The following is a 57,671-nucleotide window of genomic DNA, read 5'->3' as shown; positions in this document are numbered from 1 at the left end:
ATCCCTGCTTGGCTGTTGTCAGTACTATCAGGCTCAGGATACAGCGCGCGCTGCACCATGAGTGCGCCAGTATGAGCACGATGACACAGCCGAGTTTTTGCAGCATTAGAGGCGCAGTCGAAATGAAGCTGTAGTGAGGATTGCCAAGTCAAAACTGTATTTCCTTTTAGAAAGCGTCCTTTTAGAAAGTGTCTTTTTAGAAAGTGTCCTTTTAGAAAGTGTCTTTTTATAAAGTGTCCTTTTAGAAAGTGTCCTTTTATAAAGTGTCCTTTTATAAAGTGTCCTTTTAGATTGCCACCAACTCTTGAATATTGTTTTCTGCCATGTCACATCCAGCCCCTTGAGCTACCACTCGTCCTCTAGAGAGCACGGTATAGTTATCGGCAAGCTCTTCTGCGAACTCATAAAACTGCTCGACTAAAACAATTGCCATCTCGCCTTTATTAGCAAGACTACGAATGACTCTACCAATGTCTTTAATAATGGACGGTTGAATACCTTCAGTAGGCTCATCAAGTACTAGCACGCGAGGCTCTGAAGCAAGTGCACGAGCAATAGCGAGTTGCTGCTGCTGACCGCCTGATAGATCACCACCGCGGCGATGTTTCATTTCATCCAGCACTGGAAATACATCATATAAGTGTTTAGGTACTTTACTCGCTTTACGTTGAGAGAATTTTGCCATTCCAATGAGGATGTTTTCTTCAACGGTCAAAGTGGAAAAGATATCACGTCCTTGCGGCACATAAGCCAGTCCTGCGCGCACACGCTGCTCAGGCGTCATCTTACTAATATCCTTACCGTCTAATAAAATTTCACCGGATTTTATTGGTAGGATGCCCATCAAGCATTTAAGCAAGGTGGTTTTACCGACGCCATTACGACCCAGTACGACGCTACATTCTCCTACCGGTGCGGCTAGGGTGACATCACGTAAGATGTGACTGCCGCCGTAATATTGATTTATAGCATTAATTTCTAACATATAACTACCCTTATTTTTTAGGTCTATTTCTAAGCACTACTATCGACTATCGACCCAAATAGGTCTCAATAACGGCCTCATTATTCTGTACTTCACTCAACGTGCCTTCAGCCAAAATAGCGCCATTTGCTAAGACCGTTACTTTTTCACTTATGGCATCAATGAAAGTCATGTCATGTTCAACTACGATTAAGGTGTGATTCTTTTTAAGGCGTAGACATAACTCAGCAGTATGTTCCGTTTCGGCATCGGTCATGCCTGCTACTGGTTCATCAAGTAAGATAAGTTTTGGTCTTTGCATCAGTAACATTCCAATCTCTAGCCACTGTTTTTGACCATGAGACAATAATCCTGCTGGCTTGTTAATCAGCTCTTTTAGGCGTATTTGATCAAGCGTTGAGTCAAGAGTATCTTGGATTTCTGCGTCAATTTTAGTAAACCAGCTTTTTGATACCCGTTTGTCCTTTGGTGCAGCCAGCATTAAGTTATCAAGTACGGTAAATTTCTCAAATACGGTGGGTTTTTGAAACTTACGGCCAATGCCTGCTTCCGCTATTTCTTCGGTAGATAGTTTGGCTAAATTATGTACTTGACCGAAAAATGCGCTGCCTGTGGTCGGGCGCGTTTTACCCGTAATAACATCCATTAACGTCGTCTTACCTGCGCCATTAGGGCCGATGATGCAGCGTAGCTCGCCCGCCTCAATGTATAAAGACAAATCATTGAGTGCACGAAACGAGTCAAACCACACGCTAACGTCTTCCAAATAAAGCGCAATACCATGTCTCATATCTGGACCTGATTTAGAAACAGGATGCGCTAAGCCACCGCTATCTCCATAATCTTCAGCCAAACTAGTGACTGGTCGGGTAGGCTTGGTTTCTGCAATCGTTATGTTATTTGTATTGTCAAAACTTCCCATTGGCTTATGTATACTAGGATCATTTTGATTTTTAATAAGCGCACCGTTAGCTGTTTTTTGGGAAGCAGCATTATTACATATTATTGACATTATTCTTTTTCCTTCTTAAAACGATCGAGTACACCAATGATGCCGTTAGGGAGAAATATAGTAACCACTACAAATAATCCGCCTAGAATAAGTAACCAGAACTCTGGGTAGGCGACGGTAAAATAGGTTTTAATCACATTGACTGTACCAGCGCCTACAATGGCACCGATTAATGAACCTCTGCCTCCAGCAGCCACCCAGACTGCCATCTCGATAGAGTTGACGGGGTTCATCTCGCCTGGGTTAATGATACCAACTTGCGGTACATATAGAGCACCAGCGATACCAGCTATCATTGCAGACAATACCCAAGCTGAAAGCTTGTACCAAAGCGTGCGATAGCCTAGATATTGCAAGCGATTTTCACTATCACGGATGGCACCAAGCACACGCCCATAAGGCTGGCTCATCAGATAGCGTAGTCCAAGATAGGACAGTAGCAGCGCCAAAGCAGTCGTAAAACACAGCACAGCCCTCGTTGAAGAGGCGGTGATGTCATAGCCTAATAGCGTGGTAAAACCTGTGAAGCCATTGTTACCACCGAAGCCTGTTTCGTTACGGAAGAATAATAAGGCGGCAGCATAGGTCATGGCTTGGGTGATAATCGAAAAATAAACCCCTTTGATTTTTGAGCGAAAAGCAAAATAGCCAAAGATAAAAGCGACCAGACCGGGAACTAGCACCACTAAAGCCATCGCCCACCAGAAATGTTGAGTGCCTGCCCAGTACCACGGCAATTCGGTCCAACTCAAAAAACGCATAAAATCTGGCAAGCCCGTGCCAGCAGTTTCACGCGTCAAGTACATACCAAAAGCATAACCTCCTAGCGCAAAATAAAGACCATGACCTAAGCTTAGAATGCCGGCATAGCCCCAGACCAAGTCTAAAGCCAGTGCTACCATGGCGAGCGCCATTATTTTACCAATCAAAGTTATCCAATAAGCAGACAGGTGAAAACTAGAGGTTTCAGGTAACAAATGGAGCCAAGGCAATATCAGTAGCACTAAAAAACACAAACCAATCAAAATAGCATTACGTGGGGAATCAGATAATAATTGAGTCAAACGCATGAGGTTCTCCTTAATCCACAAAACGGCCTTTGAGGGCGAATAAACCTTGTGGACGTTTTTGAATAAACAAAATCACAAGAACCAGTAACACAATCTTAGCCATCACAGCACCAATGCCAATCTCAAGCACCGTACCACTGACACCAAGACCTAAAGATGCCAATACCGCGCCCCATACTTGCCCAACACCGCCAACCACGACGACTAAGAACGCATCAATAATATAAGTTTGACCTAAGTCGGGTCCGACGTTACCCACTTGTGCTAGAGCGCAGCCAGCGAGACCGGCCAACCCTGAACCAAGGCCGAATGCCAACATGTCGATGCGAGCAGAGGAGATACCAACTGCACGTGCCATTTGCCGGTTTTGAGTCACAGCGCGCACAAATAGCCCAAAGCGAGTCTTGTTAAGTAAGTACACCAGTAGCATAAGAATGATGATGGTAAAGCCGATAATAGCGATACGGTTGAAGGGGAGTACAAGGCTTGAGGACACTTGATAGGCGCCGCTCAACCAGTCGACATTGCTGACTTCGACATTTTGCGCGCCAAATATCATCCGAACCAACTGCATAAGAATCAGACTGACACCGAAGGTTGCTAGTAAGGTTTCAAGCTCACGACCATAAAGTGGTCGAATAACGATCCGTTCGATAACCATGCCAATAATGGCACTAACTAAAAAAGCAACAGGTATAGCGGCAACCAGATACCACCCTGTCATACTGGGAAAGTAAGCTTGAAACAGATTTTGCACTACATAAGTAGAGTAAGCGCCAATCATAATCAGCTCACCGTGAGCCATATTGATGACACCAAGCAGTCCAAAGGTAATGGCAAGCCCTAAAGCGGCGAGAAGTAAGACACTCGCAGTGCTAAGACCGGTGAAAAGATGACCGATCCAAGTACTGATGGTAATGCGCTGCTCAATACTATCTTCAGCGTCTAATAACGCAGATTTGAGTACAGGATCGCTATCGTCTGCCGCCAATGCATTTTTAACATCCACTAAGACTTGTGGGCTATCGCTATTGGCAAGCACGGTAAGCGCGGCAATTTGTTTGGCGACGTCGCCATCCCTAAAATCAATCCTCGCTTGCAAGGTATTTAACGCCGTTTTGACGTCGACGTCTTCCTCATTAGTGGCAGCAGCGCTTATAAGTGCTGGATCTAGCTGTTCGATATTGTCCGCTAAGATAGCAACTGCCTGCATACGTTGCGTAGGATCGTTTGACGCAAGCTTAACCTTAGCTTGTCCAAACACTAAGGCTGAGCGTAGTGCATTGGTCAAAGTTACTTGTGCCAAGTCGCTGGGCCACTCTGTGGTCAGCTGCTTAGCAGGGTAAGTAAATAACTCATCTTCGCTGTTAAGTAGGTAGGTTTGCCCAGCATTATCTTGGTATAGCTCATCGTTTTTTATAAGCTCAACTAAAGTATCCAAGCTCTCAACTGACCCCGGCCACTGATTGAGCATGGTTTGGCGCTTGGTGAAGTCAGCAGCAACGAACTGTTCGATAGCATCCCCTTTACTTATCGCAAGATCAGCTGATGTCGTTACAGACTGCTTGTTCTGAGCAAGTAAGGTGTCGTCTTGAGCAAGTAAGGTCTCTTCACTTACAGCATTGGATGTCGCTGCCACAGTATTAGTAGATACTGCCTCATCGCGCTCGTGGCTGTGTACTACTGGCGTCTCGTGAGCATGAGCAGCTGATGTGATAGCAATGAGGAGAAGTAAAGATAATAAGGCGATTATAAAAGTCTTATTAGAATAATTGGCTTGCGCGTCACTTTTATAATAGGAAGAGTAATGTGACATGATGATTCCTTTTTTGCAGTCAACACTCCTTTAACCTCTACTAAAAACTGTTTTATCAGTAGAAGTTAAAGGGTTGCTGGTTTTGATACCATTAAGGGGCTAAGGATTACGGTTTAAGTGACCACAACCTTATTTAGGGATGTACTGACTCCATGGCTCAGCACGAATGACTGTTGGCGTTTTGCTAATTACATCGAACTGACCATCGGCACGGATTTGACCGATCATGACAGGCTTCCATAAATGATGGTTTTCCTCATCCATTTTCAATGTATACCCTGATGGCGCGTCAAAAGTCTGACCTCCCATACTAATACGCACTTTATCGACATTAGTCGTACCAGCTTTTTCGACTGCTTGTTTCCACATATTGATACCCACGTAGGTGGCTTCCATAGGATCATTGGTCACGACTTTGTTAGCATTGGGTAGCTTATGATCCAGCGCATATTTCTTATACTTTTTAGTGAAGTCGCTGTTGACAGGATTTTTAACCGACATAAAGTAGTTCCATGACGCCAAATGCCCTTGCAATAAGCTGGTATCGATACCGCGAAGCTCTTCTTCTCCTACTGAGAATGCCATGACTGGGATATCAGAGGCTTTAATACCTTGGTTGGCAAGTTCACGATAAAAGGGTACGTTTGAATCCCCATTAATGGTAGAGATAACCGCCGTCTTCTTACCAGTAGAGAAGCTTTTAATATTGCCAACGATTGTCTGATAGTTGCTAAAACCGAAAGGGGTGTACTCTTCCATGATATCTGTTTCAGCGACTCCTTTAGATTTTAAGAAAGCCCGCAGTATCTGGTTAGTAGTCCGAGGATAAACATAGTCTGTTCCAAGTAAAACGAAGCGTTCTGCATTACCGCCCTCTGGACTCATCAAATATTCAACGGCAGGAATGGCTTGTTGGTTAGGTGCAGCACCAGTGTAGAAAATATTTTCTGATTGTTCTTGACCCTCGTACTGCACCGGATAAAACATCAAACCATTTAGTTCTTCAACGACAGGCAGCACTGACTTACGTGACACTGACGTCCAACCCCCAAATATCACATCAACTTTATCTTGGGTTAACAGCTGACGTGCTTTTTCAGCGAATAACGGCCAATCAGAGGCGGGATCTACGACGATTGGCTCTAGCTGTTTACCCAACACGCCGCCATTGGCATTAATTTCATCAATGGTCATGAGCGCCGTATCTTTTAATGACGTCTCAGAGATGGCCATCGTTCCAGATAAAGAATGCAAGATACCAACTTTGATGGTGTCACCATCTGCCGCAGAGGTAGCAGTCGTCGCAGAGGTTTCCGTTTTTGTGGCGGTAGAATTGGTTTCTGCACTAGTTTCCGCAGGTTTTTGACAACCTATAAGACTTAAGCTGCCGACAACAGCTACTGCTAGTAGAGACAAACGTGATGTCAATTTTGAGTCGATACGATAATTTGTACTTATAGGAGTAGCAGTAATAAGCGTTGGCAATAAAGACATATATTTCTCCAAAAAGATAAAGTAGCAGCCTGGTAGGCCGAGTGAACGAGCCATTCCTAACTATGATTAATACTTCAATATCTATGCCAATATAAAATACAAGACAAATGCACCAATATTGGTCTTTATCAGGAGCTAGGGCACTTCTTTGCACCATAATTGGTTGTTATGATTTTCTATGCACCATTTATGTCTGGTTAAGAAATGCTAAAGTGGTATAAAAAATGACGACATCAGAAGCGATGTTTTTTTGAGGTCAGAAAGTGTTAACAGAAGGGAATTAAGAAGCAAACGTACTAAATGATATTAACCCAACTAAAGATAAGTTTTTTTTGGCTAAAGCACGTTAGCCATTACCCTTGGTAGCTAGCTTGGGGTGAGGTCAGACATTTAGTTTTTATAATAGGGTGCTGATCTATGCTGAAGAAACCATAAATTTACCCTGCATAAGTAAAATATTCATTCGCTTATTTGTACCAGTACCAGTAAAATGCGAGACTGTTTTCTACACGAGTTTATGAGTACCCAATGATACGTTTAACTGAAATTAAATTGCCATTAAATCATGCACCTGAAGATCTAACGACTGCTATAACGACAAAACTTAAAATCTCTGCTGAGCAAATGGCGTCATTTGTGATGTTTAAACGTGGTTATGATGCTCGTAATAAAAGAAATATCCAATTGATTTATACGCTAGACATCACCCTGACCGACTCGGATTTAACCAATGATTTACTGGTTCAGTTTGAGTCAGACAACCACGTTAAAGCCACACCAGATACCAGCTACAAATATGTAGGTGAAGCGCCAAAGAATTTAACTGAGCGTCCAGTCGTTATTGGTTTTGGACCTTGTGGTTTGTTAGCAGCACTTACCCTTGCTCAAATGGGTTTTAAACCTATTATCATCGAACGTGGTAATGAAGTCAGACAACGCACCAAAGACACCTTTGGCTTTTGGCGTCAGCGTAAATTAAACACAGAATCTAACGTACAATTTGGTGAAGGCGGAGCGGGTACTTTTTCTGACGGAAAACTGTACAGCCAAGTAAAAGATCCAAATCATTATGGTCGTAAAGTCATGACCGAATTTGTAAAAGCTGGCGCACCAGATGAGATTTTATTTGTCAGTAAGCCGCACATAGGTACTTATAAGTTAGTCACCATGGTAGAAAAAATGCGTGCTGAGATCATAGCACTCGGTGGGGAAGTCCGTTTTGCGACTCGCGTAGATGACTTGCATATCACTGACTCAAAAGTAACTGGCGTGACACTTAATACTGGCGAAACCTTAAAAACCAACCATGTTGTTCTTGCTGTTGGTCATAGCGCCCGTGATACCTTCCAAATGATCCATGATAAAGGCGTGTATGTTGAAGCAAAACCTTTCTCGATTGGCTTTAGGATTGAACATAAACAGTCAACCATAGACAAAGCACGCTTTGGTAACAATGCTGGGAACGAGATACTTGGTGCTGCGGATTACAAACTGGTTCATCATTGTAAAAATGGTCGTTCTGTCTATAGCTTCTGTATGTGTCCAGGTGGAACGGTGGTTGCCGCAGCATCAGAAGAAGGCCGTGTGGTCACTAATGGCATGAGCCAATATTCAAGAAACGAGCGTAACGCCAACAGTGCTATCGTTGTAGGCATCAATCCAGAGCGAGATTACCCAAACCATCCTCTTGCTGGTATCGAATTACAAAGACAACTAGAAACTTTAGCGTTTGAATTGGGCGGCAAAGATTACAGTGCACCAGCGCAAACCATTGGCGACTTCTTAAAAGGTAAACCAGATTCAGAGTTAGGCGATGTAAAACCCTCGTACACACCGGGTATTACCTTAACTGACTTAAGCAAAGCACTGCCAGATTTTGCCGTAGATGCCATACGTGAAGCTATTCCAGCGTTTAATAGAAAAATCCAAGGATTTTCATCTGATGATGGGTTACTCACTGGCGTAGAAACCAGAACATCGTCACCAATCAGCATTAAACGCAATAAAGAATTCCAAAGCATTAACACCAAAGGTTTATTCCCTGCAGGCGAAGGCGCTGGCTACGCAGGCGGCATATTATCAGCAGGGATTGATGGCATCAAAGTGGCAGAAGCTGTAGCGAAATCGATGTTGAACATAGAGTAAGAGCGGCTGTAAATTGTAAGCAAACCCCAATATTAATATTAAACCGCTTACCTAGATAAAAACATGAGAGTAAAAAAGCCTTTCAAGCTATGAAATATAAAGCTTGAAAGGCTTTTTTTTGTTTTGAAGGTATGCTGTATGAAAATATATCGTCAGTTATGCAATATTATGATGCGATAAGACATTAAAAGACCCCACAACTGATAGGCTGTGAGGTCTTTTAATGTCTTTTGACAATGTTTGATGGTGCGCCCACCAAGACTCGAACTCGGATCGATCGCTTAGGAGGCAACTGCTCTATCCTGTTGAGCTATAGGCGCATTTTGGAATAACATTGTAGGAAAAATCGCTCATAAAAGCAATCAACAAAATATAAAGATTTTATCATTACTTGCCATTACTCAAGGCGTCAGCGACATTCACAGTGTTGGCATTTGCTGCTTCTTGTGCACGTGATGTTGGATTAAACAAGTCATTTACACTGTTTTTATAACCTTCGATATTATAATAATCGTACTTTTCTAATATATCTTGTCCGGTACTCGAAAGTAAAAAATTACGGAAGTTAATAGCAGCAGTATTCTCTGTCAAAATAACCCCTTCAAGCGCTTGCTTTTCTTTCAATGCATAGCTGAAAGAATTTAGGGTACGTGCCTCTATATTGTCAGTTTCAATGGTATCAGTCTCAGCAGTCTCTACTTTTTTATCATCAGTATTGCTGATATTTGCTTTGTCTTGGTTTATTTTATCGTGAGCCGTTTTTAGCTCTGCTTGTAACGGTGTCAGACGGTCTGCAGATAGGCTGTCGTGAGCGATGATCATGTCTATATCAGCGTCCAATTCTGAGCGTTCATTATCGCTAGGATTGGCGTTTGATAAGGTTAAGAGGTCGCTGGCGGGTACATAACTTGGTACAACCTGCACATGAGGATAACGAGATTCGAAGCTAACGATGATATCGTCCAAGGGTGCTTGTAAGTCCTCTTCTGCCTTGATATACAATGTACTGTCGGTCAGGGTATTTACCTCGTCTTGAGTGGTGGCTGACGGCTCATTTGCATTTGCCATGATCGGTAGGGGGTCTATATTTTTACGGTTATTGCTCCATAACCACGTAAAGATTGCAATAAAGATTATCAGCAGCAGTAAAATTAGCCCAGCCAGTAGCAGCTTGTAGTCTCTCATATGTTACTGCTCTTCTCTTAATGGGTTTGTGTCAAGTTTACATAAAATGCGGTGTATAACGTATTATTTTTAAAGCTGTTGGTGCAACACTTCATCTGCTAAGTCCGCAAGCATATCTGCAAAAACATCGGTTTCTGAATCAGGTAAAAGTTTTTTCTTGCTATTATTCTCATGAATAATTGTACTGTTTTGATTGGATAGCACAGGTTGATCGTTTGAATGGGAGGTAACATTATTGTCAATGGCTTTTATTTGGTGTGCAGCTAATGGCGATTCGCCCATCGTAAGCTTGTCTTTAAGCCATTCAAAACCATGGGCTTCCCACCATGCTTCAAAGCGTGGCAGCGTGCTCCCACGCACCGCGACAGGCAGATTCAATGTTCGCAGTTTTTGTGCAAGTATGGGGTCGTTAATGGCTTGATGGATGCTCAAATAAAGCGAGCGACTGTCATCAGTATAGGGCTGTCTGTTTTGCCACGATCTGTCGTCAATTTTCATACGTGGCAATTGCCACAATTCACCGCGATAGTATACAACATATAGACGTCGTTTAGGATGAACGAAAATGGCATCAATGGGACGCAAGGGCATAGTATTAAGTTATTCCGTTAAAAAAGGGTTATGGACATAAAAATTACAGCAATTAATCTGACAGCAGCACTGACTTCTCTATTCATAAATATGAGACTTATCAATGCGACACTATCTGTCGTAAGATATTATAATAGTGGCACATATACTAGTAAACGATAGCTATCGATGGCACACTAATCAGCAGCCTATTTTATGATTGTTATAAATAATCACTGATGATGCAATGATAGTTAATCATTGTTATCATTTGCATCGTGTTCATGACAGCCATGCTAGCAGAAATACATTGTAGTAACGACCGCGAAACATAGATTGGTGAGTATCCTTCGTGGTATTCCTTAGCAGCCATCAATATGCATTAGAAAGTTAACGCAAATGCTATTCCATTTCAGGCATTCACGACCGTCTACATCACATTATCACTCATACTATTACTTCAATCAGACTATCCTCTATGTTTACCATTATTCAATCGCACCGCACCGAAAACCTTGTTGATCAATTGCTTGTACAATATCAGTCCAAGGATCAGCCTGTTTTTGAGCCTTTTATTGTCATTGTACCGTCAATGGTTTTGGGCGACTGGTTGGATAAAACCATTGCCAGCCGTGCTGGTATTAGTACGTTGGTGCGTACTAAGTTCTGGGGTCAGTATCAATGGACGCTCATGCAAGATGTATTAACCCGCCATAACGCTTCTTTGCTAGCGCAAAACCCTGAAGCGGAAACTCTTAATGTGCCTGAAGTGGCGGTGTTGTCACCAACGGTGATGCAATGGCGATTGTTTGGATATTTGACTTATTATCAAGAGTCGATTGTGGCAGATGAAAAACATTCGGTCCATCCGTTGCTGGCGTCTTTGATTGATGAACCGCAAGCAGGTGCTCAGCAAGACAATGTGCGACAAGATAAGGCGCAACAAGATGCACGTATCTGGCAGCTGGCAAGTGATTTGGCGAGGGTGTTTAACCGCTATTTGACCCATCGTGAGGATTGGCTGGCGCTGTGGTCGCACAATAAACCACTGAATGTAGGTGAGTTGATAGCGGATAAAGATGCATTGTCACTGCGTTTTGATAAATATGCGCGCGGCACGCCTGAATGGCTGGTGGGGCATTATGTTGAGTTAGAGGCGGCGCAACGATTCTTATGGTCGCATTTGTTTGCTGACGTTCATTTACACCGCGTGGCACTGGAGCGTGCTTTCTGGTCAGCCTTAAAAGATAATAAGGCGAATGAGCGCGCTCAGTTGCCCAAAGTGCTGCGTATATTTACCATTCAGCAACTGCCACAGACCGAGCTTGATTTTTTACAGCGCTTGTCAAAATACATGGATATCACGCTATTACATTATAATCCGTCAAAGCTGTTTTGGGCAGATATCGTCGATAAATCGTGGTTACAACGCCAGCAGATTATTAACCCTGAGAGTGTATTTTTGCGTGATTATGGTCATAGTTTGCTGTCACGTCTGGGTAAGCAGTCACGCGATGCGTTTGCGATGCTTGCCAACTTATCAGGTAATGAGCAATACGACGATGCACTGGTTGAATGGCAAGATAATTTTGATGATACGCTGGGTATTGATTCTAATAATGAGGTTGCTACTGAGTATGTTGATAATGTTAGTAGCGCTCAAAACAGCCAAAACAATCCAAGTCTGTTAAAGCGTTTGCAGAACGATGTACTGATGCTTGATGAGCAATCGACCCAGCAAGCAACGGCTGCTACGGTCTCGCAAGCAGTGAGTCAGCAGATAGCGCCAAGCCTCGATGAGGATAAGCAAGCAACGGCTTGGTATGACGATGAGGCGTTGGAGAAGAAGCGCTTTGAGAAAGACCGTTTTTGGGCAATCTCTTCGCAAGATAATAGCCTAAGCATTCACTCGTGTCATAGTTTGCAGCGTCAACTTGAAGTGTTGCGGATTATGATTGGTCGTTGGCTAAATGAGCCTATCAAATCTGGTGAGAAAAAACGCCACATATCCGATATTGTTGTGTTGCTACCCGATGTTGAGCGTCATCATGCACTGATTGGCTCTATCTTTGTCAGTGGCAAAGGTCAAGATGGTTTGACTTTGCCTGCTAAGGTAACTGGTGTTGTTGATGCCGATATTCGGCAGTTATGGGAAGCGATTATCGGTTTTTACAAACTATTGGGTAGCCATAGCGCCCGTTTTGAAGCAGCTGAAGTCTTAGACTGGTTGATGTTGCCGCCCTTGTTTGAAAGCTTTGGACTGACTCATGAACAGATGAGCCGTGGCTGTGATTTGTTGGTAGAGGCAGGCTTTATCCGTGGTTTTGATGAGCTGCATCTTAAGCAAACTTTGGATAGTAATGACTATGACTATCGCTTTAGTTTTGCGCAAGCGTTAGACAGATTGACCCTAGGTCTGGTCATGCCAGAGGCTGAGTTGAGCGACTGCTTGTATGCTCTAAATGAAGATGAATGGCCAAGCACTGCCTTACCAGAAATGACTTTACCGCTACCACAAGTCAGCTTAAATGATGCGTTGATTGTTGAAGCGCTTTGCCGCATTTATACCGGTTTGGTCGCACGACGGGATGACCATATACAAAAAATGAAAGCGGAATATTGGCTCGATCAGATTGAGAGACAAGTGATTCATCGTTACTTTGGTGATGTGGATCAAACACGTACCATGCGAGCCATCTACAATGCGATGAATGGCTTTAAATCAAGTCTACGAGCCAATCGTCACTACAGACAGTACTCCAGTGGCGATAGCGCCAACAGAGAAGTAGAGCAGAGGCTAGCAGGTGTAGAGCAACTACCGCTTAAATTAAGCTTTATGTTAGACAGTATCGAAAACGAGCTTGAGAGTCAGCAAGTCAGTGCGGAGCCGACTGGGGTGATTACCTTTGGTAAGTTTGGTGCCTTAAGAAACGTGCCTTTTGAGTTGGTGGTCATGCTCAACATGGATCTCTCAGAGTTCCCTGGGCGTGACCGTGATAACCGCTATGATTTGATGAAAGCGACTAACTCACGTCGTGGTGACAGAGTCAGTGAGGACGATGATAATGGCGCATTTTTAGATGCGCTGTTATGCGCGCGCAGTGCATGCTGGATGTTCTACAATGGCCAAAGCTTGACGGACACCCACGAGCACCTGCCAGCCAACCCAGTAAGCGAATTGCTACAGTTTTTGCAAGGTGAGGTGCAGTGGCAGGTGAACTCGCTGGCGACATTACCTGAGAATATTGATCCCACCACCGAAAGTCTCAAGCGCTACTTACCAAAATTGATTAAGCAGTGGCTAGTGACTGAGCATCCTGCACTACCTTTTCATGAGAGTCTGTTTGAGACAGAAATTGAAGGCACTGATGTTTTTGAGCAAGCGTCTCCTGATATTGATGACAATGCAAACGTTAATATCAATGCTCAGGATGCAAGCCCTGTTGATATGATTGATGAACTGGATGCTTTATTAAATACAGCGATGCGTAAAACCAAACTGGCTCAGAAAAAACAGTTTCCACCTGCGCCGCTTTGGCAAGCGGTGTTTGATACATTGAAAGGGCGAGTGGCTAGTGAGCCTATGCAACTGGTTGGCTTACCCACAAGAGCACAGTACGAAGCAATCGCTAAGATGCTTGGTCAAGGCTTGGGTCAGTTAGGTCGAGTAGACAACCAAACCTTGTCTGCATTGGTCGAACTATTGGCGCTAGATACAGCTGTTGATGCTAGCGATGTCAATAGCATGACAGAGGTGCTCATCCAAGATTTATCTGATAGCGTATTTAACATCGGAGAGATAGATATTGAAGGGGTGTTGGCTTACCAAGTACGCCATCCTGCCAAAGCGTTCTTACGGGCTCAAAAGGTGCATGTGGTACAAGGTGAAGAAGCACTGTCGCATCAAGAGCCATTATTTCTAAACAGTTTGACTACCTATCAAATCAAAGAGCACTTGATTAAACAGTTGGTTACTGATGAGAGTAAGAATAATAGTAATGCAGCGGCTGAAACCACTACTCCAATCCTGATGTATCAAAAAATCATGCCAGCAGGTGTGGCTCGCCAAACCACGCTACCCAATCAACAACAAAAACTGCAACAGCAATGTTTGGAATTTAAAGAGCAGTTAATAGCTAATGGTTTTGGCGAAAATATTGTACCCAATGAAGATGGGATAGAGGGTACGACAGGTTTGCAGCTACTAACGCCAACCGCCGAGCATCCTGTCCAGATAGAACTGGCAGTTTTGCTTAATCGTGTTAATAACGAGTCAAGCAATAAGACGGACATGATGGGTATGGGCGCACTGCTTAAGTTGTTGCCTAAAGCCATCAAGATAAAAGGCTCAGTACCAATATTAACATCCATATCAGTTATTCAGGCGGGCGTGCCTTATGCTCAGCAATCACCCAAGCAGTGGTTAAACATATTGCCCAATTCTGCCAGTCCTAGGCATTTACTCAAGTTTTGGTTGTCACATTTGTATTGGCAAGTAGCCAGACGTACCACTGCCGAGCAAGCGGCATTAAATGATGGGGTGAGTATTTGGCGCTTTAATAAGCCTAGCTCGCAAGTCAAAAAGTACGAGAAAGTAATCGCATTTAAACTAAGCCCCATTGTCTATGAAGACGCTGTGATTGAGCTGATAAAATGGGCGATTTTTTCCAAGCTATCTGGGCAAGTGCCTATTACATTACTCCCAGAATATGCACTCAATTACCTTGATCAGTGCTCAAAATCTGAAGATAGTGAAGGCGGCAGTTATTGGCCAAAACGAGCAGACTTTTCAGACTGGTTAAGATCTAGTTATCACTCGGACACAGTCTACGATACTTGCTCGCAGCATGCCATTTGGCAGTACGTACTGCGTGATCAAGATGCATTTAAGGCTTTGTCAAGGGCGTTGACCACCTTGGCGCGACCATTGTACGAGCCGATGTTTACTGCGTTAATTGACTTAGATGGCTAGCTAGCCATTTAGAATAATCAATTTTTGCTCTCTTGCTCTAATAGATAATAATTAAAAGTATGCGCCCATATGACAGACTTGACTGATCCAACCAATATCATTGAACTTTCTACACAGCCACATTTATTCGATGAGCACTCAGATGCGCCTCACTCAGAACCTATGAATGAGCGTAAGGCTGATGTGATACCAGCAGTTGATGTTGACCTAACGGGTAAGCACCTGATTGAAGCGTCTGCTGGTACTGGTAAAACTTGGACGCTAACAGGCATTGTATTGCGCCTGCTAATTGAAGCACGACGTGCGCCAGAGCAAATTATTGCCACGACCTTTACGCGAGCCGCTGCCGCTGAGATGCGTCAGCGTATTCATGATCGTTTGGTGGATTTTTATCAATTATTGCAGTGGGTCAACAGTTTAAGTGCTGATACCAGTAATAAGGAGGCTTTGTATCCCAATATATTGCAGGTGATGCCTGAAAGCGATAAGGATAAACAAGAGGGCAAAAAATCAAGTACGGATTTAAATACTGAGATAGGCGCTGATGAGTTAAACCAAGACCTTGCCTCTGATAAGCAAGCTGCTGTCACAAAGCGTGTACAAGCAAAAAAAGACCGTGAAGATTGGTTGGTAGCACAGGCTAAATATGTGCGCTTGGATGGCATCATGCAAGATCCCATTAACCTGCATCTCGTCGGTTATTTGCTGGATCACGTGTATAGCTATCCAATGACGGAAGCTATCAGGCGTACCGCACTGGTTTTAACCACGTTGGATAAACTGTTTGTGGGTACGCTCGATAGCTTGGCGCAAAAATGGCTGAAGGAGTACAGTAGCGAGACGGGTCATCAGCAAGGTATGGCTATTATCGAAGAGAGCAGTATCGAGCAGGTGACTGATAGTATTATTCATGATGAGCTGCGTCAGTTTCAAAGCCGCTTGCATCATGAGCAGCCTAAACTGTATGCGTTAATGGATCAACAAGGCAAGCTGACTGCAGTTGGTGATCATAAAAAATATGTGAATCGCTCGCTTAACTTTATTTCAGCACCGATTGATGAGATAAAGCTGGAGCAAGGTTTTGACTTTACTGCGTATGAGAAATTAATTTATGAGTTTGCTCAATTAGATTTAGCAGACATTCAGCCTTATTTAAACCCTGATTATAGAAAGTCTCAAGGATTTCGTGGAAATTCTAATTTAACCAATCATTTCGATGCTCTTGTAGATGTTCATCAAAAGGTAGCGCAATATCAGCTAGCATTTAACAGCCATTTGAACGAGCGTGAAAATAAGATTCTGACATCTTTGCAGGATGCGAGATATCCAAATGAAGATGGCAAAATTAAGAACTTTAACAAAGATAGAGAAAAAGAGCATCAGACACTTTTTGAGTTAGAAACCATTAGTAAGTTAATGGTGCTCTTAGATATGGTCGAAGGGTTAAATCAGCATATTTTATTGGTATTAGCCAATCTTAATCGTCATATCGTGCTTGCGGTACGTGACAGGCTACCAATTATTTTGGAAGAGCGTGGTGAGACGACCTTTAGTCTACAGATGGTACGTTTAAACCAAGCATTAACTGGTCGTCAAGGAGAGAAGCTGGCACGTTATATTCGTCATCATTATCCAGTAGCGTTGATTGATGAATCACAAGATATCAATGGCGCGCAAGCCATTATGATTGAAAGTATCTATTTGCCAAAGAAAAAGGGCAAGGTTGCTGACAATGATAAACAGTCAGCTACTAAAAAAGCCAGCCATGAGTTTTTGCTATTGGTTGGTGACCCCAAGCAGGCTATTTATGGGTTTCGTGGTGGTGATGTGGCCAACTATAACTACATGAAAGCCCAATTTGATAAAAGCACGCTTTGGACGCTCGATATTAACCGCCGCTCAAATGCTGGTGTGATTAATGCCCTAAACTGTTGGTTCGGCATGGCTGATGTAACCACTGGCGAGAACAAATTAGCTCAATTAGGCGCAGGTATTTATTACCAGCATATCAAAGCGGCAAAACCAGAAAATCAGCTGTCTTGGTTTAATGAACCAGACGCTCACAGCACTACTTTAGTGACTGAGGTGCTCTCTGCCCAGCCAGTGAGCGTATTACATTTGCCTTATGATAAAGACAAAGAGCTTGAGTACGATGAGCATGAAATCACGGCGCGTCATATAGCCACTTTGCTCAGTAGTGGTCAGACCTTAAAAGGCAAGCCGATTCAGCCCAGTGATATCGGCGTGCTGGCACGTACTAAAAAAGACTTAAAGCGTGTTGAAGATGAGTTGGTTAAGCTTAATGTACCGACTTTAACCACCAGTGATGTCAGTATCTTTGAAACGATTATGGCAGAAGATGTGGCGGCGCTGCTGAGTGCCATGCTATATCCGTATCGTCATGACATGATTAATCGGGTGTTGACCAGTCATTTATATGGCTTAAGTATCAAAAACATCAAAGCCATGATGACGGATCATGAGTCAGGAGTTACTGATAGCAGCAGTACCACAAGCGCCCATTCACACAACTCTAATTCGAAAGACCTCCCAGCCAATGAAGTTACTGATAATAAAAAGAGCTATCAAGACTTTATTACCTATCTAAAAGAGGGTACACAGCGTTGGCAGCATTTTGGCATCTTGTCAGCATTGCATTACTTGTTAGATAAAAATCCCATACAGCCGCAAGGCGTTTGGCAAGCGCTAGCGGCTCATCCAGAAGGCGATCGTCATATCATGGATTTGCGTCATGTAATGGATGTTTTGGCGCAATATGGCTTAGGTATGGGTGAGCATGAACTATTGGCTTGGTTTAGACAAAATATAGATGCCGCGCCCAATAGCGATTGGGCTAAGCAATATCCGCTACCGACAGAGTCTGGCGTACAGCTGATGACCATTCATAAGTCAAAAGGGCTTGAGTTCCCCATTGTCTATGTACTGGGAATGGGTGATGCCAGTAGGAAGTCAGGCAATAAGGAAGACTATGGATTGTACTTGTACAATGCCCAACAAGCGCCTTCAGCTCTAGTGATAAAGTCGACAGAAGTTCATCATTCGATAGATAGTGAATCAACGGGAAACCAGCGCCGCTTCTCATCCTTAAAAGGCTCAGCGACTACAGAGGACTATTACACCAATATCGAAACTCAAGAAGACTTTGATGAGCTGCGACGGCTTGGTTATGTGGCATTTACTCGCGCCAGTGAGCAGCTTTATGTTGTTTTGAGAGACCCTAATGACACAAGAGATATGAAGCGAAAACCAGTGTTTTATTGGTTTGAATCACCAGAAGCGAAATTTGAGCTGCCTGATAGACTCAAAGGTACCATAGGCATGCTCAGAGGGCATAAGGTTAATGAGTTCTACGACAAGAATTACGCAAGCAACGATGCTAAATCAGCAGGCGTAAATGACAATGTTCAGCTCGCTGTTACCAAGTCAAATGCTCATAAGCCTGCCACAGAGACTATTGAGTATGCGCCTTTTGCAGAGGTTATGAAAACCAATTATTTTTATGGTTGGGCTAAGACCAGCTTTACCGCTTTGGCACGTCAGCTCGATGAATCTACACAAGCAATGGCGATAGTCGATGAGCGTATTGATGATGCGATAGACATCGATATGACAGAGTCTTCAGTTTCAGATCTCCATTCACTTAATAGCAAAGAGTTTCTCGAAAAAGACAGTGAACTAAGCCTCAAGTCAGAAGATGATATCCGCTTTACCTTTGTAAAAGGTGCTAATGCGGGTACGTTCTTGCATGAGATATTTGAAAAAATTGATTTCAGCAATAAAGCGCAGTGGTCTCAGGTTATCGATAGAGCTATCAGCAGCTATCAACTGCCTCTAGTTTATAGTAGCGCTGAGCAGCAAGGCCGTCGATCGCAAGCGAAGAAACAAGAGCAAGGCGATGACGGTTCATTCAATACTAGTTCACTTGATCTTGCTTCAATAGATGCTACCAAGCATGAGGCACTAATCAATTGGATTGAAGAGGTGCTACATGCGCCGCTATTGGCCTCCAATCAAGCATTAAACTCTCTTAATGCAGGTCAGCGATTTTCTGAGTTAGAGTTCAATATGGGGTTGTCAGAGAGCTTTAAAGCACAGGATATCAGTAAACTCTTCCAACAATATCTCCCTAATGAGATGGACAAACACGTCACTCTTATTCCGCAAAACAAAGCACATTTATATCGTTATTTACGCGGCGAAATTGACTTAGTGTACGAACATGCTGGCAAGTATTACGTTGTCGATTATAAAAGTAATTTTCTAGGAAATAGCCTAAGCGATTATAATAAAGATACACTTAAGCAAGCAATGTCCAAGGCAGGGTACTGGTTACAAGCAGCGATTTATCAAGTAGCATTACACCGATTCCTTTCAATGAGGATTCATGATTATGCAGGCAATGAAGATAAGTACTTAGGCGCTGTGGAGTATGTCTTTTTACGAGGTGTGTATGATCCCAATTCTCAAATAGCTGATGATATATCACAAGATGTTAAAGAGGCTGATAATAGCCACTCAATGCACAACGACCGTTATGGATTAGTGACTTGGGATATTCCAATTGAGTTCATTAAGGCTCTAGATGCGTTGTTTGGCATGCCCAACTAGTAGGCTATAAGTAATGATTAAATGTTAAAAACATGATATCGATTAACTATTTCAACATAGAGACAAGCATACGATGAGTAATAATAAAAAAGAGAGCAAGGCAGTAATTGGGCTACAACAAAGCTGGGCTAGTAACATCAGTGATTATATATTGCTACGCCGCGAGCAAACGTATTTAGCGTATAAGGCAACGGATGCAAAAGCTAATACTGATAGCAAGCAAGTCGATAAAACAGAAGAAAGTAATTTATTCACCGCTCTATTCGTTATGTTAGCGACTCATTTGGAAGAGGGGCATACCGTATTAACCATTGAGTCCTCTGAGCATGAAGAAGCATTGCAAGGTCAAATAAATAATGAGGTAGTTACGCTATATGCTTGGCAGCAACAGTTATTAGAGATGCTAGCAATGCCAATCTTTGCGCTGATAGATAGCAAACTAAATACGCAATCAGAAGATGACTCTATAACTGAAAGGTCGCTATTCGTATTGCTAGACACACTATTTGATAAGAAAGAGCAGCTGTGGATGCAATTGGCGCTTAGCAACCACGAAAAAGAGGTGCTAACCAAGCGTTTTGACATGATTGCTACGCTATATCAATTACTGAAAAATACGGACTTAAGTTTTTTTATACGCCTAGTTAACGAACATGATTTGTTTGCTGAAGTTAATAGTAGCATTAATAATAACGATAAAGTAAATAGCCTAAGCAAAAAAAATCAACCTATTATTTACAAACAGGTTAACAGTCAAAACACCGAAGGTTCAGTAGTATCACTAACTTTTTGGCTACATCGTGCATGGCAAGCCGAGTTTAACTTAGCACAGCACATTAATACTATTTTAAATCAACAGATAACCCCTCTAAATATATCAATACCCAAAAATTTAAACGATCAGCAGATAGCAGCTATTAATGTGGCTAATAATAATGCATTTAGCATCATCACTGGTGGTCCAGGTACAGGTAAAACCTATACCGTGGCGCAGTTAGTCATTGCGCTGCAACAAGCGACAGAGAGTGAGGGATACGGGGCTGAAAATATTAGATTCAGTACGGACAGTGCCAGTCTAGCTTTGGCAGCACCAACTGGTAAGGCCGCCCAGCGCATGCAAGAATCTTTACAGGCGGCTCTCGATGCAGCAAATATTGATCTACAGTTACAAGAAGCTAAAACCATCCATCGTTTGTTAGGTATTGGTCGGACGGGCAGACCGCGCTACGATACTAACAATCCACTCGGTGAAGATATCATCATCGTTGATGAGGCATCGATGCTCGGGGTCGAGTTGGCTAATTATCTCGTGAGTGCAGTGAAACCAGGTGCAAGGCTGATACTATTGGGCGACGCGAACCAGCTAGCAGCGGTAGATGCAGGAGCAGTGTTGGCTGACTTGTGCCGTATTCCACTGTTACAACCCATTCATGCAGAGTTAACCGAAAGCCGCAGATTCAGCGCAGAATCAGGTATTGGCAAACTTGCCTACCAAATTAATCAGGCAAAGTTAGATACTCAAGCCATCTGGCAGCTGTTAAGGCAGGATGAAGCCTTGAGTTTTCAGTATGTAAATACGCTGCAAACAAATGAGCTTAAAGATAATAAGACAAGAAATAGCCTAAGTAATAAAAAAATTATTCCAAAAATGTCGTTAAAATATATCAAATATATAAATAAAGTAAAAGAAATCCTGAAAGATCCAATAGAAAAATCCATGCCAGAATCAGTAAAAAATACGATTACGTCACTAATGGAGACATTTAATGAGTTTAGAATTCTAAGTGCTGGTCATAATGGTGAATGGGGCGATCACTACATTAATAACTATCTCACTCAGTGGCACCTAACTGAACTAAAGCTGCCACTGGGCCAAAACACATGGTTCCATGGTCGTCCTGTGATGGTTTTACAAAATAACTATGAGTTAGGATTATTTAATGGTGACATTGGTTTTTGCTTACAAACATCGGATGAAAGAAGTCGATTAGAAGTGTTTTTCGAGAATAAAACACAGGGTATTCCTGTCAATCTGCTAAACGAAGAGGTAGTTGCCACCGCATATGCGATGACCATTCATAAATCACAAGGATCTGAGTTTAAGCACGTTGCCATTACTTTTGATAATAGTCATGCTAGATTGCTAAGCAAAGAGCTTATTTATACGGCGGTGACCCGTGCTAAGAAACAGGTAACCATATATAGTACAGAATCTGCTTTTGAAAAGGCTGTTCAAACACCTACTGAGCGCCATACAGGTTTGGCATTACAGTTTTCTAAGCATTAATAGACAAATACTAAGAAATATAAAAAGAGGACTAGAGTTGTATACCTTTGATACTGCGCTAGAGCATATTAATGAAATTATTTATAAGCCCAACCAATTGATTATTGCTTCAGCTAAGGAAGAACAACAAAATCTAGAATATGCTGCTGGTACATTTGAATTAATGAACAGACTGACTGTCAAAATAGTTAGATTCAGAGTAGCTAAACAAACACCTACCAAAGTAGGGCAATTTGTTACCTTTTGGGAAAAGGATTCCAAAAGTATTAATCAACCTTTTCAATATGATTCGTCACCAGACTTGTTGGTAATCACCACATTTAAAGACAACCATACATTTGGGCAGTTTGTTTTTCCAAAAAATGTCTTGCTTAGACATCATATTCTTCAGTCTCATTTTACAAAAGGTAAGATGGCTATCAGGGTGTATCCTAGCTGGGATAAGCCAATCAGTAATACCGCTAAGAAGACACAGAATTGGCAACTCGATTATTTCTTCATGGTGACTGGTAAAAACATACTGCCTACAGAAAAAATACGGGCTTTGTATGAGTAGCAAAATTAACAGCACATACAAAATCTAAGCAATAAAAAAGCATCCAAATCGGATGCTTTTTTTGAACTCAAATGTAGAACTTAAACTTTGTCTTCTTTGATGGCATAGATGCCAGGCAGATGACGTAAGTAACCATGGAAATCCATACCACAGCCATAGACATAACGATCTGCAACATTGATACCGACAAAATCAACATCAAAATCTTCAACTTTACGATCATGCTCTTTATTAAGCAACACACAACATTCAAGTGATAAAGGTTTTTCTTTGCTTAATTCTTCAACAACTGTTTTTAGCGTAATACCTTCATCAAAAATATCGTCAATCAGCAATACATGCTCACCTTCGATACTAACATCAGGTTTGAATTTCCAATCTAGCTCATTGGTGCCTGCATTATCACGATAGCGCGATGCATGAATATAATGCATGCGATGATAGAACGTCAAATGAGTCAATAGTTGACCAGCTGGAATAAGTCCACCATTCATAACAACCATAACGATTGGGTTTAAACCAGCATAATGTAGGTTGAGCTGGGCGGCAAGGCGCTCATAAGCAGCGGCTACTTCGATGCTACTGATAAGGCACTCTGAGTTGCGTAATGTTTTTTCAATTTCTTGGTTGCTGATTTGGGTCATCGGGTGCGCCTTCGGTAAAAAGTGCCGCTTATTTTAGCAAATTTTAGTGAATTTGCCCAATACCATCTGTCTTTTGAGACAAAATTAATCAAATACTGGCATTTATTCCGGCTTTTCTACGATGAAAGGGCGGTAATAGTTTGCTAAACGATTTAAAGAGCGATCAGGTAGGTCGGGTAGCAACTTATTTAAGGCCATACTCATGCCTTTATCAATGGCGGCTTTGGCAACTGGGACAGCTTTGCGTTTAATCATGCCAAGTTTCAGTGTTTCAGCATAGCGGCTGATAAAATGAGTCAATGTCTCTTCATTCATGGTTTCAAGCGCTGTTTTAAAGGCTTTCATATCTACTTGCTCAGGTGTGATAGCAGCAAAGCCTTTTTCGATGGTTTGCGCATCTACATCAGATAATTTGAAACCCACTCGTTTTACACCTTCGTTATCAATAAACGTCGCCCGATCTCTCAAGAAATGAAAGCTTGGCATCACTTCTTCGTTATTCTCTTTACCGAGTAAGATGTTAAACAGCGTATCTGTCGCTTTTTCAACTGTGCCAACAATTTTGCGCATCGAAGCTTGACGTTCAGGGTTTGGAATAATATCTACCAATCCAATCAACAAATTGTCGATTAGATCACGTGCTGTTTGATGCGTTAGGGCATCACGATATGGGTAGTATTCCACCTCCTCATTTGAGGCAATCACTTGCTCAGCGTCAATGATTAATGCTTTCAATTTATCTGAAGGTACAAACCCAAAATAATGCGCCATGGTGCTTCCTTTATTTGTTGTTTTTCATGTTTAACCAGCGTTACATTTGTCGTTAAATCAGTTAGTATCTAAATGGGTTGCAGTCAAAGACTCACCATATGCTGACTAGTGACATGTGCTAACGATAGAATGCAAAGCCTTATTAATGGATGATAATACTACAGTACTTCTATAAACAGCCTTTGGACAGGTGCGCTAAGTCACTAGTCGCCGACTAATTTAACATAGTTTTTATATTCTAAATTAAAAAGCTTGAACTTATAAGGCTACCTATTACTTGTCTAAGGAGAGATAAGATGAATAGTGCAATCGTGCTAGTGTTTGCTGTTGCCGCGATGCTTTGCGGTTATCTGTTTTACTCAAAATTTATCGCTACTAAAATCTTGGCATTGGATAACAGTATCCCCACGCCAGCGCACACTATGAAAGATGGGGTGGATTATATTCCCACTAATAAATACGTGCTATGGGGACATCATTTTACTTCAGTCGCAGGGGCAGCGCCGATTATTGGTCCTGCCATTGCGGTTATTTGGGGCTGGGTACCTGCTATCATTTGGGTAGTATTGGGCACGATTTTTATGGCAGGTGTCCACGATATGTCAGCTATTTGGGCTAGTATGCGTAATCGAGGCCAGTCGATTGGCTCGATTGCCGGTACCGTCATGGGTACACGTGTACGTAGCTTGATGATGATCGTTATCTTCCTATTATTACTCATGGTAAATGCGGTATTTGGCGTCGCTATTGCTAATATGATGATAAAAACCCCATCCGCTGTGCTACCTGTTTGGGGGGCTTTGATAGTCGCCTTTATTATCGGTCAGTGTATTTATCGCTATAAGATGAATCTGGTTTGGGTATCAATCATTGGGGTCACGGCTTTATATGGGCTTATCTATCTTGGTCCTATGTTCCCTGTCGTATTACCTGAGACATTCTTAGGCTTACCTGACAATGCTGTTTGGATTATCATCTTGTTTGCTTATGCGGCAATCGCTTCTTTATTACCGGTTTGGATGCTCTTGCAGCCGCGCGATTATATCAATGGCTTACAATTATTTGTCGGTCTAATTTTGCTATACGCTGCCATCTTTATTGCGACGCCGAATATTGTCGCGCCAGCGATAAACACGGCATTGCCAATCGGTACACCATCTATGGTGCCTTTATTGTTTGTCACCATTGCTTGTGGTGCAATTTCAGGCTTTCATGGTTTGGTGGCAACGGGTACGACGTCTAAGCAGATTGATAAAGAAGAAGATGTGCGATTCGTTGGTTACTTCGGTGCCATGGGTGAGGGGATGCTGGCACTGGGTGCGATACTTGCGGCAACGGCAGGCTTTGCAACTCTTGGTGATTGGCAAGCAGTGTATCAAAAATTTGGCGATGGCTCTATTGGTGCCTTTATTGATGGCGGTGCGACTATCTTGAATGCAGGCGTCGGTATTGATATGGTTTTATCACAGACGATGCTGACGGTAATGGCAGCATTGTTCGCTGGCACCACGATGGATACTGGGGTACGTTTGCAACGCTATATCTTCCAAGAATTTGGTGAGATTTATAAACTGCCCGTGCTGAATAAGAGTGTGGTGGCAACATTGCTTGCCGTTGGTAGCTGTTTGTTATTAGCCTTTGGTGCTGGTGGCATCGATGGTGCTGGCGGTATGATTATTTGGCCGTTATTTGGCACGACGAATCAGCTAATGGCTGCATTAACCTTGATGATTGTCACCGTTATATTGTTACGTAAAGGCAGACCTGTGTGGTATACCTTGGGGCCATTGTCATTCTTACTGGTCATGACGGTTTTTGCGTTATTGATTCAGCTAAAAACCTTTTTCAATGACGGTAACTGGTTACTTATTATTATGGATATCATTATCTTGATAGCCACAATCTTAGTAACGTTTGAGAGTCTATCGGTACTCCGCAAAGAATGGTCAATACACAGAGGCAAAAGCAACCTCTAAGCCATGTTAAATGTATAAAAAACGCTAGCAGCAATTGCTGGCGTTTTTTGTCTCATATAGGCATGATAGTTAATAAGCATCCGAAAAAGAAGAGTGATTATGGAAAACACGGATATGACAAAGCCTATAAAAAATATTGAGCCATGGTGGCAAAGATTTGCGGCAGGGTTAAATGAGTTTTATCATGCGCCTTATCGTCAAACGATGGCACGCGCTGCGCGTGATGAGGAAGATTTTTTTATGCTACTCATGTTTGCGGAAAGCTTGGGTATCGACAATCCGGCAAGCTTTTATACATTAGAGTTGCAGCCATTGTTTTTAGAAAACTTCCATGAGTGGCATACACGTATGGGCATGGATAGATGCCCTTTTGACCACGTAGGTTGCTGCTAGTTTACGTTGAATTCATCAAAATGAGATATAAGTATGGCATTACACCCTTTACCCGCATTGGTAGAGCAACTGGCAACACAACCGATTATATTTATCGGTGGCAAGGGCGGTGTCGGTAAAACCACCACTGCCGCTGCACTTGCCAGCTATTATGCCAACCAAGGCAAAAAGACACTGATTGTCTCGACCGATCCAGCACACAGCTTGGGCGATGTGTTAAACGTCCCGCTCAAAAACCAAAAAACAGTAGTAACTCCTTGTCTAGATGCTATTGAACTAAACCCTGATATCATCGTTGATGAGCATTTTGCCCAAGTTGAACGTACCATTACTTCTTATGCCAATCCAGACATGATGCCAAAAATTCGCGAGCATCTACGGCTATCAAAATCAGCGCCTGGTGCACAAGAAGCCGCCATGCTCGAATCTATGTGCCAGCACTTGGTTGCAGCAGCAGATGCCGGCTATGAGCATATTATTTTTGATACCGCACCGACGGGACATACACTGCGTTTATTAGTGCTGCCTGAAATGATGGGTGCGTGGACGGATGGGCTACTGGCACAGCAGCGAAGGCAAGCAAAACTTCGCTCAGTGGCAAATCATTTGGGCAGTCATGAACAACACAATAACAAAAATGATTTAGCCAATCCGTTTGCTGAAAAGAAGAATGATCGCTGGGAGCAAGCAGTATCCGTACTAGAGAAACGCAAACAGCTATTTCGTCAGGCAGGATTGCTACTGCATGACCGTACACAAACCGCCATTGTATTGGTTATGACGGCTGATGTATTGCCACTGGCTGAAACAAAGCGAGCGATAGAGCAGTTAGAAGACAGTAAGCTCATGCCAGCCGCAATCGTTATTAATCAGTTGATAGCACCGACCCAGTCTGATACGTTTTGGCGTCATCGAGCTGAGCGCCAGCAACAATTAATGCAAAATATTGAGCAAAGCTTTCCCAAGTATCCGCTATACCCAATATATCTGCAACAAACGGACGTACGCGGTACTTTTGCCTTAAGTGCATTAGTAAGCCCAGCATCATAAAGCCCGTCAGTAAGAAATTTTATCTCAAACATGTTTATGCACTATGGCTGACCCTGATACGACGACAGCTTACTTGCCAGCGACCATGCCATATCTGCGCGTAATAATTGAGCTTGTTCAGATTTACCACTACTGAGTGATGACCACTGCGGTTTACTACGAGCTTTTTTTAGCTCACTGGGCAATTTATGTGTCGGCCATGGTGTGACAGTGGCGCTTTCGTCATCTAACGACTGTTCAATACTGGATTTCTCACCTTTATACAGCAATTGCGTGGCATCAGTTGCAGCATGACCACGATGGCGCAATGCTGTCAATAAATCTATGGCTCGAGTGGCCAGCAAGGTTAGGGTAGCAGGGTCGATATACAAACGTTTTACCCCAGTGATTCTATCGGCAATACTACTGGTATTAGATAACAGCCCACCTGCGATACCACCAATGGCAGCACCCAACCCCAAGGTTGTACCAAGAGCGGCCGCATCAATCCCTAAGCCTAATAGTGCACCAGCTGCTGCTCCAGAAGTCGTGCGTATGCCATAGCTTTTTAGCAGTTCAGGGTCAAACGGATCTTGTTGATAGGCTTTTAGCTCAAGCGGCGTTGCTGCTACGTCATTGTCATAAAACTTATATAAATTGAGCAAGTTGTTCTGCATCGCCCGTTCACTTTGGCGAACAGCTTCTTGCATTTGCTGTAATACTGGCATTGGGTCGTCATCTTCACTAATCTCACGAACAAAAGCAGCAACATTGATTAAAAAATCAGCAATGATAATATTGGCCTCGTCATTTAGCTGCGCCCAGTTTTCAGTGCGGCGCGCCATTAATTGCTCAAGCATCTCTGAGTGGGTGAGCATGGTGGCTAAATTTTGCCATAGACGCATTTCATCGTTAAATTCAAAGGCAACAGAATCAAAGCGCGTTGAGATATGTAAATTACGTCTTGCCAGCATGGTCTGCCACTCATCTATATTGGCATCCTGAGCGTCAGTGAAATTAAATACTGGCATCACAGGAATCGCTGCCCAAGATAAAATAGCTAACTCGTCTTTATATTTACCGAGTACCGGCTCACGTGCATCGACGACATAAATGGCCATATCACTTGCCAACAGCTGCCGAATTACTTTGGCCTCTTGGCTATAGTCCTCATTGCTATTTAGTGCCTCACCACCTTGGGCAATATCTGCTGCCAAAAACTGTTGTAAACGCTCAATGCCATCACGCCGACTGGCGGTATTGTCCTCTAACCAATCCATCAATCCTGACGCATCTTCTAAACCCGGTGTGTCATACAATACCACCAACACTTCGCCCGTTTGGCTGTCTGTTAATTTGGCTTGCTCTACATGACGGGTAGTCGCGGCTTCGTTTTTGACTTCACCAAAATAGACGTCACGCAATAGTGTACGCAGTATGGATGTCTTGCCCGTATTGGTATGACCAACGACAGCCAATTTTAGCGGTTCACCACTGGCGATGGTTTTCCTTGTCATACTTGTCGTTGTTGTTAATGGTTCAGTTGATAAAGGTTGATTGTCTTGAGTTTCCACTGACTCAGTTACAGCTGATTTTAAAGTGCTGTTTGCGGTATTAGAGGTTGCCTCATAAGCCTTATCTGCAAAGAGACCAGCAGGCTTATTGTGTTCATAATTCTCTTTTTTATTATCATTATTCATAATATCGTCTTATATTTATTAATGATCAAAACATACAGTGGCTTTTATTGTAGAACAAATTATGTGCTATTTCGGTATTAATACTAACCATTTGTCTTAAGTAACTAATAATCCCATTTTGGCTAGTCAATCAATTATTCACTAGACCAATTTTCCGAGCGGCAAGGGCGGTTTGCCACTGCTGATAACGAACATCTTGATGGTCTGCAACCTGCTTGGTTAAGTCTAAAGCGCTTGACTCACTCAGCAGTTGCACAATGAGCCCATCTTTGGCGTGAGCAGCGATTTGATCAAGTTTGCGTAGCGTACCACGGTCAGGTAAGGCTTTATGATGAATACCAAGTAAGACCTGCACTGGATGATTGTCTAAATACGTCTTCAGACGTGCCATATCGTCACGGTCATCAACGATACCGAAATTCTCTATCTCACTATTATTAATATTGGCATCCAAACCTTCAAGCCACCAGTTATCCTGCTCTGCTGGATACTCAAGCAAAGCAACCAGCTTCTTGCCAGCACTGACCGCTGCTTTTGGCGCAATAGGCGCAGGCACTTCATTAAAGTCATCAGCATCTACCACCTGACGTTGCCAAAAGTTTAAAATCTTTTGATAATAGGGCTGCTTGATGTCCAACCGCATCTTTTTACGACGGAACATCAATGCGCAAAACGCCCAAGCAATCGCTCTTGGTACAATACCGTACATCAGCAAACTACCAACCAATAAGCCTGCCCATTGCCGCGCAACAGTCAATGGCATCGCATCAGTCACCAAGCGACTCTGTACGATAGCGGTGCTGTCTGGCACATCGAATCCCACCATACTTGGTAACCAGCCAAGTACCTGTGTCAAAGTAATTAGCGCTTGATCGGATAGTAAAGTCGACTCCCAGCTAAAGCTATACTGACGCACAATCAATAGGAAAATAATCGCCAGCAGCATGCCTGTCAACGTTGCCAGCCATAACTGATGACTAAATCTCCCCAAATACCAGCGCATCCCGCTATGCTGTAATTGGCGCTCGTACAAATCGACTGCCGCCTTGGTAACATCGTCTTTACCACGTATCAGATAACTGGGACTGACAAAATTGGCAAACCAATTCGAAGACGGCTTGCCTTGATTAATCAGGCTCATCACCAGCCAGCCTAACAGCATAATGGTATGAAAACCCAGCAAGCAAACCAATACATAAAAGAAATTCACCACATTGGTCTGAAGTAAGGTGAATAAGCCCAAAAATCCCGAGAGACACCACACCACGCTCATGACCACCATGATGCCTTTAATACGCCCGTCAATTTTGCCCAATATTCGTGCCATCGCACCGTTACTATCGATACGTGAGGCTCGGCGGTGCAATTTTTGAATGGGTTTGCCATCCTCATCTTGTAGCTTTTCCGTGATAAGTAGCGGGTCAGTGGCAAACACATGTTGCTGCGTCTCAAGCGTGCGTACCAACTCAGTCAATTGATCTTGGGGTGATAGCATAATGCGATAACATCCATATAAAGGCGTTTATGTAGAAGATAATTCTTGATTATTGTAGCGTATATATGAGGACACGCCTTCGCCAAATGTTAAAAAATGAACATTTATTAAGCATTTTTATCATGGTAAAGACAATAAAAATCAGCCAAAATGAATAATGAACAAAATGATAATGACAATAGTGTAAAAAAACAGAGGGTGAAAAAACGCTGTTAAAGAGAATCCAAAAAAGGAATCATCATGAATAACAGAACGTATCTAATCGTTGGTGGTACAGGCGGCATTGGTAGAGCGATGATTGAGCAATTAGTAGATGGCACTGCCAGTGACAATAAGGATGAGAATGCGAATACCGATAATGATGGAAAACAAGGTATCCATGTCTTTGCGACTTATCATCGCAATGTACCTGATTTTGAGGCTGACAATCTGCATTGGATATCCATGAATCTCTGCGACGAACAGAGTATCCAACAAGCAGCCGAGGTTATTCAGCAGCAAACCACTCATATTGATTGGATTATCAATTGTGCAGGGTTATTACATACGGCGACGCAGCAGCCAGAAAAAGCGCTGCGTCAGGTTGAGACTGATTTCTTTTTACAAAACATGCAAGTGAACGCCTTAGCCAGCTTGCTTATTGCCAAGCATTTTAGACCACTATTAGCCAAATCTGCGCGTAGTAATGACAAGCCCGCAATCTTTGCGACGATATCCGCACGTGTTGGTAGTATCAGTGACAACCAGCTGGGCGGCTGGTATAGCTATCGTATGAGTAAGACGGCGCTCAATATGGGCATGAAAAACCTGAGTATTGAATGGAGTCGCTCGCTTAAAGACGTGTGCGTAGTTGTCATGCAACCAGGAACGGTAAATACGCAACTATCAGCCCCTTTTCAAGGTAATGTGGCCGAAGGTCAGTTGTTCTCGCCAGCCTACAGTGCGGAATGCTTATTAGAAGTGCTTAACCGTATGACAGCTGTGCAATCAGGAAGCTTTGTTGACTGGGCAGGGGAATCCATACCTTGGTAGCTCTAAATGATTGAAACGTTCACAAAGCCAATTCAAGAGATGAAAATAGGGCGTGTCCTTAATATGAGAACACGCCCTATTTTATTGATAAGATAAAGGTAATTTTCAAATAGGCAAATGCTTAATTCGCCATAAACAAGTCCATAAACTCATGTACAGGTGTGTGCTCTAAGCGGGTTTGATCACTACAAAGGGCAAAAATATCCTGACAGCGACTGTCGATAAAACGCGTTGCTAAACTGGCACGAAACTTGGCTTCTAATATCGGCAAGCCCTCAGTACGGCGGCGCTTATGTCCGATAGGGTATTCGACCACAACCTTGTCGGTACTGCTACCATCTTTAAAAAATATCTGAATGGCATTGGCAATCGAGCGTTTACTTGGGTCATGGTAATCTTTTGAATAACCCGCATCTTCTTCTACGATCATTTTGCGGCGTAGACCATCAATTAAAACATGGTGCTGTGCATGATAATCGTCTTCATAATTTTCTGCCATTAAATCGCCAGTCAGCAGAGGCACCGCGACCATATATTGCAAGCAGTGATCTCGATCAGCAGGGTTGGCCAATGTGCCTTCTTTAGAGATGATTCTAATCGCGGATTCATGAGTGGTCAGGACAATTTTTTCAATATTGTCGATTCTGTCATCAATGCGTGGATGTAAAATCACCGCGGCCTCACAAGCAGTCTGCGCATGAAACTCGGCAGGGAAGCTTAACTTAAATAAGATGTTTTCCATCACGTAACTGCCAAACTCACGCTGGAAAGTAAAACGGCGCTCGTTTGCAGGTTTAAGGGCTAAGTCTTTATTGGTATGGCTAAACAATACATCATAAAACCCCCACTGCGGTGCAGAGAGTGCTCCAGGAATACCCATTTCACCGCGACGAGTAATGTCAACCAAGCGTACCGCACGACTGGTAGCGTCGCCTGCCGCCCAAGATTTACGGCTACCGGCATTGGGTGCATGACGATAGGTGCGCAGTGCCTGACCATCAACGATCGCCTGCGAGATGGCAGCCATGATACGCTCACGTGGCAATTTATAGAGCTTGGCGACCACAGCGGTAGAGGCCAATTTAACTAAAAACACATGGTCAAGACCCACACGGTTGAATGAGTTTTCCAGTGCAATTACCCCCTGAATCTCATGCGCCATAATCATAGCCTCAAGCACCTCACGCATCGTTAATGGCGGATGATTGCGACTGACACTTTGTTGGCTGATATAATCGGCGACTGCTAGGATACCGCCTAAATTGTCCGAAGGGTGTCCCCATTCAGCAGCCAGCCACGTGTCATTATAATCGAGCCAGCGCACCATACAGCCGATATCAAAGGCGGCTTTGATAGGATCTATTCTGTGGGCTGTACCCGGAACGCGCGCACCATTAGGTGTAAGCTGATCGGCACAATCAGGACCCAAATGCTTAGTACATTCAGGGAAACGTAGCGCAAGCAGACCGCAGCCAAGCGTATCCATCAAGCAATGACGTGCGGTATTCCAAGCATCTGCGCTATTGGAGGAGTCGTTATCTATCGAATAATTAAGCACATAATCAGCAATCTTTTGAATCTCAATGTCATATTCTGGACGGACATTGCTTTCTACCGTGGCATCATTTTTATTTGAATGTGTTGTATCTGAATTATCATTTGATATGATTGTCTCCTCTTCCTTGAGTGTGCTACTTCCTTGACCCATTATCTCGGTCATTTTTTTAAATTAGCCATCATTTAAAAGTAGCATAATCAATATGAAACAACCAAACTGAATTATGTTAAAAATTAAAACCTTGCGGCGCGCTTAAATCATCAAATATAGCAGACCTAACACAAATAAAGCCGCCATGATGAACAGCAGAAAACTTAAGACTTTGTTCGTTGTGGAGGCAGACTCAGTACGCTCTTTTTGTACTTTGTTTTTCTTGGCAACGTATAGAACCATTTTTACATGCTCTATGTTGTCTTCGAGATAATGATCGCCTTCAGGGACAAACCCCAAGGACTCATAAAAGCTGAGTAAGTAGGCTTGTGCAGAGAGTATAATCGGGCGCTTTTTACCGTATTTTTTACGGCAGTGCGCAATGGCATGAATCATCATCTGCCGTGCTATACCGTCACCTCTGTGCTCTGATAAGACCAGCACTCTACCGATGGCAGGCATAGCAGTATGATTGGTCTTAATCGTAGGGTCGGCGACCGATAGATTGGATTTTAATTTATTAAATTCAGGCGGAATAATACGGCAGTAGCCTACCAACGCCTCGTTTTGATGCGCGATAAGATGTAGGCAGTCAAAGTCCACCTCATCCATATCTTGATAGGCGCAGTTTTGCTCAACCACAAACACTTGTGATCGGGCTTTTAAAATATGATACAGATCAACTGAGGTCAGCTCATCAAAGGTTTTGATAGAAAATTCACAAGTCATAGTGGGCTAGCTTCTGGAAATAGGCGGTAAAAGATTGGCATTATAACGATTTAGGCACACATTAACCATTCCTAACCCTTTAGAGTCTGGCTGATTTTATCCAAATTTAAGCTATCCGACATGGCATTGAATATCTCAAAATACTTGCCGTGTTTCTCATATAGCGCTTCATGCGTACCGGTTTCAACCACGCGACCATCTTCTATCACGACCAAGTCATCCGCATCGATAATTTGGGCAATATTATGCGAAACCATAATGACGGTACGATCTTTTTTGATGAGATCTAGACTTTTCTTCACTTGTTGGCTGGCGATGGCATCGAGGCTAGCGGTTGGCTCATCCAAAAACACAATGGGTGGATCTTTTAAAAACATCCGTGCCAGCGCGATACGCTGCTGCTGACCACCAGACAATGACTTTGCTGTACTCTCATAGCCTTCTGCTAAATTAATAATTTGCTCATGAATGGAGGCTTTTTTTGCTGCAATAATAATATCTTCATCTGTCGCATTCATATCGCCATATGGAGGCTTTTTTTGCTGCAATAATAATATCTTCATCTGTCGCATTCATATCGCCATAGCGGATATTTTCGCTAATCGTACCCGAAAAGATATGATTACTTTGTAGTACCAAGCCAATATTTTGACGCAATTCATGAGTATCGCAGTCGGCTAAATTATGTCCGTCTAGCCATATGGTGCCGCTATCTGGCGCATAAAACTTTACTAATAAGCTAATAATCGTACTCTTGCCAGCGCCGCTTAAGCCCACCAGCGCAGTAATGCGATTGGGTTTAATAGTAAAACTGACATCTTTTAGCGCTTGCGTGCCATTCGGGTACGTGAAATCGACGTTTTTCAGCTCAATATGACTTTTTAAATTTTTACTGCTTCTGCCCGTGATATCTTCAACTTGGCTTTCATCTTCTAATATATCAAAGAAACCTTCAGCGTAAGTCAGGGCATTATTAATCTGATCATAGATACGATGCAATTGACGAATAGGGGCGGCGACGTTTCGGAATAGCATGACATGGAATAAAATCATACCGATGGTCATCTCGCCTTTTAAAACAAAGTAGGATGTCAGCAGAATAATAACGACCACACCAATTTGCTCAATAAAGGTTTTTATCGCATCATAAATAAAACCAATACTGCGAATACGCAGCTGATTGTCAGTCATGTCTTTTTGAATGGTTAAGTGCTTTTCTGCTTCTATCGACTCACGGACAAAGGATTTCACCACGCTGATAGAGTTGATCAAGGAGATAACCAAGCCACTTTTGGCTTCTCAATAGCCACGCATCTGCCGACGGAACCCTTGTAGACGCCGCGCTTGTTTTTGACTTATGAAAAAGTAAATGGGAATGATAATAAGACCGACTAAGCCTATCCAGAAATTGGTCGAAAACATAATGATGAGTGAGACGATCGCACTGGCAAACAGCGGTAGCATATCGATAAAGAAGTTTTGCACTAAGCTTGTAAGACTACTAACGCCATAATCGATACGCGTTTGCAACTTGCCGCTGTCGTTTTCGCTACTGGTATAAAATGCCATGCGGTAGGTGAGGATGCGCTCAATGATTTTTTGCGATAAATCACGCGAAAGATTGATACGAATTTTTTCGCCAAAGAAGCGTTGCCCAAAAGAGATAAATATCGACAGTATCTCTTTGGTTAAGAGCACGGCACTGATGATACCTAGCATACGCACGCCTGCCTGCCACGGCTCGGCAAGCGTGGCAATTTCGGTCAAGGTATCAACTGCATAGCGCAGCACAAAGGCATTAACCTGAGCCGTAAACGAACCCAGTACGGTCAATATCAAAGTGGCAATGATTAGAACTTTATATGGCGCGGCAAAGACGGCAAGCTTTTTGAGGATATCCCACAGCAAAGCGCGCCGCTCCGTTTTTTTGAGTGGCGGCTTCTTATCTAACTGCACATGGCGTGGCTGGGGAGATGTTGGCATGTATTTTTATGAATATTAGTAATTAGCTTTCATTATGTACTACTTTATTAGCGATTCCAAAAGGAATATGAACTGATGGCAATACACCAGATGATTTCAAATGTGTCATCTGGTCGTCAAAAAAGATATGAGGCTTTAATATCTCAAGAACCTTTGATTTGTCTACTCCGCCCATAAAAAAAGCTTCATTCGCAAGAATACCCCATTCACGCATTGTGTTAATTGCACGTTTATGTGAAGGTGCGTTTCTTGCAGTGACGATAGAGACTCTTACCATTGGTTCATAATTAGGGTTTTCAAGCTTATAATCATTTTCAAGTTTTTGAATATGAGAAATACGGTCAATAAAATTCTTTAGTGGTCCTGGATTATGAGCTATATCAACCTTAGTAGACTCATGGAGGTGAAACTCATCAAGGTTTTTATTTTCTTTATAAACACTTTCAGATTCATCGTCGATTATCACGCCATCAAAATCGAATGCTATTCTCAATTGCGTATCTTCAATATTATCAGAAATATCTCCATGTAAAATCTGACCTGCTGGGTAACCTGCCTCTATTGCTTGTTTAATGTCTCCCTCATTAGCAGATAAAAATAATTCAATATCAAAGGCTGGAATATATTCGTGTGCTGATCGACCTTGCAAAAAAACCGCACGAGTAATAGAAAGGTTATAATGTTCAATTGAGTTAATAACCCTGAGGCCGGTGTCAGGATCATTGCGTGATAATAAAATAACTTCTACTAACGGATCTTTAAGCAGCTCATTTAGCTTCAATAGTCTCCTGATAAAAGGGTAGGCGACCCCAGTATTAAGAGCATCATCTTGATTCTTTCTCTGATATTCTCTATAGGCTTGCTCGCCTTCTGTCCTGAATATACTATCTGATTCTTTAAGATCAAATAATGCGCTTGATGAAATACCGATAACTAGTTTTTCTGTAAGATCGTAAGCCATTTAAGTCTCCTTAACTAAAAAGCATCCGCTGGTACAAACACTTCACCAACCATAATACGGCGTGCCGAGCGGCTCATCGAGACTTTTTTGGCTTGCCAGCGTCCATCGACTTGCTCGGTTTTTCCACCTACAAGTAAGGTTCCTGAAGGGTGACCAAAACGCACCTCGGTCAGCTCGCCTGCACCTGCTGCTTCATTGACCAATGTCCCTTGCGTGGTCGCTGCGGCGGCAATAGCGACCGCTGCTGTGCCCATCATCGCATGATGCAATTGACCCATACTCATGGCACGTACGACTAAGTCAATATCGTCTGCATCGACTGATTTACCACTTGATGCGCTGTAACTTTGTGCAGCGCCAACCCATGCAATCTTGGGTATATGCTGACTGCTTTGCGCTTCACTGACGTCTTTAAATAGCCCCATCGCCACGCCGCCTTTGGCACGGATTTTTTCAAGCTTGGCAAGTAGCTCGCTATTACTATTAATATCACCTTGCAACTCAGTGCCAGTAAAGCCTAAATCTTCTGCTTTCATAAAAATGGTTGGGATACCAGCACTAATAAAAGTTGCTTTAACACTATTGCTAGCCAAGCCACAGCCAGATACATCAAAGTCATCGATTAGATTGTTGGTCGGGAACATGTCGTTTGATGAATCAACGGGATCAATAAATTCGATTTTGACTTCGGCGGCTGGGAAGGTGACGCCGTCTAGTTCAAAATCGCCGGTTTCTTGTACTTGCACTTTTCCTTGCTCATCAGTGTAAACAGGTACATGAGCGATAATCGTTTTACCAATATTCTGTTGCCAAATGCGTACTTCGCAAATGCCAGTATTCGCACTATTTACGATCTTATCAGTATCGACTAAGCCCATATTGATGGCACAGGCACCAACCGCCGCAGTTAAGTTGCCACAGTTACCCGCCCAATCAATCATTGGCTTAGCGATATTAACCTGCCCAAACAGATAATTCACATCATGATCTGCTTTATCAGATTGAGAGAGAATGACTGTCTTAGAGGTGCTGGAGCTGCCATTGCCTAAGCCGTCTATTTGCTTACCATAAGGATCAGGGCTACCGATGACACGTAGCAAAAACTTATCACGTGACTCGCCAGCGACTTGGCAACGCTCAGGTAAGTCAGACAGTTTAAAGAACGTACCTTTTGAAGTGCCACCACGCATATAGGTGGCAGGGACAGATAGTTGCGGGGCAAAAGCAGGGTTTGGTCGGGTCATTTTTGTATTCCTATTATTTTAGTACGATATATTCATCACCGTTTTGAATGACCATTGTTAATGATTCAATAGATTGCGGCGACAACATATTTATAGACTCACTAGATTCTTCAGAGCTTTGTGCAGCTGCTTGTTGCAGCCAATAACGTGCTTTTTCTTCATTTTTTCGAACACCCCATCCGTTTAAATAGGCTGCTGCTAAAAAGTTCTGTGCCTGCAGATCGCCTTCTTTTGAGGCAATAGACAAAAGCTTAGCAGCTTTAGTCAAATCTTGCTTGGTACCCCATCCTTTTATATACATAAGGGCTAAAGTTGTCACGGCATGAATAAATCCACTTTCAGCGGACAAACTGTACCAGTAACACGCTGCTACTAAGTCTTGACCGACACCATCACCAGTATGAAATTTAAGCGCCAAGAGATACTGCGAAACTGGGTCGCCTTCATCAATGCCAGGTCTCAAATCGGACTTAGCCATTTCAAGTTGTTCCCGTCGAATTTGTATAATACTATCAACGGACTCTTGTATATCGCGGCCGGTACGTACATTAGAAACCCAACAACCAATAATAATAGCAATAACGAAAATGGAAATAGAGACGTCTACCATTGATAAATCAGTGAGACTACTACAACCGCTAAGATTCAATACAGAAATCAAAATAATAAAAGTTCTATGGATGTTTTTCATGCCACTTCTTATGATAAAAAATGACAATTATACTAAATAGAAAAACAAATGTTTATTTTTTAAGAAAATTCATTTAAATAAAATACTATAAGTAATGTATTTAATGGATAGAAGCCTAATAAGACTAAAGAGTATCAGAATCTATTGTGAGACTACTAAAAAAGCCAATGCCATATAAACATAACATTGGCTTTTGTCACGTGTACGGCAGCTATCGTTGTTGTTTATTCGTTTCTATTAAACGATATCTAACGTACCTTCGATAAACTCTTTGGCAAAGCGCTGTAGCATACCGCCAGCGTTATACATTTTAACTTCATCAGCGGTATCTAAACGACATTTCACTGAGGCTTTATCGACAGTGCCATCTGTGCGGTTAATGACCAATGTCATCTCACCGCCAGCAGACGCTTCGCCTTCGATATCAAATACTTCGGTGCCACCGATATTTAGAGTATTACGATTGACACCTTCTTTAAACTGCAAAGGTAGTGCGCCCATACCGACCAAGTTTTGGCGGTGAATACGCTCAAAATCTTCAGCAACCACTACTTCAACACCTGCTAAACGTACACCTTTAGCAGCCCAGTCACGGCTTGAGCCTTGACCATAGCCGTCACCGGCGATGATGATCAATGGTTGCTCGCGGTTCATATAGGTTTCAATTGCTTCCCACATACGCATGACTTGACCTTCAGGCTCTACTCTAGCAAGCGAACCTTGTATTACTTCACCTTTCTCGTCACGTACCATCTCATTCAATAGCTTAGGATTGGCAAAGGTCGCACGCTGCGCCGTTAAGTGGTCGCCACGATGCGTGGCGTATGAGTTATAGTCTTCCGCCGGCAGACCCATGGTATCAAGGTACTCGCCAGCAGCTGAGTCACCCAAAATCGCATTAGATGGCGATAAATGGTCAGTAGTGATATTGTCACCTAACACCGCTAACGGGCGCATACCTTTTAGCTTATTCATCGCTGCCATTTTGCCTTCCCAATACGGCGGACGGCGGATATAAGTCGTCTGTTCACGCCAGTTATAGAGCGGACTTAATGCTTTACCCGTGTCTTTTTTGGCTTCGTCAAACATCGGAATATAAACAGCGTTAAATTGTTCAGGTTTTACCGCTTTAGCCACGATGGCATCAACTTCATCATCATCGAACCAGATGTCTTTTAGATAAACGTCATTGCCGTTTTGGTCTTTTCCTAATGAGTCTTTTTCGATATCAAAACGGATGTTACCGGCAATAGCATAGGCAATCACCAATGGTGGTGACGCTAAAAATGCTTGCTTGGCGTATGGATGGATACGACCATCGAAATTGCGGTTGCCTGATAATACTGCCGTACTAAACAAGTCACGATCGATGATTTCTTTTTCGATATCAGGATCAAGTGCGCCACTCATACCATTACACGTCGTACAAGCAAAGCCAACCACGTCAAAGCCGATTTCTTGTAACTCAGGCATCAGTCCTGCTTCTTCTAGGTACATTTTGACGGTTTTAGAGCCTGGTGCTAATGATGATTTTACCCAAGGCTTACGTAACAAGCCTTTAGCATTGGCGTTACGGGCAACGAGGCCTGCAGCAACCATGTTACGTGGGTTTGAGGTGTTGGTACAGCTGGTAATAGCCGCGATAATCACCGCACCATCTGGCATCATGCCGTCTTTTGGTTCAGGCAGCTTTTCATCAGCGCCGTGGGCAATACCTTTTGCTACCAAATCGGTGGTTGATACGCGAGCATGTGGACGTGATGGGCCTGCCATATTACGTACGACTGCTGATAGATCAAATTCAAGCACGCGAGCATATTCGGCTTTTTCCATGCCGTCAGCCCATAGACCCGTTTGCTTGGCATACTGCTCAACCAATTTAATCTGAGCCTCAGAGCGGCCAGTTAGGCGCAAGTAATCGATGGTTTGCTCATCGATATAGAACATCGCTGCAGTGGCACCATATTCAGGCGTCATGTTAGAGATAGAGGCACGGTCACCGACACTCAGCTGACGTGCACCTTCACCAAAGAATTCGATATAGGTAGAGACCACGCCTGCATCACGTAAGAACTCAGTCATCGCCAGTACCAAATCCGTACCGGTAATGCCTTTTTGTAGTTTACCAGTGAGCTTAACGCCGACGTAATCAGGCAGGCGCATATATGATGGATTGCCCAACATCACGCTTTCAGCTTCAAGCCCGCCAACACCGATTGAGATGACACCTAAAGCATCAACCATTGGTGTATGACTGTCAGTACCGACTAAGGTATCAGCAAAAGCGACTTGTTCACCGGCTTTGTTTTGTACCACTTGCACGACCGGTGACATTTTTTCTAGGTTAATTTGGTGCATGATGCCGTTACCAGGTGGTACAACGTTGACGTTATCAAAGGCATACTGACACCAGTTGATAAAGTGAAAACGGTCATCGTTGCGGCGCTCTTCAATCGCACGGTTTTTCTCAAAGGCGTCATCTTCAAAACCAGCATGCTCAACGGCCAATGAATGGTCAACAATAAGCTGAGTTGGCACAATAGGGTTTACTTTAGACGGATCGCCGCCTTGCTCAGCGATGGCATCACGTAGGCCTGCCAAATCAACAAACGCAGTCTGACCCAAGATATCATGACAGACCACGCGGGCAGGGTACCAAGGAAAATCTAAATCTTGCTTACCTTCGATATGTTGCTTAAGCGCCGCGGTTAGCTCTTCTGGTGGGCAACGGCGTACCAAGTTTTCACACAATACTTTTGAGCAGAATGGTAGCTTGTCATAAGCACCAGCTTCGATACTCTCGACAGCCTCACGGGTATCAAAATAATATAAATCGGTATCGGGTAGTGGCTTTTTAAAGAGCTCATTCATTGGCTGTACTAGGGCGTTGTCCATAAGTCACCTTTGGCGGTTGGCTGGTTTAAATTTAAAAAAGAGTCATTCTTTTAGCAAAATCGTCAGTGGAATTAGAAGTTAGAAGAAGGCTTTGCTAAAAAAATATGCTTAAACAGAAAGTGAGATTACTAAGAAAATATTTAACGGCTAAATGGTGAATGCATTTAGCCGTTAAATCCGTTACCGAACATAAACTTTTATACTCGATAACCACAAGAAATATTAACGCGCGCTCATCTCTGGTACTGGACGCAACTCTTCACCGGTATATTCCGCACTTGGGCGAATGATACGGTTATTGGCGCGTTGTTCAAACACGTGTGCTGCCCAGCCTGTTAGACGCGAGCAAACAAAGATTGGCGTGAACAGCTTGGTTGGGATACCCATAAAGTGATAGGCTGAGGCATGGAAAAAGTCAGCATTACAGAACAGCTTTTTCTCGCGCCACATGACTTCTTCACAGCGTACTGATACTGGATATAGCACTTCATCACCAACATCCGCTGCCAGTTTTTCAGCCCAGCCTTTAATCACCACGTTACGTGGATCTGATTCGCTATAGATAGCATGACCAAAGCCCATAATTTTGTCTTTACGCGCCAGCATACCCATCATCTCAGTTTCGGCTTCATCAGCTGAACTAAAGCCTTCAATCATGTCCATCGCAGCCTCATTAGCGCCACCATGCAGAGGACCGCGTAGTGAACCGATGGCGCCAGTGATACAAGAATGGATATCAGATAGCGTAGAGGCACACACACGTGCGGTAAAGGTTGAAGCGTTAAACTCATGCTCTGCATACAAAATAAGTGATACGTTCATTACTTTTGTATGCAGCTCGTTTGGTTTTTCACCCTTTAATAGATGCAAGAAGTGACCACCAATGGTCGCATCATCCGTTTCGGTTTCGATACGCACGTTGTCATGCGTGAAGCGATACCAGTAGTTGATGATAGAAGGGAATACCGCAAGCATGCGATCTGCTTGGTCGTTTTCTTCATCAAAACTCATTTCGGTTTCTAAGTTACCCAGCATAGAGCAACCGGTACGTAATACATCCATTGGATGCGATTCGGCAGGGATACGCTCAAGGACGTCTTTTAATGACTGCGGTAAGCCACGTAAGCTTTTGAGCTTGGCTTGGTAAGCGTCAAGCTCGCTTTGGTTTGGCAAGTTGCCATAAAGCAGCAAGTAAGCCACTTCTTCAAAGATGCATTTGTCTGCCAGTTCTGACACGTCATAACCGCGATAGGTCAGACCAGAGCCTGATTTGCCGACGGTAGATAGCGCGGTTTTGCCTGCGACTTGTCCGCGTAGACCTGCACCTGACAATACTTTTGTTGATGAGTTTTGTGCTGCCATGATGAAATTCCTTTTGTGGGTAGCTTTTTGGGTGAAAAACAGTGTTTCTAAGTTTCTAAGTTTCTAAGTTTCTAAGTTTCTAAGTTTCTAAGTTTCTAAGTTTCTAATAATAAATTTATTGGTTAATGACTGACTATAGCGTTAGTTAAGTGTTACGCAGGCTGTTCAAGCTGTGGACCATCTAAATCGACATTACAACGCTTGAATTCGGCTTCAATAGGAACGTTCAAGACTTCCATTGCGCTGCCTTCGCCTTCTGCATTATTGATTTTCATGTACTTGACACCCAGTGGTGATTCCATGAACGTCTGAATCTCAGTCATCTCTTCTGGGGTAGGATCAGCCATTGGCGTTGCAATCTCTTCACCATTCATGACACGCAGTTGCTCATTGCCAAACGTAATCAGCTTTTTCCCTACCTCTGACGTGTAAAAGTCATCCAACTCTTGTAACTCTGCATCGGTAAACTGACTCTTATAGAAACGATCGACTTCGGCTTTACCCAAGTCTTTGTCACGTGATTCGAGACAGCTGACTTGCTCTGCACTGAGCGCACCACTATTGATAACTGGTGCGAACAATAGACTGTCGACGGTATCTAGCGTAATCGTTGTCATGACCAAATCATCTTGAGTGGCAGGTGCAGGAGCCTGTTTGGTAGTATCAACTTCAGCAGTTCTTGCACCACTGGTCGTATCGTCGGCGGTTTCTGGTGTTTTATCACAGCCCGTCATGAATAATAGCGCCGCAAGCGTGCTGCTCAGTAGTGACGTTTTAAGAGCAGTATTAGCAGTAAAAAATGGCATAAATAACCTAAAAATAAATGAAGACGGATTTCGAAAAGATAACACACTCAAAGGTGAGCTATCTTTTCAGTGTTGCCAATGACGAATGCTTAACTACTTATTAGCAAATAGCTTGTCTAGCGTCTGCTCAAACTCATGATAATTTAAGAAATCATACAGCTCCATGCGGGTTTGCATGGTATCAACAACTTTTTCTTGGGTGCCATCAGTCAATAGATGCTGATAAACGTTTAATGCCGCTTTGTTCATCGCACGGAATGCTGATAGTGGGTACAACACCATCTCGACACCCACGCTATATAGTTGATCAGTGGTGTAAAGGTCGGTCTGACCAAACTCTGTCATGTTGGCGAGTACTGGGATATCCAATACGTCAGTGAACTTACGATACATTTCGATATCGGTTAAGGCTTCAGCAAAAATCATGTCTGCGCCTGCTTCTTGGAAGGCAACAGCGCGCTCGACAGCAGCATCAAGACCTTCTACCGATAACGCATCCGTACGTGCCATGACCACAAAATCAGGGTCAGTTTTGGCATCCAATGCCGCTTTTAAGCGATCAACCATTTCTGAAATACTGACGATTTCTTTATTTGGGCGATGACCACAGCGCTTTTGAGCGACTTGATCTTCGATATGTACGGCTGCTACACCTGCTTTTTCCATTTTTCTGATGGTTTGTGCAATGTTGAATGCACCGCCAAAACCAGTGTCGATATCTACTAATAACGGCGTGTCAACTGCGTCAGTGATACGTCGTGCATCTTCTAGCACATTATCAAGGCTAGTCATACCCAAATCAGGAAGACCAAATGAGGCGTTTGCCACGCCAGCACCAGAGAGATATAACGCTTGGTGACCGACTTGGGTTGCCATCATTGCAGTATAGGCATTGATAGCACCTGCAATCTGTAGTGGCTGGTTATTATCATTTTTTTGAGTGAGGGCACTGCGAAAGCGCGCTCCTGCTGAAGATGAAGTCATATGATTGTCCTTACATGGAGGGAAAATATTCTAATTGTTGTAGCTGATTATACTCAATAATCAGTGAGTGAAAAGCATTGTTTGAGTGCAATAAATTAGATAATTTAAACAACTAGTTTATTGAAATTAATATTATTCACTATATAAATAGCATTATCTATAAATTAATGGTTTGCTCAAACTATTATTCATATTGCTCAATTTGCAACGACACGTATAGCCCATTATTTACATTTACTTACAATAGCGGTTGCGCTTATTTTTATCGATTCATGATTTTAGCTTACTAAAAAGCCCTAATAGCTAAGCTAAAAGGGCTTTTATGATATAAATAGATATTTTTAAAACCGATACCTATCCAAATAGTCCAGCAAGATTGGCTAAAAATAACAGCGCAAAACCCGTTAAGAAGATGAGTCCCGCGATAGAGAGTGCATTCATGCCAAAAGACAGTTTTTTATGGTTTTTAACCAGTGAGTAATTTAACCAGCCAAAGATAGGCGCTGAGACAAACGCCGATATCATGGCAAACTTAAGCATAGTACCTAATTGTCCAGTAAAGAAAGTGATAATCATCAATCCACCACCGATAGCATAGGTCGTCCAAAAAGCGATTTGCCTTTTGTTGATTTCGCTTTCACCTTTTATTAGACGCCAGCACTCAGCGTTGGCACGGCCATAACCGTCTGCACAGGTAATCGTCGTGCCAAACATACACATAAAGGCGACGAAAGCGACCAATAGACGTGACCATTCACCGATGGTTGCGGTATACATGTTGATCAACTGATTGATATAAGCGCCACCAACCAGCTCAATTTCTTGTCCTGAGCCATACTGTACAAACACACCTAACGATAAGAAGAACAATGCCAAAATCGCTGAGACGGCGTAACCGACGTTAAAATCAAGCAAACCTTGGCGATGGGTGGTGTGATCAGCTTTGACTTTGGCGGATGTCCACATCGAGGTAATGGCAGCAAACTCAAGCGGTGCTGGCATCCAGCCCATGAGTGCCACGATGAAACCTAAAGTTGCTAAATTCCAAGGAGAGGCGGCGACAAAGTCAGCAGCCATGACTGTCGGCTTGCCAGCGGCAATAACGACCGCTGCGACCGTTGCTGTGGTCAGCGCAATCATAATCCATTTGGTCACACCATCAAGCAGCTTATAGTGACCTGCAATTAAAAAGAACCAAGAAACCGCCACGATAATCAATGACAGCGCCATCGTCGACAGACCAAGGGAGGCTGGTAGCATAAAACCTAAGATAACCGCTGCTATTAATGAGACCGCGCCCGTACTAATGACAGCCGATAGGATAGAGAGTATAAAATATACCCACAGATATACCTTTGAGCGTTTGGCATAGCCTGCAATCAAACTCTCGCCAGTGTCATAGACGTAGTCGGTTGCAAAACGAAAAAATGGATACTTAAAAACGTTGGCTAAAATAATCATAATGGCCAGTTGCCAGCCATAGATAGCGCCAGCCTGCGTCGATGAAATCAAATGTGAGCCACCGATAGCAGCGGTTGCCATCAAAATACCGGGACCAAAGATGCGCCAGCTAAAGCCTTCTTGCGGCGAGGTCGCGGTATCGTCAGTTGCATTTGGGTTGGTGCGTGGGTTATTGAGTGGTTGTGTGGTCATGAATACCTCTAAATGGTTAAAACGGCAAATTATCACTTACCTGTGTCAGCTTGCCAATGATCATGAGAGAAGCGCTTTATAAACTGCTTAAATATAAAACGATTCATCTTGTATCGACTTTAGCACGCCGAAGCCAGTCAGGAGAATGATTATTCTAGTTGTTATTACTATTTGTTTGCATTGCCATTCTTTTTAGTTAGCATAATCAGTTGCTAATATCAAGCATTAAGGCTGATTATTTTTTAGCGGTTCTTTATAACACAATATCCATTCAATATCTGATAATTTAAGGCTGTGACACAAATTTTTGCTGCCGATAAGTGATGCCGCGCTGCTCATATACCTGATAGATGGCGCTCAGCAAATCAGAAATGCTGGGATGAACGAAATCTTTGAGTGTATGCAGATAAATAGGGGAGGTGACGTTTTCGTGTACTAAACGTTGATAACTGATTTGGTCGGTACGCACAGTCTTTAGGCTAGCAGGCACAAGCGTAATGCCTTCACCAGCCGCCACCAAGCCTAGCGCTACTTGCAAGTCACTCACCGTCGTAGTCATAAAAGGCGAAATACCGTATTGTGCGAATAAGTGTAGTAAAGGTTCAGTAATAGGCGCGCTAAGTGTGGATTGCTCAGCGCTTGTGCGTCTGGATTTTGTATTATTATCCACCTTTACGCTGGTTGACCTTACGCTCGTCGCTATCGGTAAATGGGTTTGATGGTAGAGAATCAGTCGATTGTTTGCTAAGTCTATCAATCGCTGCTCCTTTATATGCGCCAAAGGATGGGCTTTTGGTAAGGCGACGACATAACGTTCATGACGCAGTAGTATTTGCTGAATCCATGGATCTTGATGCGGGAAACGCCCAAAACCGATGTCTATCTCACCAGATTTGAGCGCCTCTATTTGTTGATATGAGCTGATGTCTTTGAGATTGACGTCGATATCGGGGCTGGATTGCTTTAGCATGGCAATGATTTCAGGAAGCAATCCATAAAGCACGGATGGGACAAAGCCAATATTTAGCATGCTCCTGGGCGTCGATAGCCGCTGCGTCATGCTGGTGACGGTATCAATTTCTGTCAATATGGCGCTGATTTTGTCATAAAAGAATATACCAGCTTCAGTCAGATGTAGCGGTCTATGGTAGCGATCGACCAATTCTACACCCATATCCGTTTCAAGCTGTTTAAGCAGGCGACTCAAGCTTGGTTGTGACAATCCAGTTTTAGTCGCTGCGGCACTAAAGCTCCGTGAATCTGCGATAGCAATAAAAGCGTTGAGCTGTTTTAAATCCATATCTTTATGCTCACTTGTTTATGATGTCACCGTTGCTTGTGGCTTATCTTCTCTTGGCTATTTTGATTATTTTATCCGAATAAGAGCAGTAAGCGACAAATTATGCTTGAAGCGAACGAGGCGAGCTACTATATTGTTTGTTAACGTTAGTGTTACACTTTAGCAAACAATAAAAACTTTATTCTTAATTCTAGCTGTTATCTACTTTTTCGCGGTAAAAACTGGTTTGGTATTACTTCATGAGCGACAAAAAAAATAGCCCTAATGCGCAGTTAGAGGCAAATTTAGCCAAAATTGCTAATACTAAGCCACGTAAGCGTATGCGTAAAGATAATATCTACGAGCGTTTCATCACGCGTGTCGAAAATGTTGATAGTAATGAGGATAACCCTGCTTTCAAAGAAAATGCATTAAAACCACTAAAAAATACCAACCATCTTTCATCATACGAGCCATTAAGCGCCACAGAGCTAGAATTATTTGCTAATTTAGAGCAAGAAAGCGTGAGCACAGGTATTAATGTAGATTTTTCTGATGACGATAAAGACGAGGGTTTTTCAACAAATCATGCACCGATAGCTAATACTGACAACTCTTTAGACTCTGATGCAAATAACGATAAATCTTCTTTATATATCGCTGACAGCGCGAATGCTGATGATTTAAAACGTCAAGATTCAGAAAGATTAGCAGCTGAAAAAGTTAGAAACGAACAACTATCTAATAATAACGACGCTGTAAATGACAATGCTATTGCTAAACAATTAGCAAAATCAAAGGAAAAGCAAGTAAGTAGCAAAAAACCACTTATTATTGGCATGATCTTTGGCTCATTATTGATTGCTACTATTGTAGCAACACTAATTTTCACCGGCGTTCTATCGACCTCAACGAAAACGATTGCACCTGATAGTGCAGAGACGAAAACAACAACGACAGATGCAGCACCAGCTGTTAGCACTGGCAAAGCAGTAGTAACCGATGACAACCAACCTTCTGCTGATACAGGCGCGATAGACAAATCGACAGTGATATCGCAACCAGAGGAACCCCCCACTGAGAATCCAGACACCAATCCTAATGGGGTAGAGACTACTGAAGCCCCATCGACCATGCCAGCAGCTGAGGCAGCCATCACTTATGATGACTTTAGAGAAGAATCCCAAAGTACCTTGTATCGCGAGACCAATGATTAATCACTCAATCTAAGGCATATTCTCAATTCAAATGGACTGAGTTATGCCAAGCAGCGTTAAATATCTGCTTAATACCTCGAGATAACCTGTGCTATTTTGCTTATTAGACTGCAATTCATCTCATTTTTATTACCATTTTTCAAATTGCTCATCAGCAACTAGCCATACAATAATAGTACTTTCAAGCCGCTTATCAGTCAATTCTATCGCTCATACCAAAAATCATTGCAACATACCCGAGAGCCCGTATCCTGAGATCAAGGATACGGTGATAGGCCGTTCATAACATGGATTGACTCGGTATTGAATTATGACTATCTCAGACAATAAAAGTGATATCAATAAAAGTGTTGGCTTATCCAGTAATTCTAATAACGAGCCACTATTAGCAACCGACACAGCAAAGCTAGCAAAAGGCAGTTTGCTGAGTCATGTAAAATGGTTTGCCATAGTGGGTGTCTTGTTATTAACGACTATATTTGTGTCTGCTCGTTTTTTTTCAACAATTCCTCAAACATCCATGGTAAGTGTTCATCTACCTGTTACGGTAGCTACTCATCAAATCAACAAGACGGTAGCAGATAGCTCACCGCTAGTAGAAGTTAAAAACAATCATATTAAGGCTAATGTTGAAGCTAAGTATGCTCAAGCCGAGACTGCTATTAGTTATGGTGATTTTAGACAGGAAGCACAGAATATCTTATATCGTGAGCCAGAAGCGTCTGTCTCACATATAAACCTAAGTACAGCTAGCATTGAACCTGCCATTAGTCATGAAGATTTTAGAATAGAAGCAAAAAACATCTTATACCGTGAGGAAAAATAATCAAGTTTATATGCTAATACAATAGAATTGAAACGCAGATGACGACTTATTTAAAACCATCTATTTGACATATGCATATCTCCAGATAGCTTTATAAGCAGGCAGAGAAGCTCCTACTCATTGGAGGGATTTGGTTAACTTAGCCTCGTTATATCCTGATATTGAAATAATATAAACGCGAGTAATGAGAATGCTAATATTCACACCTTCATTAGGAGAAAAATCTGCAAGAGTGATTGGCTAACCACTCTTTAAAAAGCAAAGTGCGTATTCAATAAATGGTTGATAAGTTTGTTATGCATGTTGCATTTTCGATATTTAATTTACAAAGGCGGCGGTATTTTTAACGGCTTTACAAATTATTAATACTGAGTGCTCAAATGCATTTCAATCAAATAGCTGTAATAGAAACATTGTTATAGATTTAATTCTATAGTAAATCCTATATAAATCAGATACGGTGTCAGGCTCGCTTAGTCTACTATTTGTAGTACTTTCGCTCGCCTTCCTTGTATCTGAATTATATTGTACCGGCTATATATTCATAAAGGTTCAAAAAACATTACACTCGTTTCAGTAGGCGCATAAGGTTTATGGTTACTGTTCTTAGGAATAACGACAACTTCACCAGCGTTCACCTCTACGGTTTTGTCTTCTAATATAATAAATAGCTGTCCTGACAATACGTGAAATAACTTATCTTCATATTCGTGATTATGCCATTCATATTCACCTTTCAATTTAGCCAGTTTTACGGTTAATTGATTAAACTGAGCAATATCAGTAGGCTTCCAAAGTTCTTTAATATCATCAAGCTCGTTTTTAATATTCGCTATATGCAGACTCATTATTACTCCTTTTTGGTATGTTAATACCATTTAATTATTTTTGATTGATAATCATTTGTATTAAAATGATTGTTTGTTACTAATAATGCTATTATTACTTCAATATTTGATAACTGGCTATTTATGTAGGTAAAGCTATTTCTAGTTGAATACAACATAGAATCTCTGTTATTTAATCATTCAAACTAAAATATCGCGATTGTATTTATATGACGAACTTAAGCACATTTTATGATCACTATCAGACCGAATACTGGTCTTTCGATCATCCTGATTCTGACTATTTGATTAAACGTCCAACTTATGATGGCAGCTCTGGTTATGGTGACTTACTGAGCTTGCATAATGGTATCGTGCTCGGTCGAAACAGCATTGCTAGCAGCCAATCTTTGGTGGAACCCGCCGCACCATTTGCTTGTGATGTAGGGATGCACTTAATTGTAGATGCGAACTATACCTTACATGCTAGTAATTTACGGACTGATACAAGTATTCATTCGCAGCAAATTTGGCGACGATCAGGAGATTTTGGTGATATTAACTCTACAGTTGATACTGAATATTTGCAGAATTCTCCTATAAATAGCCATATCGTAACAATCGATTTTAGTCAAACATTGTTGTCGCGCTGGGCAGAAAGCTTCGCTGTTCCAACATGGCTATTACCTTTTAATAATCAAGATCCTGAAATGGTTCAAGTCAGCTTATCCAACCAGCCGCGTCTACTTGCTCGTGCAGCTTATATCCTCTCTTTACCTTGCTGTACTTTGAGTGATCGATTAGCTTTAGAGAGTCAAGCATTGCTGCTTTGCCAAGATATTTTAGGCATTCAAGATATATCAGGCCGATTAGCAAACCAAAAAAGCCAAATTGATCAGGCCGTTGATATTATTCGCCAAGAGTACAGTAATAAATTAACAATTTCCTTGTTGGCTCAACGAGTGGGTATAAACGAATGCTATCTCAAGCAACAGTTCAAACAACAAACGGGTAAAACAATCGGCAGCTTTATCCGTGAACTGCGTATGCAGGAAGCAATGCGTTTGTTGCTAGATGAATATAAAAGCGTCCAAGAGACTGCATGGTATGTTGGCTATCGTGATCCTAGCAATTTCAGTAAAGCTTTTGCCAAATTTTATGGCGTTACACCCACACAACTTATCTAGCCAACCAATAGATGTCAAGCTGCCACAATCTTCTAAAATCAGCTAAATAAGCATTGCTGATATACGACTTATTTATACCAAACCTATGTTGCGCCTGAGTTAATTCAATCTTTAAACCTTGGTAAATGCTGAGGTGTCGTTCCGAATAAGTTCCCTTATTCACGGTATAACTTCCCAATTTCACCTTATATTCAACTTACCTATTCAAACAAGCATAGTATGATTGATTCTCATTTATGCTTTAATGAAAAATCCTAGCAATGAGTTTTATAGACTGTTGGTGGTATGTTTCAGCGTAGTAAAAAGTCATTCGTAATAAGTAAGAAGAACTTCAATAATGCGCTCACTATCTTTGTTACTCATTTTACTCTGTGCCGTTTCTCTTATGCTGGGCTCAAAACAGACCTCACTTATCGCCCTCTTTAATTTCTCCAACGATGCATGGTTGACCCTAACGGCGAGCCGTATACCACGGCTGATTGCGCTGGTACTGACAGGAGTGGGTTTGTCTGTTAGCGGCGTGATTTTACAGCACATCGTCCGTAACAAGTTTGTTGAGCCCGCAACTTCAGGGGGTTTGGATGCTGCCAAACTTGGCATTTTGGTCTCGCTCACCATGCTTCCTAATGCCAGTACGAGTAGTAAAATGATCTTTGCGCTGGTTTTTTGCTTTGCCTCAAGCTTACTTTTTATTCTCATTATTAGCCGTATTAAGTTTAAGAGCGCTGTTCTTATTCCTGTCCTTGGGTTGATGTATGGCAGTGTGCTGAGCTCAATTGCGGAGTTTTATGCGTATCGCCATAATATTTTACAAAGTATGCAAGGGTGGTTATTGGGAGATTTTTCAAGGGTTGTACAAGGTCATTACGAGCTGATTTATATTATTTTGCCCATCATTGTATTAGCCTATATTTATGCCCATCGCTTTACGGTACTGGGTATGGGCGAGGACATGGCCGCCAGTCTAGGACTCGGCTATGCGGCGACAGCTGCCTTAGGGCTTATGCTAGTCTCAGTAACGGTGGCCGCTTCAGTCATCACCATCGGCGCCATACCTTTTGTGGGGCTGGTTATTCCAAATCTAGTCGCTCTAAAGTACGGGGAAAACCTGTCGCGGACACTGCCAGTAGTCGCCTTAGGCGGTGCTTGTTTGCTGCTGATTTGTGATATTTTTGGGCGGCTCGTCATTTATCCTTTTGAGGTTCCTATTGGCCTTACCGCAGGCGGGGTAGGCGGTGTGATATTCCTTGTGTTAATCATGAGGGGAGTAAGATGAGTACTGCGGCAAAGATTTGGACGACCTTGATAATGATTATATTGCTGGCGCTTATTTTCTTATTTATAGGCTCTGATTTAGATTTTAATTACTTAATTCCTAAGCGTTTGATGCGTCTAGCGACTATTGTTCTCGGTAGTATATGCTTAGCTTTTTCATCTATAATCTTTCAAACTATTGTTGGTAATCGTATTTTGGCACCTTCTATCATGGGCTATGAGGCTGTTTATTTACTGTGGCAAGTGCTGCTGCTGTTTGTGATGGGTACAAATGGACTGATGCTGCTGGGTGTCAGTGGTAATTTTATCGTATCAATCGTATTGATGCTGGCATATTCTTGGGCACTTCATCACTGGCTTTTCCCTCGATGTAAAAATGATGTCTATACCTTGTTGTTGTTTGGCTTGGTACTGACGATGGTCATCGGTACGATTACGCAGTTTATTCAGCTGCGTATTAGCCCCGGAGAGTTTTCGGTTTTTCAGGGGTTGAGCTATACCTCGTTTAATCGATCTCAGCCAGAGACTCTGTTTTATGGAGCGCTTGCGGTAGCCACCGTACTATGGGTTAGTCGTAAAACATTGCCTGTCTTAGATGTGATGGCGCTTGGCCGTGAGCAGTCGCTGTCTCTTGGTGTAAACCATCCTAAATACGTTAAGTTATATCTTGCTTTAATTGCCATTTTGGTGGCTGTGTCAACGAGCTTGATCGGTCCTACGGTATTTATGGGCGTGTTCATTGCCAACATCGCTTATGCGCTTGCAGGGAGTAACTGGCATAGAGTCACCTTACCCATCGCTTGTGCCATTACTATCGCCATATTTTTAATCGCTCAAATCTTTGTTGAGCATGTCTTTAATTATAAAACCAGTGTCAGTATTCTCGTCAACCTTGTGGGTGGCATCTATTTTCTCGCGCTGACTGTCCGTACTAGAGGGTTCACATGATTACCATCAACCATGTCCATAAAAACTATGGCAAAAAATCTGTGCTATCAGATATTAGCCTAGAATTTCAGGCTGGCAGTGTTACCTCTTTAATTGGTCCTAATGGTGCTGGAAAATCCACCTTGTTGATGATGATGGCAAGGCTATTGGAGCCAAGTAGTGGTCAGATATCATTCAATGATCGTGACATCCGTGAGATTGGTACTTCTGAATACGCGCATCACGTTGCGACATTACGGCAGTCTCCAGGGTTTAATCTACGATTAACCGTGGAAGAGCTGATCTCCTTTGGGCGCTTTCCGTATAGCCGTGGTGCGTTAACCACAGAAGATCGACGCATCATTGATGAGGCCATTGATTTTTTGGCATTAGAGCCTCTACGTCATTCTTATTTGGATGAATTAAGTGGTGGACAGCGGCAAATGGCTTTTTTGGCGATGACCATCGCGCAACAAACAGACGTGTTGTTATTGGATGAGCCACTAAACAATCTTGACATGAAGCATGCAGTACAAATCATGCAAGCCTTACGCCGTCTATGTGATGAGCAGGGGCGCACGGTTATTTTGGTGATTCATGATATCAATTTTGCAGCCAACTATTCTGACCATATTGTGGCGTTGAAGAATGGCACGCTTAGCTTTAGTGGTCTGTCTGAACAGGTCGTGACAGAAGCCAACTTAAGTGAGTTATACGATCTTGATTTTGAGATCATTCGTAGTGAACGTGGTTGCCTGTGCAACTACTTCAATTTATCAGGGGATGCAGTATGAATTTGAGTAAGAGAGATTGGGTTTGGGTACTGGTCATGTCGGCAGCGGTATCATTACAAGGATGCGAAAAAACTTCTACTGAGCTGACAAATGAGCCAGCACACGCGTCACAAAAACTTGAGACGCCCATCATGATCAAGCATGAGCTTGGTACTACTGTCATCAATAATCGACCGCAACGCGTCGCGGTACTGGATATGAATGAAGCTGATTTTTTGGATCAGCTCGATGTTCCGATTGCAGGAATGGTCAAAGACTATATTCCGCACTTTCTTTCGCAGTACAAAGCGGATGACGCAGTAGAGGACTTGGGCGCTATTGTTCAGCCAAATATGGAACGTATCCATGCGCTACATCCTGATCTGATTTTGATGACCCCGCTTCACGCCGCTAACTATCAAGAGCTGTCAGGGATTGCACCGACTCTACATTTCGATGTGAATTTTAATAACAGTCAGCAGCATATAGCCAGTGTTAAAAGCCACTTATTAACTTTAGGTCGTATTTTTGATAAGGAGGCATTGGCAGAACAAAAAGCCACGCAGTTAGATACAAGAGTCAAAGAGGTTCAGGACTTCACAAAAACCCGCCCAGAAAAAGCACTGGTTGTCTTACATAATAATGGGGCTTTTAGCAATTTTGGACTGCAATCACGCTATGGATTTATCTTTAATGACTTGGGTGTGAAGCCTGCGAGTACGATTGTAGAGACCAGCCTACATGGGCAGCCAATTTCTAGTGAGTTTATACAGCAGGCAGATCCAGACATTCTTTATATTGTAGACCGTACCGCTGTCATGGAGCACCGCGCTATTATCAATCCTGAGGAGGTGAGCAACCCTTTACTTCGTCAAACAAAAGCATGGAAAAATGGTCGTGTTGTTTTTGTTGATGCAGATGCGTGGTATATAGCAGCCGCCAGCCCAACCTCTTTAAACATTATAATGGATGATGTCCTCAAAGGTTATCAACCAACGTTCTAAAGCTATCCTAAGACGAATGATGTTTTTAACGTAGGACTAGGACACGCCCTAGTGAATAATTAAGTGAGAAAGAGAGGGTTCTTCTTACCCTAAAGTGTTAATGATTATCATTTGTTTTTTTATTCGCATTATTATTTTCTATCAAAACAAGAGGACGCTTCCATGCACCAACTTCAACACCTAGATCATAAAAATAGGGTCAAACAGCGGGCGACACCAATCAAACTGTCTTTTGCGCTTAATCCTTCTTTCGCGCTCAATTATATCGTATCAGCAAGACTTGCCATGTCTTTGAGCCTAGTCGCTGGGACGGTATTCATCTGTATGCCATCAGCGTATGCACAGACAAATAGTAATGTGACACATAGTGAGCAAACCACTGAGTCTGGCAATGGAGCGCAAAACCCACCGTTAGAGGAGGATAACAACGTTCCTACAGTGACCTTGCCTGCGATAACAGTAGTGGCAGAACGCAACGACAATCCTATCTACTCAGGTGGGCAGGTGACCTATACCAATCACGCTGGGTTCTTGGGAAATAAGGATTTTTTAGAGACGCCGTTTAGTGCCATCAGCTATACCGATAAATTTATTGAAGATCAGCAAGCCACCGATATTACGGCTGTCATCGCTGCCACTGACGCTGCCGTCTTTAGCAGCGGGGTTGGTGGCCAGAATCTTGAAAGTTATTCTATCCGTGGATTTTCCTCAGACATCAGTGATGTTACGGTAGGTGGGTTATTCGGTATGGCACCTTTTTATCGCAGCTCACCTGAGATGTTTGAGCGTATTGAGGTACTCAAGGGCCCCTCAGCTTTGTTGAATGGTATGCCTCCCAAAGGCTCAGTGGGTGGTGCAGTCAACCTAGTGCCTAAGCGAGCAGGCGATGAGCCGTTGACACGAGTGACGGCAAGATATTTATCAGACTCACAACTTGGTGGGCATGTGGATGTGGGACGTCGTTTTGGTGAAGATAAGCAATTTGGTGTTCGGATTAATGGTGCTTATAGAGAGGGTGACAGTGCAGTAAATGATCAAGAAAAACAAGCGCAACTGGCTTCTATTGCACTGGACTGGAAAGGGAAGCGTGCTCGATTTTCAACCGATCTGTATCACAGTAAAGAGCGGGTCGATGGACCGACTCGCGGTCTCACCCTAGCACCAGGCTTATCGATTCCTAAGCCTCCCAAACCAGAGACGCTACTGAACCCAAGCTGGGCATTTAATGATAGTGAAGATAAGGGGCTAATGATACGTGGTGAATTCGATGTGACTGACGATTTAATGATTTATGGTGCGGGTGGAAATAGTAAAACACACTTTAAGGGGCGGAATGCCTCTGTCACGCAGATTATCAATGCCGCAGGAGACTATCGTACTAATCTTGGAGAAGTTGAAGATGAAATTGAAAGAAAATCTGCCGAGATAGGGTTAAAAAGTAAATTTAAAACAGGACGAGTTAATCATCAAGTCGCATTTAATATGGTTGATTACAAAGAAGATAATCACTTAAGTGGTCTAAGGGGGTTATTGGCTGAGGACTGGATCACTAACATATATAAACCAGTATGGGAGTCGC

The 57,671-nt window shown here is 42.7% G+C and carries 41 protein-coding genes, 1 tRNA gene and 1 pseudogene (2 of these 43 cut by a window edge); 17 read left to right on the top strand and 26 right to left on the bottom strand.

Going from position 1 to position 57,671, the window contains the following annotated elements; genetic code table 11:
* The 6 genes from INT03_RS02530 to urtA all read right to left on the bottom strand — a co-directional run.
* Positions 1 to 152, bottom strand: the start of a protein-coding gene (locus INT03_RS02530) for an urease accessory protein UreD (RefSeq protein ID WP_193007439.1). The gene continues 838 nt to the left of window position 1, outside the view; 152 of the gene's 990 nt are visible here — the first part of the coding sequence; its start codon is at positions 150 to 152; its stop codon lies off the left edge, out of view.
* 134 nt (positions 153 to 286) lie between these two features.
* Positions 287 to 985, bottom strand: coding sequence for an urea ABC transporter ATP-binding subunit UrtE (gene urtE / locus INT03_RS02525; protein ID WP_193007438.1), 699 nt, complete (start codon positions 983 to 985; stop codon positions 287 to 289).
* A 46-nt stretch (positions 986 to 1,031) separates the two neighbouring features.
* On the bottom strand, positions 1,032 to 1,997 hold the full coding sequence (urtD, locus tag INT03_RS02520; protein WP_193007437.1) for an urea ABC transporter ATP-binding protein UrtD: 966 nt from the start codon (positions 1,995 to 1,997) through the stop codon (positions 1,032 to 1,034).
* Positions 1,997 to 3,067, bottom strand: a complete 1,071-nt coding sequence (gene urtC / locus INT03_RS02515; RefSeq protein WP_193007436.1) for an urea ABC transporter permease subunit UrtC — start codon at positions 3,065 to 3,067, stop codon at positions 1,997 to 1,999. Before urtC ends, urtD begins: the two co-directional genes overlap by 1 nt.
* Before the next feature lie 10 nt (positions 3,068 to 3,077).
* Complete coding sequence (urtB, locus tag INT03_RS02510) at positions 3,078 to 4,883, bottom strand: urea ABC transporter permease subunit UrtB (RefSeq protein WP_193007435.1); 1,806 nt, start codon at positions 4,881 to 4,883, stop codon at positions 3,078 to 3,080.
* A gap of 129 nt (positions 4,884 to 5,012) precedes the next feature.
* Positions 5,013 to 6,323 carry an urea ABC transporter substrate-binding protein gene (urtA, locus tag INT03_RS02505; protein WP_193007472.1) on the bottom strand — a complete coding sequence of 437 codons (1,311 nt, stop codon included), beginning with the start codon at positions 6,321 to 6,323 and terminating at the stop codon, positions 5,013 to 5,015.
* 582 nt (positions 6,324 to 6,905) lie between these two features.
* Here urtA and INT03_RS02500 point away from each other — a divergent pair.
* Positions 6,906 to 8,522 carry an NAD(P)/FAD-dependent oxidoreductase gene (locus INT03_RS02500; protein ID WP_193007434.1) on the top strand — a complete coding sequence of 539 codons (1,617 nt, stop codon included), beginning with the start codon at positions 6,906 to 6,908 and terminating at the stop codon, positions 8,520 to 8,522.
* 244 nt (positions 8,523 to 8,766) lie between these two features.
* Here INT03_RS02500 and INT03_RS02495 read toward each other — a convergent pair.
* From INT03_RS02495 to INT03_RS02485, 3 genes are all read right to left on the bottom strand, one after another.
* A tRNA-Arg gene (locus INT03_RS02495) sits at positions 8,767 to 8,842 on the bottom strand.
* A 67-nt stretch (positions 8,843 to 8,909) separates the two neighbouring features.
* Complete coding sequence (locus INT03_RS02490; RefSeq protein WP_193007433.1) at positions 8,910 to 9,707, bottom strand: hypothetical protein; 798 nt, start codon at positions 9,705 to 9,707, stop codon at positions 8,910 to 8,912.
* A gap of 69 nt (positions 9,708 to 9,776) precedes the next feature.
* Positions 9,777 to 10,298 (bottom strand): hypothetical protein, encoded by a 522-nt coding sequence (locus INT03_RS02485; RefSeq protein ID WP_193007432.1) that lies wholly within the window; start codon positions 10,296 to 10,298, stop codon positions 9,777 to 9,779.
* A 457-nt stretch (positions 10,299 to 10,755) separates the two neighbouring features.
* Here INT03_RS02485 and INT03_RS02480 point away from each other — a divergent pair, with 457 nt between their 5' ends.
* The 4 genes from INT03_RS02480 (at position 10,756) to INT03_RS02465 (ending at position 22,721) form a co-directional block, all read left to right on the top strand.
* On the top strand, positions 10,756 to 15,249 hold the full coding sequence (locus INT03_RS02480; protein WP_193007431.1) for an exodeoxyribonuclease V subunit gamma: 4,494 nt from the start codon (positions 10,756 to 10,758) through the stop codon (positions 15,247 to 15,249).
* Between the two features lie 69 nt (positions 15,250 to 15,318).
* The gene (locus tag INT03_RS02475) at positions 15,319 to 19,878 is read left to right on the top strand and encodes a UvrD-helicase domain-containing protein (protein ID WP_193007430.1); all 4,560 of its coding nucleotides are present in this window, start codon (positions 15,319 to 15,321) and stop codon (positions 19,876 to 19,878) included.
* A gap of 73 nt (positions 19,879 to 19,951) precedes the next feature.
* Positions 19,952 to 22,165: an exodeoxyribonuclease V subunit alpha gene (recD, locus tag INT03_RS02470; RefSeq protein ID WP_193007429.1), complete on the top strand. Its 2,214-nt coding sequence runs from the start codon at positions 19,952 to 19,954 to the stop codon at positions 22,163 to 22,165.
* 37 nt (positions 22,166 to 22,202) lie between these two features.
* Complete coding sequence (locus INT03_RS02465; RefSeq protein ID WP_193007428.1) at positions 22,203 to 22,721, top strand: MepB family protein; 519 nt, start codon at positions 22,203 to 22,205, stop codon at positions 22,719 to 22,721.
* Positions 22,722 to 22,801: 80 nt separating this feature from the next.
* Here the strand turns inward: INT03_RS02465 and INT03_RS02460 are convergent, their stop codons facing one another.
* Positions 22,802 to 23,365, bottom strand: coding sequence for a hypoxanthine-guanine phosphoribosyltransferase (locus INT03_RS02460; protein WP_045447249.1), 564 nt, complete (start codon positions 23,363 to 23,365; stop codon positions 22,802 to 22,804).
* A 102-nt stretch (positions 23,366 to 23,467) separates the two neighbouring features.
* Positions 23,468 to 24,136, bottom strand: coding sequence for a hypothetical protein (locus INT03_RS02455; protein ID WP_193007427.1), 669 nt, complete (start codon positions 24,134 to 24,136; stop codon positions 23,468 to 23,470).
* Positions 24,137 to 24,432: 296 nt separating this feature from the next.
* Here INT03_RS02455 and INT03_RS02450 point away from each other — a divergent pair, with 296 nt between their 5' ends.
* The 3 genes from INT03_RS02450 (at position 24,433) to INT03_RS02440 (ending at position 27,555) form a co-directional block, all read left to right on the top strand.
* Complete coding sequence (locus INT03_RS02450) at positions 24,433 to 26,112, top strand: carbon starvation protein A (RefSeq protein ID WP_055125815.1); 1,680 nt, start codon at positions 24,433 to 24,435, stop codon at positions 26,110 to 26,112.
* A gap of 99 nt (positions 26,113 to 26,211) precedes the next feature.
* Positions 26,212 to 26,505 carry a cory-CC-star protein gene (locus INT03_RS02445; protein WP_193007426.1) on the top strand — a complete coding sequence of 98 codons (294 nt, stop codon included), beginning with the start codon at positions 26,212 to 26,214 and terminating at the stop codon, positions 26,503 to 26,505.
* 33 nt (positions 26,506 to 26,538) lie between these two features.
* The gene (locus INT03_RS02440) at positions 26,539 to 27,555 is read left to right on the top strand and encodes an ArsA family ATPase (protein ID WP_193007425.1); all 1,017 of its coding nucleotides are present in this window, start codon (positions 26,539 to 26,541) and stop codon (positions 27,553 to 27,555) included.
* A 41-nt stretch (positions 27,556 to 27,596) separates the two neighbouring features.
* Here INT03_RS02440 and INT03_RS02435 read toward each other — a convergent pair whose 3' ends face one another.
* Together INT03_RS02435 and INT03_RS02430 are read right to left on the bottom strand one after the other, a co-directional pair.
* On the bottom strand, positions 27,597 to 29,051 hold the full coding sequence (locus INT03_RS02435; RefSeq protein WP_413469110.1) for a DUF3482 domain-containing protein: 1,455 nt from the start codon (positions 29,049 to 29,051) through the stop codon (positions 27,597 to 27,599).
* 313 nt (positions 29,052 to 29,364) lie between these two features.
* Entirely contained in the window at positions 29,365 to 30,729 is a 1,365-nt protein-coding gene (locus INT03_RS02430; protein ID WP_193007423.1) for a DUF2868 domain-containing protein, read from the bottom strand.
* A gap of 240 nt (positions 30,730 to 30,969) precedes the next feature.
* On the opposite strand from INT03_RS02430, the gene INT03_RS02425 reads away from it, so the two are divergent.
* A complete protein-coding gene (locus INT03_RS02425; RefSeq protein ID WP_193007422.1) occupies positions 30,970 to 31,761 on the top strand; it encodes an SDR family oxidoreductase in 792 nt (263 codons plus the stop codon).
* 121 nt (positions 31,762 to 31,882) lie between these two features.
* On the opposite strand, the gene INT03_RS02420 is transcribed toward INT03_RS02425, so the two are convergent.
* The 12 genes and pseudogenes from INT03_RS02420 to INT03_RS02365 all read right to left on the bottom strand — a co-directional run bounded on the left by INT03_RS02420 (position 31,883) and on the right by INT03_RS02365 (position 48,077).
* Positions 31,883 to 33,469: a bifunctional 2-methylcitrate dehydratase/aconitate hydratase gene (locus INT03_RS02420; RefSeq protein WP_226950163.1), complete on the bottom strand. Its 1,587-nt coding sequence runs from the start codon at positions 33,467 to 33,469 to the stop codon at positions 31,883 to 31,885.
* 102 nt (positions 33,470 to 33,571) lie between these two features.
* Complete coding sequence (locus tag INT03_RS02415) at positions 33,572 to 34,198, bottom strand: GNAT family N-acetyltransferase (protein WP_087815402.1); 627 nt, start codon at positions 34,196 to 34,198, stop codon at positions 33,572 to 33,574.
* 71 nt (positions 34,199 to 34,269) lie between these two features.
* Positions 34,270 to 36,181 (bottom strand): annotated as a pseudogene (locus INT03_RS02410) (ABC transporter ATP-binding protein).
* Between the two features lie 22 nt (positions 36,182 to 36,203).
* The gene (locus INT03_RS02405) at positions 36,204 to 37,142 is read right to left on the bottom strand and encodes a 5'-nucleotidase (RefSeq protein ID WP_193007421.1); all 939 of its coding nucleotides are present in this window, start codon (positions 37,140 to 37,142) and stop codon (positions 36,204 to 36,206) included.
* A gap of 14 nt (positions 37,143 to 37,156) precedes the next feature.
* Positions 37,157 to 38,386 carry a 2-methylaconitate cis-trans isomerase PrpF gene (gene prpF / locus INT03_RS02400; protein ID WP_193007420.1) on the bottom strand — a complete coding sequence of 410 codons (1,230 nt, stop codon included), beginning with the start codon at positions 38,384 to 38,386 and terminating at the stop codon, positions 37,157 to 37,159.
* 13 nt (positions 38,387 to 38,399) lie between these two features.
* Positions 38,400 to 39,077, bottom strand: a complete 678-nt coding sequence (locus INT03_RS02395; protein ID WP_193007419.1) for a tetratricopeptide repeat protein — start codon at positions 39,075 to 39,077, stop codon at positions 38,400 to 38,402.
* Between the two features lie 237 nt (positions 39,078 to 39,314).
* Entirely contained in the window at positions 39,315 to 41,948 is a 2,634-nt protein-coding gene (gene acnD / locus INT03_RS02390) for a Fe/S-dependent 2-methylisocitrate dehydratase AcnD (RefSeq protein WP_193007470.1), read from the bottom strand.
* Between the two features lie 246 nt (positions 41,949 to 42,194).
* A complete protein-coding gene (prpC, locus tag INT03_RS02385) occupies positions 42,195 to 43,334 on the bottom strand; it encodes a 2-methylcitrate synthase (RefSeq protein WP_193007418.1) in 1,140 nt (379 codons plus the stop codon).
* A 152-nt stretch (positions 43,335 to 43,486) separates the two neighbouring features.
* Positions 43,487 to 44,140 (bottom strand): DUF2059 domain-containing protein, encoded by a 654-nt coding sequence (locus INT03_RS02380; RefSeq protein ID WP_193007417.1) that lies wholly within the window; start codon positions 44,138 to 44,140, stop codon positions 43,487 to 43,489.
* 93 nt (positions 44,141 to 44,233) lie between these two features.
* Positions 44,234 to 45,124 (bottom strand): methylisocitrate lyase, encoded by an 891-nt coding sequence (gene prpB / locus INT03_RS02375; RefSeq protein WP_060491135.1) that lies wholly within the window; start codon positions 45,122 to 45,124, stop codon positions 44,234 to 44,236.
* Positions 45,125 to 45,478: 354 nt separating this feature from the next.
* A complete protein-coding gene (locus INT03_RS02370) occupies positions 45,479 to 46,777 on the bottom strand; it encodes an NRAMP family divalent metal transporter (protein ID WP_413469106.1) in 1,299 nt (432 codons plus the stop codon).
* Positions 46,778 to 47,063: 286 nt separating this feature from the next.
* Positions 47,064 to 48,077, bottom strand: a complete 1,014-nt coding sequence (locus INT03_RS02365) for a LysR family transcriptional regulator (protein ID WP_193007416.1) — start codon at positions 48,075 to 48,077, stop codon at positions 47,064 to 47,066.
* 239 nt (positions 48,078 to 48,316) lie between these two features.
* On the opposite strand from INT03_RS02365, the gene INT03_RS02360 reads away from it, so the two are divergent.
* Positions 48,317 to 49,273, top strand: coding sequence for a hypothetical protein (locus tag INT03_RS02360; protein ID WP_193007415.1), 957 nt, complete (start codon positions 48,317 to 48,319; stop codon positions 49,271 to 49,273).
* A 310-nt stretch (positions 49,274 to 49,583) separates the two neighbouring features.
* Positions 49,584 to 50,099, top strand: coding sequence for a hypothetical protein (locus INT03_RS02355; RefSeq protein WP_193007414.1), 516 nt, complete (start codon positions 49,584 to 49,586; stop codon positions 50,097 to 50,099).
* A 542-nt stretch (positions 50,100 to 50,641) separates the two neighbouring features.
* Here INT03_RS02355 and INT03_RS02350 read toward each other — a convergent pair.
* Positions 50,642 to 50,947, bottom strand: a complete 306-nt coding sequence (locus INT03_RS02350) for a cupin domain-containing protein (protein ID WP_193007413.1) — start codon at positions 50,945 to 50,947, stop codon at positions 50,642 to 50,644.
* Between the two features lie 209 nt (positions 50,948 to 51,156).
* On the opposite strand from INT03_RS02350, the gene INT03_RS02345 reads away from it, so the two are divergent.
* The 6 genes from INT03_RS02345 to INT03_RS02320 all read left to right on the top strand — a co-directional run.
* The gene (locus INT03_RS02345) at positions 51,157 to 52,113 is read left to right on the top strand and encodes a helix-turn-helix domain-containing protein (protein WP_193007412.1); all 957 of its coding nucleotides are present in this window, start codon (positions 51,157 to 51,159) and stop codon (positions 52,111 to 52,113) included.
* 337 nt (positions 52,114 to 52,450) lie between these two features.
* Entirely contained in the window at positions 52,451 to 53,389 is a 939-nt protein-coding gene (locus tag INT03_RS02340) for an ABC transporter permease (RefSeq protein WP_193007411.1), read from the top strand.
* 32 nt (positions 53,390 to 53,421) lie between these two features.
* Positions 53,422 to 54,336 (top strand): iron chelate uptake ABC transporter family permease subunit, encoded by a 915-nt coding sequence (locus INT03_RS02335; protein WP_372860370.1) that lies wholly within the window; start codon positions 53,422 to 53,424, stop codon positions 54,334 to 54,336.
* Entirely contained in the window at positions 54,333 to 55,109 is a 777-nt protein-coding gene (locus tag INT03_RS02330) for an ABC transporter ATP-binding protein (RefSeq protein WP_193007409.1), read from the top strand. The genes INT03_RS02335 and INT03_RS02330 overlap by 4 nt, the downstream gene beginning before the upstream one ends.
* On the top strand, positions 55,106 to 56,092 hold the full coding sequence (locus INT03_RS02325; RefSeq protein ID WP_193007408.1) for a siderophore ABC transporter substrate-binding protein: 987 nt from the start codon (positions 55,106 to 55,108) through the stop codon (positions 56,090 to 56,092). The genes INT03_RS02330 and INT03_RS02325 overlap by 4 nt, the downstream gene beginning before the upstream one ends.
* Positions 56,093 to 56,254: 162 nt before the next feature.
* Positions 56,255 to 57,671, top strand: partial view of a TonB-dependent receptor gene (locus INT03_RS02320; protein ID WP_226951665.1) — the 5' portion only. 899 nt of this gene lie beyond the right edge of the window; only the first 1,417 of its 2,316 coding nucleotides appear in the window; the start codon lies at positions 56,255 to 56,257; the stop codon falls past the right edge of the window.

The organism is Psychrobacter sp. PG1, assembly GCF_014897815.1.
GTDB lineage: Bacteria > Pseudomonadota > Gammaproteobacteria > Pseudomonadales > Moraxellaceae > Psychrobacter.
This window is presented reverse-complemented; position numbering and strand designations above follow the sequence as displayed.

Excerpts from the sequence above, each read along its gene's own strand:
- urtD (WP_193007437.1), bottom strand. The coding sequence starts at position 1,997 with ATGTCAATAATATGTAATAATGCTGCTTCCCAAAAAACAGCTAACGGT.
- INT03_RS02460 (WP_045447249.1), bottom strand. The coding sequence starts at position 23,365 with ATGACCCAAATCAGCAACCAAGAAATTGAAAAAACATTACGCAACTCA.
- INT03_RS02490 (WP_193007433.1), bottom strand. The coding sequence starts at position 9,707 with ATGAGAGACTACAAGCTGCTACTGGCTGGGCTAATTTTACTGCTGCTG.
- INT03_RS02380 (WP_193007417.1), bottom strand. The coding sequence starts at position 44,140 with ATGCCATTTTTTACTGCTAATACTGCTCTTAAAACGTCACTACTGAGC.
- INT03_RS02445 (WP_193007426.1), top strand. The coding sequence starts at position 26,212 with ATGGAAAACACGGATATGACAAAGCCTATAAAAAATATTGAGCCATGG.
- INT03_RS02425 (WP_193007422.1), top strand. The coding sequence starts at position 30,970 with ATGAATAACAGAACGTATCTAATCGTTGGTGGTACAGGCGGCATTGGT.
- INT03_RS02405 (WP_193007421.1), bottom strand. The coding sequence starts at position 37,142 with ATGGCTTACGATCTTACAGAAAAACTAGTTATCGGTATTTCATCAAGC.
- INT03_RS02335 (WP_372860370.1), top strand. The coding sequence starts at position 53,422 with ATGATTATATTGCTGGCGCTTATTTTCTTATTTATAGGCTCTGATTTA.
- acnD (WP_193007470.1), bottom strand. The coding sequence starts at position 41,948 with ATGAATGAGCTCTTTAAAAAGCCACTACCCGATACCGATTTATATTAT.
- INT03_RS02330 (WP_193007409.1), top strand. The coding sequence starts at position 54,333 with ATGATTACCATCAACCATGTCCATAAAAACTATGGCAAAAAATCTGTG.
- urtB (WP_193007435.1), bottom strand. The coding sequence starts at position 4,883 with ATGTCACATTACTCTTCCTATTATAAAAGTGACGCGCAAGCCAATTAT.
- prpF (WP_193007420.1), bottom strand. The coding sequence starts at position 38,386 with ATGACCCGACCAAACCCTGCTTTTGCCCCGCAACTATCTGTCCCTGCC.
- INT03_RS02420 (WP_226950163.1), bottom strand. The coding sequence starts at position 33,469 with ATGGGTCAAGGAAGTAGCACACTCAAGGAAGAGGAGACAATCATATCA.
- INT03_RS02480 (WP_193007431.1), top strand. The coding sequence starts at position 10,756 with ATGTTTACCATTATTCAATCGCACCGCACCGAAAACCTTGTTGATCAA.
- INT03_RS02475 (WP_193007430.1), top strand. The coding sequence starts at position 15,319 with ATGACAGACTTGACTGATCCAACCAATATCATTGAACTTTCTACACAG.
- prpB (WP_060491135.1), bottom strand. The coding sequence starts at position 45,124 with ATGACTTCATCTTCAGCAGGAGCGCGCTTTCGCAGTGCCCTCACTCAA.
- INT03_RS02450 (WP_055125815.1), top strand. The coding sequence starts at position 24,433 with ATGAATAGTGCAATCGTGCTAGTGTTTGCTGTTGCCGCGATGCTTTGC.
- prpC (WP_193007418.1), bottom strand. The coding sequence starts at position 43,334 with ATGGCAGCACAAAACTCATCAACAAAAGTATTGTCAGGTGCAGGTCTA.
- INT03_RS02430 (WP_193007423.1), bottom strand. The coding sequence starts at position 30,729 with ATGCTATCACCCCAAGATCAATTGACTGAGTTGGTACGCACGCTTGAG.
- INT03_RS02435 (WP_413469110.1), bottom strand. The coding sequence starts at position 29,051 with ATGACAAGGAAAACCATCGCCAGTGGTGAACCGCTAAAATTGGCTGTC.
- INT03_RS02440 (WP_193007425.1), top strand. The coding sequence starts at position 26,539 with ATGGCATTACACCCTTTACCCGCATTGGTAGAGCAACTGGCAACACAA.
- INT03_RS02455 (WP_193007427.1), bottom strand. The coding sequence starts at position 24,136 with ATGGCGCATTATTTTGGGTTTGTACCTTCAGATAAATTGAAAGCATTA.
- INT03_RS02355 (WP_193007414.1), top strand. The coding sequence starts at position 49,584 with ATGACTATCTCAGACAATAAAAGTGATATCAATAAAAGTGTTGGCTTA.
- INT03_RS02340 (WP_193007411.1), top strand. The coding sequence starts at position 52,451 with ATGCGCTCACTATCTTTGTTACTCATTTTACTCTGTGCCGTTTCTCTT.
- INT03_RS02500 (WP_193007434.1), top strand. The coding sequence starts at position 6,906 with ATGATACGTTTAACTGAAATTAAATTGCCATTAAATCATGCACCTGAA.
- INT03_RS02415 (WP_087815402.1), bottom strand. The coding sequence starts at position 34,198 with ATGACTTGTGAATTTTCTATCAAAACCTTTGATGAGCTGACCTCAGTT.
- INT03_RS02350 (WP_193007413.1), bottom strand. The coding sequence starts at position 50,947 with ATGAGTCTGCATATAGCGAATATTAAAAACGAGCTTGATGATATTAAA.
- INT03_RS02395 (WP_193007419.1), bottom strand. The coding sequence starts at position 39,077 with ATGAAAAACATCCATAGAACTTTTATTATTTTGATTTCTGTATTGAAT.
- INT03_RS02325 (WP_193007408.1), top strand. The coding sequence starts at position 55,106 with ATGAATTTGAGTAAGAGAGATTGGGTTTGGGTACTGGTCATGTCGGCA.
- urtC (WP_193007436.1), bottom strand. The coding sequence starts at position 3,067 with ATGCGTTTGACTCAATTATTATCTGATTCCCCACGTAATGCTATTTTG.
- urtE (WP_193007438.1), bottom strand. The coding sequence starts at position 985 with ATGTTAGAAATTAATGCTATAAATCAATATTACGGCGGCAGTCACATC.
- INT03_RS02365 (WP_193007416.1), bottom strand. The coding sequence starts at position 48,077 with ATGGATTTAAAACAGCTCAACGCTTTTATTGCTATCGCAGATTCACGG.
- INT03_RS02485 (WP_193007432.1), bottom strand. The coding sequence starts at position 10,298 with ATGCCCTTGCGTCCCATTGATGCCATTTTCGTTCATCCTAAACGACGT.
- INT03_RS02370 (WP_413469106.1), bottom strand. The coding sequence starts at position 46,777 with ATGACCACACAACCACTCAATAACCCACGCACCAACCCAAATGCAACT.
- INT03_RS02345 (WP_193007412.1), top strand. The coding sequence starts at position 51,157 with ATGACGAACTTAAGCACATTTTATGATCACTATCAGACCGAATACTGG.
- recD (WP_193007429.1), top strand. The coding sequence starts at position 19,952 with ATGAGTAATAATAAAAAAGAGAGCAAGGCAGTAATTGGGCTACAACAA.
- INT03_RS02360 (WP_193007415.1), top strand. The coding sequence starts at position 48,317 with ATGAGCGACAAAAAAAATAGCCCTAATGCGCAGTTAGAGGCAAATTTA.